This is a genomic window from Pseudomonas sp. NPDC087615, from assembly GCF_044743445.1.
GTDB classification, from domain to species: Bacteria; Pseudomonadota; Gammaproteobacteria; order Pseudomonadales; family Pseudomonadaceae; genus Aquipseudomonas; species Aquipseudomonas baetica_A.
The window spans coordinates 1-50463 of the sequence record NZ_JBIUWM010000042.1; the positions used below are offsets into that span (position 1 = coordinate 1).

Here is a 50463-nt window from a genome sequence, read left to right on the forward strand (position 1 = left end):
ATGGGCGATCAGGCCCACACCCCAGTTATCCTTGAATTCATCTGGTTGGTACAGACCTGCTTTCATAGACACTTTCTCACCAGGCTGCCTCTTTTCGAGGCAAATTTCTTTTCAATTCAACCACTTGCGTTCCGCGCCGAACGTACGCCGGCTTAGCGGGGGCAAAAGGGTGGTCATTGTACACAGCGACACAGAGGCTCACAAATTTGACGACGAAATGTCGCAAATTCATGTCGCATTTGTGAAAGGTTTAAAGCGATCTGCTGTGCTAGTCAAAACTTTTTTAATTTTGACCGCAACGACTCAAAGACTACTGTGACGCAGACACCACAAGGCACGCGACCTGAAAGGACGCGCGCACTCGTAGAAATTTTGAGGTGCTTGGAGAGGCGGCCTGGGTAAGGCCGCCGAATCTTCAGCGAGTTGTTGCCAGTTCCTGTTGGACGCTGGCGACAGTGCGAGGCCAAGGTTTACCAGCCTGAACCTTCGCTGGCAAGGCCTTGATGGCAGAAACAGCCGCGTCACGATTGGCGAAGTTGCCGTAGGTGATCACGTAAAGAGGCTTGCCGTTGAGCATTTTCTTGAAATAACGGTACTCGCCGCCCTGCTCTTTGACGAAGTTCTGTGCGCTCGTTTCGGAGCTGGTGCCGAGGATCTGCACCACGTAGTTGCCCGTCGGTTGACCGGCGTACCAGCTACCACCGGCGGCTTTGGCGACAGTAACCGGCTTCTCGGCCGGTTTAGCGGCGGCGATTGGCTTGGCAGGCGCTGGAGCCGGTTTGGCTGCTGGCGCTGCCGGAGCAGGCTTGGCAGTAGCCACTTGCGTCGGTGCCGGTGCCGGCGTCGGTGCAGGACCGGCCGGAACACCCGCCGGTGGCGCCGAAGTGGTCACGGTTGGCGGCGTATCGCTGGAGCCTTCCAATGGCACGCCGTCGTCGCCTTCGGTGATACCGCCAGCCGCTTCGGCCAATGGGCCGCGCATGACGGGTTGCGAGTTGCCGACCAGCGGCAACGGCATCGGCTGTGTATTACCGGCGAATTCGACGGCTGGAGCACCGCCATTCGCTGCGCCCTGACCCAATGGCAGTTGTGCCTGTTCATTGGCTGGCGCGCCTGTGGTTGGTGCCTTGCTGCGACCCGGCATCAACCAGGCGGCGGCAACCGCGACCACAACGACGGCAGAAATCGCCAATACGTGTTTCTTCGGCATGTTAAACCCCATACTTGGACGCTTGACCGCAGAGCGGCTGGCAATCATGACTTCGATCAGAGCATCGCGAGCGACCTGGTTGATGTTACCCGGCCAACCCTCGGCGCTTTCGTGAATATCAGAGATCTGATCCGCGGTGAAAAGTTCGACACCCCGGCCTGCCCCTTCGAGCCGTTGGTCGAGATACTCGCGGGTCTCTTCTTCGGTGTACGGCTGCAGTTCGATGACGTGGAAGCGTTCTTCCTCGAGCTGCAAGGCCTCGAGTTGAGCGATCAGCGACGATTCACCGAACAGGAATACATGCGGGCGACCTTCCGGCGCGCCGGCACCCAGTGCCATCAGCGCATCGAGGGCCGATTCGTCGAGTTGCTCGGCATCGTCCACCAGCAGATAGACTTCCTGGCCGGTCAGCGCGAGTTGCACCACCTGATCCAGAATCGCACCAACATCGGCCTGAGCGACGTTCAGCGCCTGAGCCACCTGGCGCAGCACACCAGCCGCATCACCAGCACCGCGGGCAGAAACCACCACGCTCTGCACAGATTGTTTGTTGGTGCTGGCGACCAGCGCCTGACGCAGCAGGGTCTTGCCGCTGCCTTCCGGGCCGGTGACCACCAGCAGCAACTGGCTGTAACGCGCCAGATGATGCAATTGTCCCAGCACCGGTTTGCGCTGGGCGGGGAAGAACTTGAAGCCCGGCACCCGCGGGGCGAAGGGGTCGTGACTTAACTGAAAATGGCCGAGGAACGCCTCGTCGGCATGCAAACTAGTCATCGGAATCTTATTAACCTTTAAGCTGTGCCAAGGCGCGGTAATCCGCTCTCAGCGTGGCCTGTAGAACCTCTTTCGGATAATCGTCGGTCACTACCGCTTCGCCCATTCGGCGCAGCAACACCAGGCGCAGACGACCGTCGATCACTTTTTTGTCGATTGCCATGTGTTGAAGAAAATCGGCTTCGGTCATTTCAGTAGGCGGGATCACGGGCAGACCTGAACGCTGGAACAGACGAATACCGCGATCACGCTCCTGCTCGCTGATCCAGCCCAGACGCGCGGACATTTCCAGCGCCATCACGGTGCCAGCCGCGACCGCCTCACCATGCAGCCAGACACCATAGCCCATGTGAGTCTCGATAGCGTGACCGAAGGTGTGGCCGAGGTTGAGCGTGGCGCGCACCCCGGTTTCCTTCTCGTCGGCGCCGACCACCGCAGCCTTGGCTGCGCAGGAACGCTCGATAGCGTAGGTCAGGGCTTTTTGATCCAGCGAGCGCAGGGCGTCTACATTGTCTTCGAGCCAAGTCAGAAACGGCTCGTCGCAAATCAGGCCGTACTTGATGACTTCCGCCAGCCCCGCCGACAATTCGCGCTCGGGCAGCGTCTTCAGGGAAGCGGTATCGATCAGCACCACGTTCGGCTGATAGAACGCGCCAACCATGTTCTTGCCCAGCGGATGATTGATACCGGTCTTGCCGCCCACCGACGAATCGACCTGGGACAGCAAAGTGGTGGGAATCTGGATGAAATCGACACCGCGCTGATAGCAGGCAGCGGCGAAACCGGCCATGTCGCCGATCACACCGCCGCCAAGAGCGATAACGGTCGTGCGGCGGTCATGACGGGCGGTTAGCAGGCCGTCGAAGATCAGTTGCAGGGTTTCCAAGTTCTTGAAGGCTTCGCCGTCGGGCAACACCACGGAAATTACCGAGAACTGCGCCAGGCTGCGGGTCAGACGCTCGAGATAGAGCGGCGCAACGGTCTCATTGGAGATGATTGCCACCTGCCGCCCGTGAATATGCGGAGCCAGCAGTTGCGGCTGATCCAACAAACCTTCGCCAATATGAATCGGGTAGCTGCGCTCGCCTAGATCGACCTTGAGTGTCTGCATGTGTCCCCACAGTGAAGATGGAAGCAGGCGTCCTGCCCTGAATTATTGGTTGTCTGCGGCCTATAGCGGGTATGACGCCGCTCGCACGCCATCCGCCACAACCTCGACGGGCTGTGACAGGACGCCGAGGATAGCGCATTTCGGGCGATGCTTTAACGGGGTGGAAGCTGCGCCAGGCGATCGAGAATGTCGAGCACCACCATGCGTGGCGGCCGTTCGTCGGTTTCCACCACCAGATCGGCGATTTCCCGATAAAGAGGATCACGGATCGCGAGCAGGTCTCGCAGGGTTTTCGCCGGATCAGCGGTGCGCAGCAACGGCCGATTGCGATCGCGGGAGGTGCGGCCAACCTGCTGTTCGACAGAGGCGTGCAAATACACCACACGCCCGCCGTCATGGAGGGCCTTGCGATTGGCATCGCGCATGACTGCGCCACCGCCGGTCGCCAACACCACGCCATCGAACCCGCACAGTTCGGCGATCATCGCCTGCTCACGGTCGCGAAAGCCCGGCTCGCCTTCCTTGTCGAAGATCCACGGGATATTGGCGCCCGTGCGCAGTTCAATTTCCTTGTCGGAATCTTTGAACGGCAGGCGCAGCTCTTTGGCCAGCAACCGGCCGATGGTGCTTTTTCCAGCGCCCATCGGTCCTACAAGAATCAAATTTCGCACAGAATCAACGACTCACAGCAATCGCCTGGTTATTCATGATACGCGGAGTGAGAAATACCAGCAGCTCGGATTTTTTATCCGAAACCAATTATCGCCGTAAATTGCGGCAAATTTACGGCACATCGCCAAGAAATGGCACCTTATCTACGACCTTGCTTTGAGTATTTGAGAAAACGCCCCCAATCACGATGGTTTCGCCGTCATTGACCAGCACTTTGGCGTTGACCTCGTTCTTTTTGATTGGCGGTACATCCTGCACTTTGTTCAGGTAGTCCGGTTCGTCCTTGGTGACCTTGACCTCCATGATGATGCGGTTGTCCGGCGTGATCTGTGGCGTCACCTCCAGCGACAGCGAAGCCTCCTTGAACGACACCGAGGTAGCGCCGCTGGAGCTGGCTTCCTGGTAGGGAATTTCGGTGCCTTTGAGGATCTTGGCGGTTTCCTTGTCGGAGGTGACGACTTTCGGTTGCGAGACGATTTCGCCGTTGCCGGTTTTTTCCATGGCCGTCAGCTCAAGATCGAGCAACACGTTGTCAGTAATAAAAGCGATACCAATCCCGGACGTGTTGTTGACGGTGCCCATGTCGACGAACGGCGAGTTGGTGCTGGTGCTGCCCGGCGTTCCGATGGTGGTGGAAGAACCGTTGCTCACACCAGACGTGTTCCAGTTGCCCTTGTTCTGGATGGAGCCGCCCCAGCGCACGCCCAGGCTTTTGTCGTAATCGACGTTGGCCTCAACGATTCGCGCCTCGATCATCACCTGCCGCACCGGAATATCCAGTTGCGCCACGATCCGCCGCAGTTCATCAAGACGATCCTGAGTCTGGTAGGCAATGATGTTATTGGTGCGTTCATCGACGGTGATCGAACCGCGCTCGTCGATTTTCGCTTCGGCGCTGGTCACCGACTGGAACAGCTTGGCGATGTCCGCGGCCTTGGCGTAGTTCACCTGTAGCAGTTCACGGCGCAACGGTGCCAATTCGGCGATCTGCCTCTGCGATTCCAGCTCTTGGCGCTCACGGGCGGCGATCTCATCGGCCGGAGCCACCAGCAGCACATTGCCGATCTTGCGTTTATCCAGCCCTTTGGTTTTCAACACCAGATCCAGTGCCTGGTCCCACGGCACATTTTGCAGGCGCAAGGTGATGCCGCCCTGCACCGTATCGCTGGCCACGAGATTGAGGTTGGTGAAATCAGCGATCAGTTGCAGCACCGAACGCACATCGATGTCCTGAAAATTCAGCGAGAGTTTTTCGCCGGTGTAGGCCTGACGGTCGGCGTTGCGTTTTTGCAGGTCGTCCATCGTCATCGGACGAATGCTGACGGTCAGCTTGTTGTCGGTCTGGAATGTGGAGTAATCGAAAGTGCCGCTGGGCTCGATGGTGATGATTGCGCGATCGCCGGTCGCGACAGCATTGACGAACTGCACAGGCGTGGCGAAATCCTTGACGTCGAGGCGCACCCGCAACTTGTCGGGTAACTGGGTGCGGGCGAAGCTGAGGATGACTTTGCCATCATGCTCCTGGATATCCGGGGCGATGGTCGGGTCAGACAGGTCGATGACCACGTTGCCCTCGCCTGCGGTACCGCGCTGGAAATCAACCCCGCGAATGGCTCGGGCCTTCGCGACGAACGCCGTGGCGGGAGGCGCCGCCGTGGTCACACGCGGCGCTGCAACAGCTGCGGGACGCGGCATGGCCGCTGGAGCACCCTGACCTACCAGCACGAACAGATTGTTACCCTCGACCCGCGTACTGTAAGGCGCAAGCTGCGTCAGGCTGACGATCAGCCGCGTGCGATCCTTGGCTTCAACCACCGTGGCCGTACGCGCATTGCCGCGGCCCAGATCGAGATTCTTTTTGGCCAACTGGCTGGCTACACCGGGCAAATCCAGGGCGATCCGTGCCGGGGATTCGGTGGTGTAGCCCTTGGGTTGCGGTGGAGGGCCGTCGAACGACAGCTTCAATTCGATGCGATCACCCGGCAATGCCGCCACGTCCAGCGTCTTCAGATTGGCCGCGAGTACCATCGGCGACATCAGCGCTATCCATAGCGAAAAACCGACGGTGGAGAAAATCCTGTTCATTATTCGACTTCCACTATGAGTGCTCTTTCAAAGGAATGGTGCGTGGACGCTCCAGCCAGGCGCCTTCGCCGTCGGGCACGATTTCGATCACATCGACCTGAGTGGCACTGATGGCAACGATGCGCCCGTCGTTGCGCCCCAGGTAATCGCCGACCTTCAAGCGATGCACCCCGCCCGCCCCACGCAATAGCGCAAAGGCGCGGTTGGCATTGGAGATCGTGCCGACCATTTCAAACTGCTCGATGTTGAAGCCTTCGAGGTATTGCCTGACCCGGTTCGGGTCCGGTTTGACGTTGCGCGAACCGTGCTTCTGGCCGGCCAGATCGACACGCACCTGACGTGAGAACGGACTGCGCAGATTGGCAGCGCTATACGTGAATTTCGGGTAAGTGCGGAATGTCGGCGTGGGTTCAATCTTGCCCGCCGGGCGCAGACGTACTTCATTCATATAGGCGTCGAGGTCACTGAAACCTTCGCTGCCGCCACACCCGCTCAATGCCAGCAGCGCCGCCGACAGCGCGAGATAACGAGTCAGGGTCATTTCTGCAGCCCCTTGTCGTTATAGCGGTAAGTCTTGGCGAGAATGCTCATGCGCAACTTCGACCCACCTCCCTTATTGGCCGGCGCCAGTTCGAAATCATGCAGAGTGACAATGCGCGGCAACCCGGCCACTCCGCTGACGAAAGTGGCAAGATCGTGATAGGAGCCCGTGACGGTAATCTGGATCGGCAGTTCGATGTAGAACGGCTGAGTGACTTCCGGCAGCAGCTTGATCTCCTCGAACTCCAGGCCGCTACCCAATCCCGTGCGGGTGATGTCTTCCAGTAAACCCGGCACCTCAGTGTCACTCGGCAATTGCCGCAGCAACACGCCGAAGGAGTTTTCCATTTCCTTCATCTGTTGGATGTACAACTCGAGATTGGCCGAAAGATGCGCCTTGCTGGCGAACTGCTCCTTGAGCGCGGCCTCCTCCAGGCGCTTGGCTTCGAGTTGGTTTTCCATGTCGCTGATGAAAAAGTTATAGCCAAACGCCAATACCAGAACCATCAACAGCGCGCCGGCGATGGCCTTCACCGCGGCCGGCCAGGAACCGATGTTGCTGGTGTCCAGGTCGTTGAAATCGACGTTGCGCAGACTCTCCAGCCATTCGGACGGCTTCATTGCTCGCCCTCCAGCGTCTTCGGCTGGGTCTGACGAACTGTCAGTTGAAAGACGTTGGCCTGTTCCACCTGGTCGGCTGAAGCTGCCTTCACTTCGTTCAGACTCGGCGCTTCGAACCAATCGGACGCCTCCAGATTGCGCATCAACTCGGAAACACGATTGTTCGACTCCGCCGCCCCACTGATCGACAGGGTTTTACCAGCCATTTTCACGTCAGTGAAATACACGCCATCGGGCAAAGTGCGCGCCAGTTGATCGAAAATCCGCCCGATGACCTGCCGATTGCCCTGCAAGTCCTGGATGATGTTCATGCGCTCGAGCAATTGCTGGCGATGGGCCTTAAGCTCGCTGATTTGCTTGATCCGCTCGTCGACTAAGGCAATCTGTTTGCCGATGTAGTCGTTACGGGCCACTTGCCGGGCGATGGCAGTATTGATGATCTGATCAGCGATAAACACTGCGCCCACAGAGCCGACCAACACGCCCGTCAGCACCAGCAGGAAGCGTTTGCGCTGCGCTTCGCGGCGCTCCTCACGCCAGGGTAAAAGGTTGATCCGCGCCATCAGTCGAAACTCCTGAGCGCGAGCCCGCAGGCAATCATCAGGGCCGGCGCGTCACTGGCAAGGGCCCCGGCGTTGACCTTGCTGCTCAAGGCCATGTCGGAAAACGGGTTGGCCACCTGAGTCGGCGTATCGAGGCGCTGCTCGATCAATCTATCCAGACCCGACACCGATGCGGTGCCGCCGGCCAGCAGAATGTGATCGACCGCGTTGTACTGCCCTGAGGCGAAGAAGAACTGCAACGAACGCGAAACCTGCTGCACCAGCGCTTCACGAAACGGCTGCAACACTTCGCTGACATAGTCGTCGGGAAGGCCACCCTGTTTCTTCGCCAGCCCCGCCTGCTCGACGGTCAGGCCATAGCGACGCTGGATTTCCTCGGTCAGTTGACGACCGCCGAACAATTGCTCACGGGTGTAGATGATCTTGCCGTTGTACAGAACGCTGAGGGTGGTCATGGTTGCGCCGATGTCGACCACCGCCACGGTCAGGCGCTCCTGAGAGACGGCCAGTTGCGTCGCGAGCAGGCCGAACGAGCGTTCCAGCGCATACGCCTCGACGTCCACCACGCGAGCCGTCAGCCCAGCGAGCGCGAGGGCTGCTTCACGGACTTCGACGTTCTCCTTTCGGCAGGCGGCGAGCAACACATTGACTCGCTCGGGGTTGCGCGGCGACACGCCCTGGACTTCAAAGTCGATAGCAACCTCGTCCAGCGGATAGGGAATGTATTGGTCAGCTTCGATCTTCAGCTGGTTTTCCAGCTCGTCGTCTGACAGTCCGGCGTCCATTTCGATGATTTTGGTGATGACCGCGGAACCGGCCACCGCCACCGCCACGCTCTTGTTACTGGTGCGCGCCTTGACCAGCACTCGGCTCAGCGCCTGGCCGACACCTTCGAGCTCGGCGATGTTTTTCTCGACCACAGCGTTAGCTGGCAACGGCTCCACCGCGTATGCCTCGACCCGGTAGCGGTCACCTTGACGGCTCAATTCCAGCAGCTTCACCGACGTGGAGCTGATGTCGATCCCCAGTAACGTATTGGCCTTTTTATTGAAGAGTCCCAGCACTACCAATTCCCTATGACTTTCCGTGAGTTACGGACTCTGTAATACGCATTGCGTTCCTTCACCCCTTCTTGACAGAAGCGCCAATGACGCCTCCGGCAGAAAAGTGCTTATAATGCCCAGCGATTTTTTCCGCTTTTTACTGCCAGCGCGGGCCGTTCTGTGTATAGCCGGAACCCCGTCGCCAAATTCATTCTTTGCCCTGGATGTCCAAAAGCCTTGATTCGTCTGCTGAAATTTTTCGGTTGGTCCATCGTCGCCGTTTTCTGCGGACTGCTATTAGGTCTCAGCGGCGCGTATCTTTACCTTAGTCCGGGTTTGCCATCTGTGGAGGCGCTGAGAAGCATTCAGTTGCAGATTCCACTCCGGGTCTACAGCAGCGACAACAAGTTGATCGCAGAATTTGGCGAAATGCGCCGGACTCCGATCCGTTTCGCCGACATTCCCCCCAACTTCATTAATGCGTTACTAAGTGCTGAAGACGACAATTTCGCCAATCACTACGGTGTCGATCCGAGCAGCCTGATGCGCGCCGCGACGCAATTGGTCAAAAGCGGCCACATTCAGTCCGGCGGCAGCACCATCACCATGCAGGTGGCGAAGAACTTCTTCCTGAGCAGCGAACGCAGCTTCTCGCGCAAAACCACCGAGATCTTGCTGGCCCTGCAAATCGAACGACAGCTGACCAAGGACGAGATTCTTGAGCTGTATGTGAACAAGATCTATCTGGGCAACCGCGCCTACGGCATTGAGGCGGCGGCGCAGGTGTATTACGGCAAGTCGATCCGCGACATCAGCCTGGCGCAAATGGCAATGATCGCCGGCCTGCCGAAAGCCCCGTCGCGCTTCAACCCGCTGGCGAACCCGGTGCGCAGCAAAGAACGCCGCGACTGGATCCTGGGGCGCATGTACAAACTCGGCAAGATCAGCGAGGCGGACTACACCGCCGCGATCAATGAACCACTGAACGCCAGCTATCACGTACCGACGCCAGAAGTGAACGCGCCGTACATCGCCGAAATGGCCCGCGCCGAAATGGTCGGCCGCTATGGGAGCGACGCCTACACCGAAGGCTTCCGCGTCACCACCACGGTGCCAAGCAACCTGCAGGAAATGGCCAATACTGCGCTGCACGAAGGTTTGATGACCTACGACCAGCGTCATGGTTACCGCGGGCCTGAATCGCGCCTGCCGGGCAAGACCCATGAGGCGTGGGCCAACGAACTGACCAAGCAGCGCACCATCAGCAGCCTGGAACCTGCGATCGTCACCCAGGTCGACAAGAATGGCCTGCAAGTGCTGACCCGTACCGGTGAAGAACATGTCGCCTGGGACACCATGAAATGGGCGCGGCCGTTCCTCAACACCAACAGCATGGGCGCCAACCCGCGTCAGCCGTCGGATGTCGCGCAGGTCGGTGATCTGGTTCGCGTACAGCGCCAGAAGAACAATTCGCTGAAATTCAGCCAGATTCCGCAAGCGCAAGGTGCGCTGGTGTCGCTGGATCCACAGAACGGTGCGATTCGCTCCCTGGTCGGTGGTTTCGCCTTCGAGCAGAGCAACTACAACCGCGCCATGCAGGCCAAGCGTCAGCCAGGGTCAAGCTTCAAGCCGTTCGTCTACAGTGCGGCGCTGGATAGCGGTTATACCGCCGCCAGCCTGGTGAACGACGCACCGATCGTTTTCGTCGACGAATACATGGACAAGGTCTGGCGACCAAAGAACGACAACAACACGTTCCTGGGTCCGATCCGTCTGCGCGAGGGGTTGTACAAGTCACGCAACCTCGTGTCGATCCGTTTGCTGCAGGCGATGGGCGTCGGCAAGACCATTGACTACATCACCCGCTTCGGCTTCAACAAGCAGGATCTGCCGCCGAACCTGTCTCTGGCGCTGGGCACCGCAACCCTGACGCCGATGGAGATCGCTACCGGTTGGAGCACGTTCGCCAACGGTGGCTACAAGATCACTCCGTATCTCATCGACAAGATTGAGAGCCGCAATGGCGACACGCTATTCGTCGCCAACCCGCCAACCGTGCCGCAGGGCGGCTCGGCCACGGACGGCATCGCGGCGCCGGCCACTCAACCGCTTACCGTCAACACGGCGCCGGTTCCGGGCGAGTCCGCAGACAACGCAGCAGCACCGCAAGTGCCGGCAGTGGCCGAGCGGATCGTCGATGGTCGTACTACTTACATCCTCAACAGCATGTTGCAGGACGTGATCAAGCTCGGCACCGGCCGTCGCGCACTGGCCATGGGTCGCAGCGACATCGCCGGTAAAACCGGTACGACCAACGAATCGAAAGATGCCTGGTTCTCTGGCTACAACGCCGATTACGTGACCACGGTCTGGACAGGCTTCGATCAGCCGGAAAGCCTCGGCCGCCGTGAATTCGGTGGCACGGTGGCGCTGCCAATCTGGATGAACTACATGTCGGCTGCGCTGAAGGACAAGCCGCCGCATGTGCAGCCTGAACCGGAAGGCATTCTAAGCCTGCGGGTTGATCCGGTCAGCGGCCGTGCGGCGACGCCGAGCACGCCTGGGGCGTACTTCGAGCTGTTCAAGGCTGAAGACACACCGCCGTCGGTGAATGAGCTGGGCAATGGCACTGCGCCGGGCAGCCCATTGCCGGCGGATGAGCAGGCGCCGATCGACCTGTTCTGATCCTGATCTGCCAAAAAGCCCCGCCTTCGATTGAAATGCGGGGCTTTTTATTGCCTGCCATCTGAGATATTGGCTGCGCTGACGCCTTCGCGAGCAGGCTCGTTCCCACAGGGGAATGCATTTCAAGGTGGGAACGAGCCTGCTCGCGAAGAGGCACTGAGCCACATCACAAAACCGCCAGACATAAAAAAGCCCCGACTCTTGCGAGTCGGGGCTTTTGGTTGAAGCGCTACAACGACTTAGCCGTTGAACACGTCATCGACGCTTTTCAGCGGGTAGTTCTTCGGATACGGCAGGGTTGCCACACCGGTCTCGATGGCAGCTTTGGCCACGGCATCGGAGATCAGGGTGATCAGGCGCTGGTCCATTGGCTTCGGAATGATGTACTCACGACCGAATGTCAGCGGGGCACCACCGTAGGCATCGCACACGTCTTGAGGGACTGGCAGTTTGGCCAGTTCACGCAGGGCGTTGGCAGCAGCCACTTTCATTTCTTCGTTGATGCGCTTGGCGCGAACGTCCAGGGCACCACGGAAGATGAACGGGAAGCCCAGTACGTTGTTGACCTGGTTCGGGTAGTCCGAACGGCCGGTGGCCATGATCACGTCGTTACGGGTGGCGTGAGCCAGTTCCGGGGAGATTTCCGGATCCGGGTTCGAGCACGCGAACACGATCGGGTTGGCCGCCATCGACAGCAGGCCTTCAGCGCTCAGCAGGTTCGGTCCGGACAGACCAACGAACACATCAGCGCCTTTCAGAGCGTCAGCCAGGGTGCGCTTCTCGGTGGCGTGGGCGAACACGGCTTTGTACTGGTTCAGGTCGTCACGGCCGGAGTGAATCACGCCAGTACGGTCAACCATGAAGATGTTTTCGATGCTTGCGCCCATGCTCACCAGCAACTTCATGCAGGAGATGGCAGCAGCACCAGCGCCCAGGCAGACGATCTTGGCGTCAGCCAGGGTTTTGCCAGCGATTTCCAGGGCGTTGATCATGCCTGCAGCGGTCACGATTGCAGTGCCGTGCTGGTCATCGTGGAACACCGGAATGTCGCACTGCTCGATCAGAGCGCGTTCGATCTCAAAGCACTCGGGTGCCTTGATGTCTTCCAGGTTGATGCCACCGAAGGTGATGGAGATGCGCTTGACGGTGTCGATGAAGGCTTGCGGGCTTTCGGAGTCGACTTCGATGTCGAAAACGTCGATGCCAGCGAAGCGCTTGAACAGTACGCCTTTACCTTCCATTACAGGCTTGGAAGCCAATGGGCCGAGGTTGCCCAGGCCGAGAATCGCGGTGCCATCGGAAATGACTGCAACCAGGTTGCCCTTGCCGGTGTACTTGTAGGCCAGTTCAGGATCGCGAGCGATCTCACGCACTGGTTCAGCTACGCCGGGGCTGTAGGCCAGCGACAGGTCGCGGGCGGTAGCAGTGGCCTTGGTGAGCTCGACACTCAGCTTCCCCGGACGAGGATTGGCATGATATTCGAGAGCGGCAGTTTTCAGATCAGACATTTTGGCATTCCGCTTTTTTACTGTTGGACAGACTGGTCAGCGAGGATACGCGCCTCGCAAAGTCCCCACAAGACTGAGCAGTCACCCCTGTCAAGCGCCCCGCACTACGACTTTGGGCCAAGAGCCACGGCGGACAAGGGCTTGACTGTTCACAATCAACAGAAAAAATGTCTACAACTTTACTCAGCGAACGCGTTGCAACATCGACGGATCGGTCAGTGGCAGTAGCCAACGCGGCTGACCCGGTTGCAACCCACCGCGACGCGAACGATCAACCATCCAGCCACGAGCCTCGATCTGCTTGTCCTTCAGCGCTTGCAGGCGAGCATTGTCAAATTGTCCGACCAGATTGGGTGCAACGCGCAATACAACTGCGCCCTGCAACTCGATCCAGATTCCGCCTCGATTGCGTTGCACCTTGCTCACACGACCACTGACCACCGTGAAACCCGAGCGCTGGATCTGCTCCGCTTTCAGTACAGGTGATTGCCGCCAGAGGCCTCGCCCAGCCTGTCGCGCGCTGCGCTCGGCGGCTTGCTGACAGGCCACCAGATCGACATTCGGTGCCACGGCGACCTGAAAACCGAGGCCGTCGGCGAGCATTTGCGCTTCAAGATTGGCGCCGCTGACACTATAGAGGTGAGCGAGCGTACGACCGTAATGGTCTTTCGCTTGCTTGCCGGGGAGCAAACCGACACGTCCGCCACTGCCAGCCACCAACGCTTCGAGGCGCTTGCGTGCCGCCACGGCTAACGGTTCGTCGCTGCGACCCTGCCTACCCAGTTCAGGCGTGTTGAGACCAATCATGCGTACGCTGCGCCCGTCGCTCAGGCGCACGGTATCGCCATCGACCACGCGCTGCACTGCCACGGTAGTCAGCCCCGAGGGCGCAGGACAGAAGGCTTGCGCTGCGGACAGCCAAATCGCGGACACAAAAAAGGCGCCCGCGAGGGACGCCTTTTTCAGCAGTGAGGAACAGCCCACCGGGCTCTTCAACCTTACTCTGCAGCAGCAGGTTTCTTGCCGAAAGCACCGAAACGGTCGGCGAAGCGCTGAACGCGGCCGCCAGTGTCCAGAGTCTTTTGCTTACCGGTGTAGAACGGGTGGCATTCGTTGCAAACGTCGATCGACAGGGCCTTGCCGAAGGTCGAACGAGTTTCGAATTTGTTGCCGCAGCTGCAGGTAACAGCGATTTCTGGGTAGTTCGGGTGGATATCAGCTTTCATGGTGTCTTCCTCAGCTAGCGTGCCGCCATCCAACACTATTGTTGAATACCGCACGTAATTAGGCCGCGGATTCTACCAGACAATGTCAATCGTGCAAGCTGTCCCTTAGACCGACCGTCTGCTAGGCTCCCGGCCTCGAACACATTCTCCTGCGGGAGCGGGCTTGCTCGCGAAGACGGCGTCTCACCCAATATTACGGCGCCTGACACACCGCCTTCGCGAGCAAGCCCGCTCCCACAATTGATCTGCGCTCGCCCTTCTTTTGTGCTGATAGAGACCCCCCGCGTGCCCGACGCCATTCTGCGCCTCGCCCTGCCTTCGCCCTTGCGCCGCCTGTTCGACTATCGAGCCCCGGCCGGCGTGCTGCGCGCCCAGTTACAACCGGGCATGCGTCTGCGGGTGCCGTTCGGCCGGCGGGAGATGATCGGGATTCTGGTCGAGGTCACTGACACCAGCGAAGTACCGGTGGAAAAACTCAAACCGGCATTGGCCCTGCTCGATACCACGCCGCCACTGCCACCGGCGCTGTTCAAGCTGTGCCTGTGGACGTCGCAGTATTATCAGCACAGCCTTGGCGACACTCTGAGCTGGGCGTTGCCGGTGCTGTTGCGTCAGGGCGAACTGGCCGAAGCCCGACAGGAACGCTTCTGGTCGATCACCCCCGGCGCCAGCCTCGATGATCCGCGTGTCGCACGCGCCCCGCGCCAACGTGAGGCACTGGCCACCCTGGCCCAACACCCGCACGGCGTTGCCCATCAGTTGCTGAGCAAGCTGATGCTGAGCAAGGACAGCCTCGATTTGTTGCTGGCCAAGAATCTGGTGCAAGTCGAAATCCGCCGGCATGCACCCGGTGCACGCCACGAGCACTGGCTCGCGCAGCCGGAATTACCGCTCAACACTGAGCAACGCGCCGCGTATGAAGCGATTCGCGCAGGTTTTGACAGTTATCACGCGTTTCTGCTGGCCGGTGTCACCGGCAGCGGCAAGACCGAAGTCTATTTGCAACTGATCCGCGAAACCCTCGAAGCTGGCAAGCAGGCGCTGGTGCTGATCCCGGAGATCAACCTCGGCCCGCAAACCCTGGCGCGGTTCGAGCAGCGCTTCAATGCGCGCATCGCCCTGCTGCATTCGGCGGTCAATGATCGCGAGCGCCTCGACGCCTGGCTTGCCGCCCGCGATGGCGAGGCCGACATTATTATCGGCACCCGTTCGGCGCTGTTCACCCCGATGAAAAACCCGGGCCTGATCATCATCGACGAGGAGCATGACGGTTCTTATAAACAGCAGGAAGGCCTGCGCTATCACGCCCGCGACCTTGCGCTGGTGCGCGCGCGACAGGAAAACATTCCGATCGTCCTGGGTTCGGCCACGCCTTCGCTGGAAAGTCTGCACAACGCCTACACCGGTCGGTACGGCCTCCTACGACTGAATGAGCGCGCCGGCGGTGCCAAGCAGCCACGCTTCCTGCGCCTGGATGTAAAAAGTCGTCCGCTGGACAGCGGCATTTCCGGCCCGATGCAGCAAGCTATCGGCCAGACGCTCGCCAATGGCCAGCAGGTATTGGTGTTCCTCAACCGTCGAGGTTTTGCGCCGACGCTGCTCTGTCACGATTGCGGCTGGATGTCCGAATGTTCGCGGTGCGACGCGCGGATGACCGTGCACCAGCGTCACGGCGAACTGCGCTGCCACCATTGCGGTTACGTCGAACGCGTGCCGCGCCAGTGCCCCAAGTGCAACAAGGTTGATCTGCGCCCCGTAGGTGCCGGTACCGAGCGTGCTGAAGAACGGCTGGCGATTCTGTTCCCCGATTACCCGGTGCTGCGCGTTGACCGCGACAGCACTTCGCGCAAGGACGCGATGAACCAGTTATTTGCGACGATTCAGAAGGGCCAGCCGTGCATTCTGGTCGGCACGCAGATGCTGGCCAAGGGGCACCACTTTCCGCGAGTAACGCTGGTGTCGATTCTCGATGCCGACGGCGGGCTGTTCTCCGGCGACTTCCGCGCCAGCGAGCGAATGGCGCAGTTGATCGTTCAGGTTGCCGGGCGTGCCGGACGAGCGGAAGAGCCGGGCAAAGTGATCATCCAGACGCACTTGGCCGACCATCCTTTATTAGTGCAACTGACCGAGCAGGGTTACTTCGCTTTCGCCGAACAGGCGTTGAGCGAGCGCCGCGCCGCCGGCTTACCGCCGTTTGCGCATTTGGCGCTGTTGCGCGCCGAAGCGCATAAGCCGGGGCAGGCCGAAGGCTTTCTCGATGAGGCATGCAGCGAGGCCGAACGTTTGTTGGCTGAGCAGAATCTGAGCGGGATCGAATTGCTCGGGCCGGTGCCGGCACCGATGGAACGGAGGGCGGGGCGCTACCGTGCGCAACTACTTTTACAGGCGACAGCGAGGGGACCACTGCATCGGTTGCTCGCCAGTTGGTTGCTGGTGCTGGAGCAGATGCCGAGTGGGCGGGCGGTGCGCTGGTCGCTGGATGTCGATCCCGTGGATCTGTATTGACCTGAAGATCGCCTTCGCGAGCAGGCTCGCTCCCACATTGGATCTGCGGCGTTCATACATTATGTGTCTGGCACCGATCCCTTGCGGGAGCGGGCTTGCTCGCGAAAAGGCCCGAATTGTCACCACATATCCATAAGCTGCCTGCTAAGGTTGGCAAGCCCGTCTTCGCAACGGATAATGCCCAGTTTTTCCACCCGCGCATCGATGCGCCGCCGCGCTTGCGGTCGAAAGAGAAGACCATGAAAGACACCATCCGCCAGCTGATCCAACAAGCCCTCACCCAACTCGTCAACGAAGGTGTGTTGCCTGAAGGCCTGACGCCGGCGATTCAGGTGGAGAACGCCCGCGACAAGACCCACGGCGACTTCGCCAGCAACATCGCCATGATGCTGGCCAAGCCAGCGGGCATGAAGCCACGCGACCTGGCGGAAAAAATCATCGCCGCGCTGCCGGCCGACGAGAACGTCACCAAAGCGGAAATCGCCGGCCCCGGCTTCATCAACTTCTTCCAGAACACTCAGGCCCTGGCCAACCGCCTCGACGCCGCGCTGGCTGACGCCCATGTTGGCGTGCGCAAGGCCGGCACTGCGCAGCGCACCGTGGTCGACCTGTCGGCACCCAACCTCGCCAAGGAAATGCACGTCGGCCACTTGCGCTCGACCATCATCGGCGACGGTGTGGCCCGTGTTCTTGAGTTCCTTGGCGACGACGTGATCCGTCAGAACCACGTAGGCGACTGGGGCACCCAGTTCGGCATGCTGATGGCTTACTTGCAAGAAAACCCGATCACCAGCGATGAGCTGTCGGATCTGGAAAACTTCTACCGCGCCGCCAAGCAGCGTTTCGATGAATCCGAAGCGTTCGCCGACCGCGCCCGTGGCCTGGTGGTCAAGTTGCAGGCCGGCGATGCCGAGTGCCTGGCGCTGTGGACCAAGTTCAAGGACATCTCGCTGTCGCACTGCCAGAAGATCTACGAACTGCTCAACGTCAAACTGACCATGGCCGACGTGATGGGCGAAAGCGCCTACAACGACGACCTGATCAACGTGGTCAACGACCTGAAAGCCGCCGGCATGCTGGTCGAGAGTAACGGCGCTCAGTGCGTGTTCCTCGACGAATTCAAGAACGCCGACGGCGAGCCGCTGCCGGTGATCATCGTCAAGGCCGACGGCGGTTACCTGTACGCCACCACTGACCTGGCGGCCGTGCGCTACCGCAGTGGCAAATTGAAGGCTGATCGCGCGCTGTACTTCGTCGACCAGCGTCAGGCCCTGCACTTCCAGCAAGTGTTCGCCGTGGCGCGCAAAGCCGGTTTCGTGACCCATCCGATGGAGATGGAACACATGGGCTTCGGCACCATGAACGGCGCCGATGGCCGTCCGTTCAAGACCCGTGACGGCGGCACCGTGAAGCTGATCGACCTGCTGACCAAAGCCCAGGAACGCGCCTACAGCCTGGTCAAAGAGAAGAACCCGACGCTGGCCGAAGACGAGTTGCGCAACATCGCCAAAGTGGTCGGCATCGGCGCGGTGAAATACGCCGACCTGTCGAAGCACCGCACCAGCGACTACAGCTTCAACTTCGACTTGATGCTCAATTTCGAAGGCAACACCGCGCCATACCTGCTGTACGCTTACACCCGCGTGGCCGGCGTGTTCCGCAAACTGGGCAAGGACTTCAGCGAAGTCGACGGTCAGATCGTTCTGGAAGCGGCGCACGAGCAAGAGCTGGCGGCGAAGCTGGCGCAGTTCGGCGAAGTGCTGAACAACGTGTCCGACAAAGGCACGCCGCACATTCTCTGCACCTACCTGTACGACGTTGCCGGCCTGTTCTCCAGCTTCTACGAGAACTGCCCGATCCTCGCTGCCGAGACGCCAGCACAGATGCAGAGCCGTCTGCGTCTGGCCGCGCTGACCGGCCGCACCCTCAAGCAAGGCCTGGAGCTGTTGGGTCTGGAAACTCTGGAGCGTATGTAAGTTGGCTGCCAAGAAAAAACCTGCACCCAAGCGTGGCGCCAGCCGTTACCAAGCCCCTGCGAAGCAACCGATTCCGGGCTGGCTGTGGATGGCCATCGGCCTGACGGTCGGTGCGTTCATCGTGTTCCTGATGAAACTGGAACCGGGCAAGGGCAGCGACACGGTCAAGCGTGAGAAGGTCGAACAACAGCAGCAGAGAGCGTCGAAAATCGCCGAGGCCAACAAGACCCCGCCGAGCCCGACGCAGCCCGTGAAGCCGAAGTACGACTTCTACACCCTGCTGCCGGAATCGGAAGTGATCGTACCGCCCGACGCCGTGCCGGAGAAAACCCTGCCGACGCCACAAGTGCCGACCATCCCGACGACGCCGGTAACACCTGCCGAAGCGGCGAAGATCGACACAGCACGAGCTCAGGCAGCGCTGGCCGGGATTACCCCGCCGCCAGCCCCCCCCGTGAGCAAAGCGGCGCCGGTGACCAAGTTCTTCCTGCAGGCCGGTTCGTTCCGCAAGGAAACCGATGCGGACAAGGTGCGCGCGCAAATCATCCTGCTGGGTCAGTCGGTGGCCGTTGAGTCCGGCACCGTGAAGGATGAAACCTGGTATCGCGTATTGGTCGGTCCGTTCAGCAACCGCGAACAACTGACCACGGCCCAGAAGCAACTGGCCGGCGCTGGCTTTAGCAACCTGTTGTTACAACAACGCCAGAACCGCTGATCCCATCAGCGGTACCGCGTCATCACTCTTCGCGAGCAAGCCCGCTTCCACAGGATCTGCGCTAACCCTGTGGGAGCGGGCTTGCTCGCGAAGGTGTCATGGCTGACACCCCATAATCCTGATACGCCCTCGCCGTTCGTCCCCCTGCGCCCTCCCCGGTTGAAATCCGCTTCACCACCCCCATATGAATGGGCATAAGGCATTTTCGCCCCGCAGTGTGGAGACTCTTCCCTTGACCACCATCGTTTCAGTCCGCCGCCACGGCAAAGTCGTCATGGGCGGCGACGGCCAGGTTTCTCTCGGCAACACCGTGATGAAAGGCAACGCCAAGAAAGTTCGTCGCCTGTACCACGGCCAGGTCATCGCCGGTTTTGCCGGTGCCACCGCTGACGCCTTTACCCTCTTTGAACGTTTCGAAGGCCAGCTTGAGAAACATCAGGGCCACCTGATCCGCGCCGCCGTCGAACTTGCCAAAGAATGGCGCACCGACCGCTCCCTCAGCCGCCTCGAAGCCATGCTCGCGGTCGCCAACAAGGATGCCTCGTTGATCATCACCGGTAACGGTGACGTGGTCGAACCTGAAAATGGCCTCATCGCCATGGGTTCCGGTGGCGGTTACGCCCAGGCTGCGGCCAGCGCGCTGCTGAAAAAGACCGACCTGTCGGCCCGTGAAATCGTCGAAACCGCTTTGGGTATCGCCGCCGACATCTGTGTATTCACCAACCACACTCAGACCATTGAGGAGCAGGATCTCGCTGAAGAAGCCTGATACGGCCCCTGTGCCACGGCTTTTTTTGCTTGAGGACCGCCAATTATTATGTCCATGACTCCCCGCGAAATCGTCCACGAACTCAACCGCCACATCATCGGCCAGGACGATGCCAAGCGCGCCGTCGCGATTGCCCTGCGCAACCGCTGGCGTCGGATGCAGTTGCCTGAAGAGCTGCGTGTTGAAGTGACACCGAAGAACATCCTGATGATCGGCCCGACCGGCGTCGGTAAAACCGAGATCGCCCGTCGCTTGGCGAAACTGGCCAACGCGCCGTTCATCAAGGTCGAAGCGACCAAGTTCACCGAAGTTGGCTATGTCGGCCGCGACGTCGAATCGATCATCCGCGACCTGGCTGACGCGGCGATCAAGATGCTGCGCGAGCAGGAAATGACCCGCGTGCGCCACCGCGCTGAAGACGCCGCCGAGGACCGCATCCTCGATGCGTTGTTGCCACCGGCGCGCATGGGCTTCAGCAACGAAGAAGCGCCAAGCTCCGATTCCAACACCCGTCAGCTGTTCCGCAAGCGTCTGCGCGAAGGCCAACTGGATGACAAGGAAATCGAAATCGAAGTCGCCGAAGTGGCCGGCATCGAGATCGCCACGCCGCCAGGCATGGAAGAAATGACCAACCAGTTGCAGTCCCTGTTCGCCAACATGGGCAAGGGCAAGAAGAAGTCCCGCAAGCTCAAGGTCAAAGAAGCGCTGAAACTGGTACGCGACGAAGAAGCCGGGCGTCTGGTCAACGAAGAAGAGTTGAAGGCCAAGGCTCTGGAAGCCGTTGAGCAGCACGGCATCGTGTTCATCGACGAGATCGATAAGGTGGCCAAGCGCGGCAATGTCGGCGGCGCCGATGTCTCCCGTGAAGGTGTGCAGCGCGACCTGCTGCCGCTGATCGAAGGCTGCACCGTCAACACCAAGCTGGGCATGGTCAAGACCGATCACATCCTGTTCATCGCCTCCGGTGCATTCCACCTGAGCAAACCGAGCGATCTGGTGCCCGAGCTGCAAGGTCGTCTGCCGATCCGCGTCGAACTCAAGGCCCTGAGCCCGGAAGATTTCGAGCGCATCCTCAGCGAACCGCACGCCTCGCTCACCGAGCAATACTGCGCGCTGCTGAAAACCGAAGGCCTGAACATCGAGTTCCAGCCCGAAGGCATCAAGCGCATCGCCGAGATCGCCTGGCAGGTCAACGAGAAGACCGAAAACATCGGTGCCCGTCGTCTGCACACTCTGCTTGAGCGTCTGCTCGAAGAGGTGTCGTTCAGTGCCGGCGATATGGCCAGCACCCATGATGAAAAGCCGATCCTGATCGACGCGGCGTACGTCAACAGCCACCTCGGCGAATTGGCGCAGAACGAAGACCTGTCCCGTTATATCCTGTAAGCCATACTTACAGCGGTAGCGGACCCTGTGGGAGCGGGCTTGCTCGCGAAGAGGTCGTGCCAGTCGACATCAATGTTGGCTGACACACCGCTTTCGCGAGCAAGCCCGCTCCCACATTTGAATCAGGGTCGCCCACACAACGGACGCCAGACCATGACCTCAATTCCCACCGACATCAAACTGCACAAAGCCTCGAAAACCCTGACGCTCACCTACGCGTCCGGCGAGGAATTCACCCTGCCCGCCGAATTCCTGCGTGTGCATTCCCCCTCCGCCGAGGTCCAGGGCCACGGCAAACCCATCCTGCAATTCGGCAAGCTCAACGTTGGCTTGAGCAAGCTGGAACCGGCCGGTCACTACGCACTGAAACTGACCTTCGACGACGGCCACGACAGCGGCTTGTTCACTTGGGAATATCTCTATGAGCTGGGGCGACGTCATGACGCACTCTGGGCCGATTATCTGGCTGAGCTCAAAGCGGCCGGAAAAACCCGCGATCCGGATCAGTCGATCGTCAAGCTGATGCTCTAGTCCCAGCGTCTTGCTCTTTAGAGGGCATTTTCTAAATTCATCTGTTTGAATGCTCTGCTGCGGCGTCGAGGATCGGCCCGCTTGCGAAAAAAATTAAACTCGGGTAACCAATGGAGCTGGCAAGTTCCCTGCAGTGCTCTACGACTGTAAAGCAGCTATGCAGAATTAACGGTCACCCGAGCAGTAGTACCTGGCATTGGCTGTGGAACTGCACAGCAGAAAACCGGGTACTCGTCTCAGGACAATGGAGCGTCGTAGATGAGTAACAAGAATAACGATGACCTGAAGTATCAAGCCTCGGAAAACACTCTGGGGCTTAACCCCGTCGTTGGGCTGCGCGGAAAGGATCTGCTGGCCTCTGCTCGTATGGTGCTGAAACAGGCCATCAGACAACCGATCCATAGCGTCAAGCACGTCACCCATTTCGGTCTCGAACTGAAGAACGTGTTGTTCGGCAAATCCGAACTGCAACCGGCAGGCGATGACCGTCGTTTCGCCGATCCTGCGTGGAGCCAGAACCCGCTCTACAAACGTTATCTGCAAACTTACCTGGCGTGGCGCAAGGAACTCCACGCCTGGATCGACGACAGCAGCCTGTCACCCAAAGACATCGCTCGCGGCCATTTCGTGATCAATCTGATGACCGAAGCCATGGCCCCGACCAACACGGCAGCCAACCCGGCGGCGGTCAAACGCTTCTTCGAGACCGGCGGCAAAAGCCTGCTCGATGGCCTCTCGCATCTGGCCAAGGATCTGGTGCACAACGGCGGTATGCCGAGCCAGGTCAACATGGGCGCATTCGAGGTCGGCAAGAGCCTGGGCGTGACCGAAGGCGCGGTGGTGTTTCGCAACGACGTGCTGGAGCTGATCCAGTACAAGCCGATCACCGAGCAAGTCCACGAGCGTCCGTTGCTCGTCGTGCCGCCGCAAATCAACAAGTTCTACGTATTCGATCTGAGCCCGGACAAGAGCCTGGCGCGTTTCTGCCTGCGCAATAACGTGCAGACGTTCATCGTCAGCTGGCGCAACCCGACCAAGGCCCAGCGCGAGTGGGGTCTGTCGACCTACATCGATGCGCTGAAAGAAGCGGTCGATGTGGTGACCGCGATCACCGGCAGCAAAGACATCAACATGCTCGGCGCCTGCTCCGGTGGCATCACCTGCACCGCCCTGCTCGGCCACTACGCAGCCCTTGGCCAGAACAAGGTCAACGCCCTGACACTGCTGGTCAGCGTGCTCGATACCACCCTGGACAGCGACGTTGCCCTGTTCGTCGACGAGCAGACCCTGGAGACCGCCAAGCGTCACTCGTATCAGGCTGGCGTGCTCGAAGGCAAAGACATGGCCAAGGTTTTCGCGTGGATGCGTCCCAACGACCTGATCTGGAACTACTGGGTCAACAACTACCTGCTTGGCAATGAGCCGCCGGTGTTCGATATTCTGTTCTGGAACAACGACACCACAAGGTTGCCGGCCGCGTTCCACGGCGACCTGATCGAGATGTTCAAAAACAATCCACTGATCCGCCCCAATGCACTGGAAGTGTGCGGCACGCCGATCGACCTCAAGCAAGTCACCGCCGATATCTTTTCGCTGGCCGGCACCAACGACCACATTACCCCGTGGAAGTCCTGCTACAAGTCGGCGCAGTTGTTTGGTGGCAAGGTTGAATTCGTATTGTCGAGCAGCGGCCACATCCAGAGCATTCTGAACCCGCCGGGTAATCCGAAATCGCGCTACATGACCAGCGAAGGGATGGCCGCCAACGCCGATGACTGGCAAGAGAACTCGACCAAGCACACTGATTCCTGGTGGCTGTACTGGCAGGCGTGGCAGGCCGAGCGCTCGGGCAATCTGAAAAAGGCTCCACTGAAACTGGGCAACAAGGCGCATCCGGCAGGCGAAGCATCGCCGGGCACTTATGTACATGAGCGGTAACTGACACACCTCATCCCCAATGTGGGAGCGAGCCTGCTCGCGAAAGCGATCGTTCAGCCAGTATCGATATTGACTGACATGACGCCTTCGCGGGCAAGCCCGCTCCCACAAGGGTTCAGGGTGATATTGAGATCGACCCACAGGGCCTGAAGCATGCCGCAACCGTTCATATTCCGTACCGTCGATCTGGATGGCCAGACCATTCGCACGGCGGTGCGCCCCGGCAAGCCTCACTTGACGCCCTTGCTGATTTTCAACGGCATCGGCGCCAACCTGGAGCTGGTGTTTCCGTTTGTCGCGGCGCTGGACCCGGATCTGGAAGTGATCGCCTTCGACGTGCCCGGTGTCGGTGGCTCCTCGACGCCGAACCGACCGTATCGCTTTCCCGGCCTGGCCAAGCTGACGTCACGGATGCTCGATTACCTCGACTATGGTCAGGTCAACGTGATCGGTGTGTCGTGGGGCGGCGCGCTCGCGCAGCAGTTCGCCTACGACTACCCCGAGCGCTGCAAGAAACTGGTGCTGGCGGCAACCGCTGCCGGTGCGGTGATGGTGCCGGGCAAACCGAAAGTGCTGTGGATGATGGCCAGCCCCCGGCGCTACATTCAGCCGTCCCATGTCATCCGTATCGCACCGTTGATCTACGGCGGTTCGTTCCGCCGTGACCCGACCCTGGCCGCCAGCCACGCAGCAAAAGTGCGCTCGGCGGGCAAGCTCGGTTACTACTGGCAACTGTTCGCCGGTCTGGGCTGGACCAGCATTCACTGGCTGCACAAGATCCACCAGCCGACGCTGGTGCTGGCCGGCGATGACGATCCACTGATCCCGTTGGTCAACATGCGCATGCTCGCCTGGCGCATTCCCAACGCGCAGTTGCACATCATCGATGACGGTCACCTGTTCCTGATTACCCGCGCCGAAGCTGTGGCGCCGATCATCATGAAATTCCTCGAGGAGGAACGTCAGCGCGCGGTGATGCACCCGCACCCGACACCGCTGGGCGGCTAACCGCAGCGGCAGGCTTTATGCAGTGCTTTATACACAGTGCGTGGCAGGACGCCGCGCAGGCAGCAACCCGCAACAGCGACTATGGTGTTCTGGTTCGGTGAGTTTGTTTTTGGCCTGAAGACGAAGGAGTGTTGATACATGCGCGAAAAACCAGCAAAGGGCGTTGTACCCAGCTCCGCCGTGTTCATCAATGCACAAAGTGCGATCGCCGGGCTGCGAGGCCGAGACCTGATCTCGACACTGCGCAGTGTGGCCGCCCATGGCTTGCGCAACCCGATCCACAGCGCGAAGCACGCGTTGAAACTCGGCGGCCAATTGGGCCGCGTGCTGCTGGGCGAAACCCTGCACCCGACCAATCCACAGGACAGCCGCTTCGCCGACCCGGCATGGAGCCTGAATCCGTTTTACCGGCGCAGTCTGCAGGCGTATCTGGCTTGGCAGAAACAGGTCAAAAGCTGGATCGACGAGAGCAACATGAGCCCGGACGATCGCGCGCGCGCGCAGTTTGCCTTCACCCTGCTCAACGACGCCGTAGCACCGTCCAATACATTGCTCAACCCGCTGGCGATCAAGGAGTTGTTCAACTCCGGAGGCCACAGTCTGGTGCGCGGCCTCAGTCATCTGTTTGATGATTTGCTGCACAACGACGGCCTGCCTCGACAGGTCACCAAGCAAGCATTCGAAGTCGGCAAAACCGTCGCCACCACCACCGGTTCAGTGGTGTTTCGCAACGAGATGCTGGAGCTGATCCAGTATCGACCGATGAGCGAAAAACAGTACGCCAAGCCACTGCTGGTAGTACCGCCGCAAATCAACAAGTACTACATTTTTGACCTCAGTCCGCAGAACAGCTTCGTCCAATACGCCCTGAAAAACGGCTTGCAGACCTTCATGATCAGTTGGCGCAACCCCGATGTGCGCCACCGCGAATGGGGCCTTTCGACTTACGTTGAAGCGGTGGAAGAAGCGATGAACGTGTGCCGGGCGATCACCGGCGCCCGCGAGATCAATCTGATGGGCGCCTGCGCCGGCGGGCTGACCATCGCCGCTCTGCAAGGGCATTTGCAAGCCAAACGGCAACTGCGGCGGGTCTCCAGCGCGACCTATCTGGTCAGCCTGCTCGACAGCCAGATCGAAACCCCGGCCACGCTATTTGCCGACGAGCAAACCCTTGAAGCCGCCAAACGCCGTTCCTATCAGAAGGGCGTGCTGGAGGGTCGCGACATGTCCAAGGTTTTCGCCTGGATGCGCCCCAACGATTTGATCTGGAGCTACTTCGTCAACAACTACCTGTTGGGCAAAGAGCCGCCAGCCTTCGACATTCTTTACTGGAACAACGACAACACACGGCTGCCCGCCGCGTTTCACGGCGACCTGCTGGACTTCTTCAAGCACAACCCGCTGACCCACCCCGGTGGTCTTGAGGTCTGCGGTACGCCGATCGATCTGCAGAAAGTCACTGTCGACAGTTTCAGCGTCGCCGGCATGAACGACCACATCACCCCATGGGATGCGGTGTATCGCTCAACCTTGCTGTTGGGGGGTGATCGACGTTTTGTGCTGTCCAACAGCGGCCATGTACAGAGCATTCTCAACCCACCGACCAACCCGAAAGCCGCCTACATCGATAACGGCAAGATGAGCAGCGATCCGCGCGCCTGGTACTACGACGGCAAACACGTCGACGGCAGTTGGTGGCCGCAGTGGCTGGAATGGATTCAGCAACGCTCCGGCGCCCAGCACGAAACCCAGATGACCCTCGGCAACCCGAACTATCCACCGATGGAGGCAGCACCCGGCACTTACGTGCATGTGCGCTGACGCTTAACCGACTTTTTCTAAGAAGACTGGATGAAAACCCGCGACCGGATTCTCGAATGTGCTCTGCAACTGTTCAACGAAAAGGGCGAGCCGAACGTTTCCACCATGGAAGTTGCCAATGAAATGGGGATCAGCCCCGGCAACCTTTACTACCACTTCCACGGCAAGGAGCCACTGATTCTCGGACTGTTCGAACGTTTCCAGAATGAACTGGCGCCGCTGCTGGATCCGCCGCCGGAGGTGGAGTTGGCGCCGGAGGATTACTGGCTGTTCTTGCATCTGATCGTTGAGCGACTGGCGCAGTATCGGTTCCTGTTTCAGGACCTGTCGAACCTGGCCGGACGCCTGCCGAAACTGGCGAAGGGGATTCGTCATTTGCTCAATGCCTTGAAACGCACACTGGCATCGTTGCTGGCGCGGTTGAAGGCGGCAGGGCAGTTGGTCAGCGATACGCAGGCGCTGGGGCAATTGGTGGAGCAGATCACCATGACGCTGCTGTTTTCACTGGACTATCAGCGAATTCTTGATCGCGAAGGTGAGGTCAGATTGGTTGTTTACCAGATCATGATGCTGGTGGCGCCGCACTTGCTGCCGCCGGTGAAGGTGGCGACGGAGCGGATGTCGCTGCAATACCTGGAAGATCACGATTGATCGCAAACACCAAGAACCCTGTGGGAGCGGGCTTGCTCGCGAAGAGGCCAGTACATCCGCTACATCTTGTGTGACAGGAATGCCGCCTTCGCGAGCAAGCCCACACAGGGGTTCGCAGTGGTCTTGAGATTATCTACACAAACAAAAACGCCCGACCTTCGCAGGCCGGGCGTTTTCTTGCTTCCTGAAAAATCAGGACTGACTGGTTGGCGTCGACGGGGTCGATGCAACAGTCGGGGTTGCCGCCGGAGTCGGTGCAGCGGCGGAGTTCGACGTGCTCACCGGGGTTGCCGAAGTGGCAGGCTTGGCCGCTGGAGCGGCCGGTTTCGGCGCAGCGGCTTTCGGTGCGGCCGGTTTTTTCACTGCCGGTTTTTTCGCCGCAGCCGGTTTGGCCGCTGGCTTGGCAGCAGGTTTGGCGGCTGCGGTTTTCGCTGCTGGCTTGGCGGCAGTTTTAGCTGCTGGTTTGGCCGCAGCTTTTGCAGCAGGCTTGGCAGCGGCTTTGGCAGCAACCGGTTTGGTCGCAGGTTTTGCAGCCGCTTTAGCCAGTGGCTTGGCCGCGGTTTTCGCTGCTGGTTTGGCCGCCGCCGTTTTGGCTGCTGGCTTGGCTGCAGCGGTTTTCGCCGCTACCGGGCGAGCTTTCTCCCCGGTAAGTTTTTCGATCTGCTTGGTCAAGGTTTCCACCTTGCTGTGCAGCGCTTTCACTTCATTGCGGCTCGGAACACCCAGGCGCGAAATCGCGCTGTTCAGGCGCTTGTCGAAAGCACCTTCCAGCTCGTCCCACTTGCCCAGTGCGCGATCTTTAACGCCACTGATGCGCGACTTGGCCGAAGAAGCAGAATCCTTGGCGGCATCGACTTTTTTGCCAACCACAGACTTGGTGAGCTTCTCGGCTTTCTCGCCGTCTTTGACCAATGTATCGAAGAGTTTGCTGCCGTCAGTGTCGATCTTCGAGTACACGCCTAAACCAGCCAGCCAGATTTTGCGGGAGTAGTCTTCGACTTTCCCAATCCACGAGCTGCCTTCTTTATCGGTGTTCTTTTTACCAGCCATCCCGTTCTCCTTAAGATTTACGCGCGACGCGTTCGAGCAATGCCGTCAGCTCATCGAGCTTAGCAGAGAGTGTCTCAACGTCATGTTTAGACGGAATGCCGATACGATTCAAGGCGCTTGCAACACGGGAGTCGAACGCCTTCTCGACCTTGTCGAGTTGAACTTCGACGCGACCTTTGAAAGAGCTGACCTCACCCTTGACTTCATCGATCTCGGTGTTGGCTGCTTCGAGTTTTTCGGTGACGGCTTTTTTGCCTTTCTTTTCAACCGTTTGACCAGCCTTGATCAACTCTTGAAAGTAGTCGCTGCCCTCTTGGCCGACCTTGGCATAGGCACCCAGGCCTGCCAGCCAGATCTTGCGGGCATAGGATTTCACGTCGCTCAGAGCAGAAGTCGAAGCGTCGATTTTTTTCTTCAAAATTACTTTGGCCATGGTGCACCTCACGCGCAGAAGGTTTGAGGAACTGCCCGCGAAAGTGTCGGGCTCAGGCACAAAGTAGGCAGAAAAATTAGAAACGGCACCCTAACAACTGACATAAACAGCAGGAGCACCACGAAACAAATGTGGGAGCGCGCTTGCTCGCGAAAGCCTCTTATCAGTCAACAGACTCATCAACTGACAGACCGCTTTCGCGAGCAAGCCCGCTCCCACCGGGGGATTTCATTTCAGGCAGAAATCAAACCAGCGCTTTGTCCAGCGCCTTCTCGATCTCGGCTTTGATCATGCCACTCATGGCCGACATCATCAGACCCAGCTCCACGTCGACCCTGATCGAATCGTCGGCGACATGCACCGCACCTTTAACGCCCGAACGCTTGAGGTTCAAGGTGTCGCCCGACCATTGCGGCTCCAGGCCATATTGATCGGACAGTTTCTGCGCCAGCTTGTCGGCCTTCTCGCGGGCCGCTTCCTTGCCCAGGTTGTGGGCACGCTCAACACTAATACGGGCCATTGAATGACTCCTGCTTTATGAATGCTTGTCGGTAAATCTTGACCGCATCTGCGGCAAATCGTCCCGAAGGTTGCCCATCTTACCTTTAGCCATTCCAAGACAAAGCATGGCTTGGGGATTAGAATGTCGCGCATTCTCTTTTGGTGACAGCGATATGACTGATCAGCGCAAAGGCAGCGATGCCGAACCCACCACTCACTTCGGCTTCAAAAACGTTCCGGAAAGCCAGAAAGCGGAAAAAGTCGCTGAGGTGTTCCACTCCGTAGCCGCCAAGTACGACTTGATGAACGACCTTCTGTCGGGCGGCATGCACCGTCTGTGGAAACGTTTCGCGATCGAATTGTCGGGCGTGCGCAGCGGTAATCGCGTGCTGGACATCGCCGGCGGCACTGGCGACCTGACCAAAAAATTCTCCCACCTGGTCGGCCCGACCGGCCAGGTTGTGCTGGCTGACATCAACGAATCCATGCTCAAGGTCGGCCGTGACCGCCTGCTGGATCTGGGTGTGGCCGGCAACGTCGAATTCGTTCAGGCGGACGCTGAAAAACTGCCGTTCCCCGACAACCATTTCGACTGCGTGACCATCGCTTTCGGCCTGCGCAACGTGACGCATAAAGAAGACGCCCTGCGCTCGATGCTGCGCGTGCTCAAGCCCGGCGGCCGTCTGCTGGTGCTGGAATTCTCCAAGCCGACCAACGCGCTGATGTCCAAAGCCTACGACGCCTACTCGTTCGCTTTCATGCCACTGATGGGCAAGCTGATCACCAACGATTCGGAGAGCTATCGCTACCTGGCCGAGTCGATCCGCATGCACCCGAATCAGGAAACCCTGAAATCGATGATGGTCGACGCCGGTTTCGACCGCGTGACCTATCACAACATGACCTCGGGCATCGTCGCCCTGCACCGCGGCATCAAGCCCTGATGTTGCTCACCGGGCTGCTGGCCAGCGTCGAACTCGGCCTGAACCGGGTGCTGCGTCTCGACAGCACGGCGCTGCCGCGGCTGGCGCATTTGACTGGCAAAGTGATTGCCGTCGATTGCCGCAGCCCGGCGCTGCAACTGTTCATCCTGCCGAGTGATGAAGGTCTGATGCTGGCCTCCCACTGGGAAACCGGCGTCGATTGCACCTTGCGCGCTCCGGCTTCAAGCCTGGTGAAACTGGCCCTGAGCAAAGACAAGACCGCGGTGCTGCATGCCCCGCAAGTCGAGCTCGATGGCGACAGCGGTGTGCTGCTGGAACTGGCCGGTGTGTTGCAGGATCTCGAGCTGGACTGGGAGTACGAACTCTCGCGCTGGCTCGGCCCGGTCGCCACACAACTGGTCGGTGGACATCTGCGCAGCCGCGCACGCTGGTATCAACAAGGATTTGCCAGTCTCAACCAGAACCTCGCCGAATACCTCGCCGAAGAATCACGCACCCTCGTCGGGCAGCGCGAAGCCGAAGCGCGGTTCAGCGAACTGGACCGGATCAAACTTGATCTGGAACGTCTCGAGGCGCGTTTCGAGCGCCTTTCCCGATCCCTCGACCCAAGCGATAACGCATGAAGCTGCTTGCCGTCCGCCGTCTGTTGCGCATCCAGCGCGTCGTGATCCGCTACCGCCTCGATGACCTGCTGTTCGATCTGCCGCTGCCCTGGTTCCTCCTGGCGCTGCGCTTTGTGCTGCCGTGGCGCTGGTTTGCGCGCAAGCCGCTGGATCTGAGCCGGGGTGCGCGTTTACGCCTGGCATTGCAGGATCTGGGGCCGATTTTCATCAAGTTCGGGCAGATTCTCTCGACCCGTCGCGACCTGCTGCCGGAAGACATCGCCGATGAACTGATGCTGCTGCAGGATCGCGTGCCGCCATTCGATTCGCAGGTTTCAATCAAGCTGATCGAAGAGCAACTGGGCAGAAAGATCGACGAAGTCTTCAGCCGCTTCGACGTCAAACCACTGGCCTCGGCCTCGGTCGCACAGGTACATGCCGCGCAACTGAAAACCGGCGAAGAAGTGGTGGTCAAAGTCATCCGCCCGGGCCTGAAGCGGGTGATCGCGCAGGATCTGGCATGGCTGTTCATCCTCGCCCGCGCCGCCGAAAAAGTATCGGCGGATGCCCGTCTGCTGCACCCGGTGGACGTGGTTCAGGATTACGAAAAAACCATCTACGACGAACTCGATCTGCTGCGCGAGGCGGCCAACGCCAGCCAGTTGAAGCGCAACTTCGAAGGCTCGCCGCTGCTCTACGTGCCGCAAGTCTATTGGGACTGGTGCCGGCCGAAAGTGCTGGTGATGGAGCGTATCTACGGGATTCAGGTGACGGATCTGGCGACCCTCGCCGACCAGCGCACCGACATGAAAATGCTCGCCGAACGCGGCGTGGAGATCTTCTTCACCCAAGTATTCCGCGACAGTTTCTTCCACGCCGACATGCACCCGGGCAACATCTTCGTCAGCACGGTCAACCCGTGGAGCCCGCAGTACATCGCGATCGACTGCGGCATCGTCGGCAGCCTGACCCCCGAGGATCAGGATTACCTGGCACGCAACCTGTTCGCCTTCTTCAAGCGTGACTACCGCCGCGTGGCGCAACTGCACATTGATTCGGGCTGGGTGCCGGCAGAAACCAAACTCAACGAATTCGAAGCGGCGATCCGTACCGTGTGCGAGCCGATCTTCGAAAAACCATTAAAAGATATTTCATTTGGCCAGGTGCTGATGCGCCTGTTCCAGACGGCGCGGCGCTTCAACATGGAAGTGCAGCCGCAGTTGGTGCTGCTGCAAAAGACGTTATTGAACATCGAAGGCCTCGGCCGTCAGCTGTACCCGGATCTGGATCTGTGGAACACCGCGCAGCCGTTCCTAGAACGCTGGATGCGCGAGCGCGTCAGCCCGAAAACCTTGATCGGCAACGTGCAGAGCCAGTTCGAACAGTTGCCGCACCTGGCCAATATGGCCCGCGACCTGCTCGAACGCATGTCCCAGCCACATGCCAACGACCCACCGCCACCGTGGCACAAACGCAAGGACGACTGGTTCCTGCGCCTGCTTGGCAGTGCCCATCTGGCGGGCGGTACGGTCCTCGCCGCCGGTGGCCCACTGAACGAGCTGGGGCATTGGCCTGCGGGGATCATGGTGGCTGTCGGCTTGTATCTGGTCGTTCGCCGATAGCCAGTTCCATGATCGGCTGGCACACTGTTTCAACGCCTGAACCCGACTATTAGAAGTGCGGGTTCGCTGTCGGAGTCGAAGATGAAAAACTGGCTGGACGAGATCAAGTGGGACGCTGATGGCCTGGTGCCGGCGATTGCCCAGGATCACAAGACCGGACGCGTGCTGATGATGGCCTGGATGAACCGCGAAGCGCTGGAACTGACAGCCGCGGAAAACCGTGCCATCTACTGGTCACGTTCCCGTGGCAAGCTGTGGCGCAAGGGCGAAGAGTCCGGCCACGTACAGACCCTGCATGAAATGCGTCTGGACTGTGACGCCGACGTGATCATCCTGATGGTTGAACAGATCGGCGATATTGCTTGCCATACCGGCCGTCAAAGCTGCTTTTACCGTGTCTTCGAAAACGGCGACTGGAAAACAGTCGACCCGGTACTCAAAGACCCGCAAGCCATCTATTGCGCAGGACACAAACATGAGTGACACCCTGACCCGTCTGGCCGAAGTGCTCGAAGAGCGCAAAGGCGCCGCTGCCGACAGCTCGTATGTGGCTAGTCTGTATCACAAGGGTCTGAACAAGATTCTGGAGAAAGTCGGCGAAGAGTCGGTCGAAACCATTATTGCCGCCAAGGACGCCGCCATCAGCGGTGATTGCAGCGACGTGATTTACGAGACCGCCGACCTGTGGTTCCACAGCATGGTCATGCTCGCCCAACTGGGGCAGCATCCGCAGGCTGTGCTCGATGAACTGGATCGTCGCTTCGGTCTGTCCGGACACGTCGAGAAAGCCTCGCGTCCGTCCGCCTGAACAACTTTGAGAGAGGAACTGCAACATGGGCATTTTTGACTGGAAACACTGGATCGTCATTCTGGTAGTCGTGGTGCTGGTGTTCGGCACCAAGAAACTGAAAAACCTCGGCACCGACGTGGGTGAGTCGATCAAGGGCTTTCGCAAAGCCATGAACGACGACGAGAAGCCAGCCGCCGATCCAACCGTGACGCCTGCGCAACCGGTGCCACCAGTGCAGCCGCAAGCCACCGCTCAGACCAATGCGCCGCACACCATCGACGTGCAGGCACAGAAAGTTGAAGAGCCGATCCGCAAAGACGTGTGAGCACTGACTAATGTTTGGTATCAGCTTCACTGAACTGCTGCTCGTCGGCCTCGTTGCCCTGCTGGTGCTGGGCCCCGAGCGACTGCCGGGCGCTGCACGCACCGCCGGCCTGTGGGTCGGGCGACTGAAGCGCAGCTTCAACGCGATCAAACAGGAAGTTGAACGTGAAATCGGCGCTGACGAAATCCGTCGGCAACTGCACAACGAGCACATTCTGTCGCTGGAGCAGGAGGCGCGGAAGATCTTCACGCCGGTTCAGCAGGAACCGACACCGGTTGAACATGTGGGTGAGCAGACGATTCACACCCCTGCCGCAGTCGCTCCGTTGACACCTGCACCCGTTGCCACACAGGCAGAAACGGTGCCCGCTGCAGCAGAAACCTCGGTTGAACACGTTGCTCCAGCCGCCGCGCCCGTAGCGCTGGCCCCTCACGACCCCACATTGCCGCCGCGAGCCCCATGAGCGATCTTCCCGAAAACGACCAGCACATGCCGCTGGTTTCGCACCTCACCGAGTTGCGCACCCGTCTGCTGCGTTGCGTGGCGGCGATTTTCATCATCTTCGCCGGGTTGTTCGCGTTCACCCAGCAGATCTACACCTTCGTCTCGACGCCGCTGCGCCAGTACCTGCCGGTGGGCGCGACGATGATTGCCACCGACGTGTCGTCGCCGTTCCTGACGCCGTTGAAGCTGACGATGATGGTTTCGCTGTTCCTCGCGATTCCGGTGATTCTGCATCAGATCTGGGGCTTCATCGCGCCAGGCCTGTACAAGCATGAGAAGCGCATTGCCGTACCGCTGCTGGTTTCCAGCATCCTGCTGTTCTACACCGGCATGGCCTTCGCCTATTACTTCGTGTTCCCGCTGATTTTCAAATTCTTCGCCGCCGCCACCCCGGCCGGCGTGGAAATGATGACCGACATCGCCAGCTATCTCGATTTCGTCATGACGCTGTTCTTCGCCTTCGGGGTGGCGTTCGAAATCCCGGTGGCCGTGGTGCTGCTGGTGTGGATCGGCGTGGTCGACGTCAAATACCTGAAGAAGATCCGCCCGTACGTGATCATCGGCTGCTTCGTGGTCGGCATGATCCTCACCCCGCCGGACATTTTCTCCCAGACCCTGCTGGCCGTGCCGATGTGGATGCTATTTGAAATCGGCATTTTGTTCGGCAGCCTGGTCAGCAAGCGCGAACGCCCGGAAGAAGCAGCCGACGATCACAACGACCCGCCGCCAGCGACCCAGGCATGAACCTGCTGCTGCTCGAAGAGGCCGATTTCATTGCGCCCGACCGTGTGGTGCTGCGTGATCGTCGCCTGACCCATATGCAGGAAGTTCACCGCTCGGAAGTCGGTGACAGCCTGCGGGTCGGGCGTATAGACGGGTTGATGGGTTCGGCCGAGTTGTTGCGCCTGGAAGCGGGTGAAGCTGAGTTGCGCGTCACCCTCGACCAACCGCCACCGGCCAAGCTGCCACTGACATTGGTGCTGGCCCTGCCCCGCCCGAAAATGCTCCGTCGGGTGTTCCAGACCGTGGCGACCATGGGCGTGTCGAAAGTGATTCTGGTCAACAGCTACCGCGTCGAAAAGAGCTTCTGGCAGACGCCGTTTCTTGAACCGCAAGCGATCCGCGAACAATTGATCCTCGGCCTCGAACAGGCCCGGGATACCGTCCTGCCGCACATCATCATCGAGAAACGCTTCAAACCATTTGTCGAAGACCGTCTGCCAGCCATCACCAACGGCACTCTCGGCCTGGTCGGCCATCCCGGCAACTACCCGCCGTGCCCACGCGCACTCAACGAACCGGTGACCCTGGCGATCGGTCCCGAAGGTGGCTGGATCCCTTACGAAATCGATCTGCTGGCCAAATCCGGCCTGCAACCGGTGCAACTGGGTGAGCGCATTTTGCGGGTTGAAACCGCCGTGACCGCCCTGCTCGCCCGCCTGTTCTAAATTCGCCACATCCCCTGTGGCGGACAAATGGCGTTACAGATTGCCATCACCCAGCCGATACAGTTCCCATAAGTCCAATGAGTGGTCTGAGGGAGTCGTCGCATGTACCGTTGGTTAGCCGAGAGTCTTGGAAACGTCAGCGTCAAACGCAAGCTGGGAATCGGTTTCGGCCTGGTGCTGTTGCTGACGCTGTTGATCACCTTCACCGGCTGGACCGGCATGAGCGGCATCATCAGCCGTGGCGACAAGCTTGGTTTCATCTCCGGCCTAAACGAGCTGACCAAGGATCTGCGCCTGGCGCGCCTGGACTATGAAGCCCGTCGTGGCGAACAAGGTCCCGGCACAGTCAACGAACTGCTTGGCAAACTCGACAGCGGCCTGCAAACCGCTCGCACCCTGATCGAGCAACCCTCCGATGCGGCAATGGTCGATCAGCAACTGGCCGCCGTCGCCGAATACAAACGCGCCTTTGCCGACATGACCCAGGCCACCGTTCAGCGCGAAGACGCCCGCAGCAAGCTTGGCGCCAATGCCGACAACGCCGTGGCGAAGATTTCGGAAGTTGAAAAATCCATGCTGCAGGGCGACAGCGTCGCCCAATTCAACAGCGTGATCGAACTGAGCAAACTGCTGCAGCAGGCGCGCTATCAGGTGCGCGGCTACACCTACAGCGGCAAGGCCGATGCTGAGCAGCCGGCGCTAGACGCCATCGACAATGCGCTGAAAAATCTCGAGAGCCTGCCATCGAAGCTGCCGGAACAGCACATCGCCAACCTGCAGCAGGCCACTGACTCAATCAAGGCCTATCGCGCAGCGGTCGCCCAGTTCCGCGACTCCCAGATCAACACCGCCAAGGCCAAGGCAATCATGTCGGCTCAGGGCGACATCCTCCTCGACGTGAGCAAAAAACTCACCGAATCCCAGACCATCGTGCGCGACACCGATGCCGCACACGCCAAGAACATGCTGATCATCGCCACCCTGCTGGCGGTAGCTTTCGGCCTGCTGGCTGCGTGGGCGATCACCCGACAGATCATCATTCCGTTGAATCAGACCCTGCAGGTCGCCGAACGCGTGGCGGCCGGCGATCTGACCCACAACCTCGTCTCGCTGCGTCGCGATGAACTGGGCCAATTGCAACGCTCGATGCAGAGCATGACCCAAGGCCTGCGCGAGTTGATCGGTGGCATCAGCGAAGGCGTCACCCAGATCGCCAGCGCTGCCGAAGAACTGTCGGCCGTGACCGAGCAGACCAGCGCCGGGGTCAACAATCAGAAGATCGAGACCGACCAGGTCGCCACCGCCATGAACGAAATGGCCGCCACCGTGCAGGAAGTCGCGCGCAACGCCGAAGAGGCTTCCGAAGCCGCCGTTGCCGCCGACCAGCAGGCCCGCGAAGGCGATAAGGTGGTGGGTGAGGCGATCACCCAGATCGAACGCCTGGCCGTTGAAGTGGGCCACTCCACCGAAGCCATGGGCGAACTTAAACGCGAAAGCGACAAGATCGGCAGCGTGCTCGACGTGATCAAATCCGTGGCCCAGCAAACCAACCTGCTGGCGCTCAACGCGGCAATCGAAGCGGCGCGTGCGGGCGAGGCCGGCCGTGGCTTCGCGGTGGTTGCTGACGAAGTGCGCAGCCTTGCCCAGCGCACGCAGAAGTCCACCGAAGAGATCGAAGAACTGATCGTAGGCCTGCAAAACGGCACCCAGCAAGTGGCGACGATCATGGACAACAGCCGCAGCCTGACTGACAGCAGCGTGGAGTTGACCCGCCGCGCCGGTGGCTCACTGGAAAGCATCACCCGCACCGTATCGGCGATTCAGGCGATGAACCAGCAGATCGCGGCAGCAGCCGAGCAGCAGAGCGCCGTGGCCGAAGAGATCAACCGTAGCGTGCTGAACGTGCGTGATGTGTCGGATCAGACCTCGGCGGCGAGTGAAGAGACAGCAGCGTCCAGCGTTGAACTGGCGCGGTTGGGCACGCATTTGCAGATGCTGGTGGGCCGATTCAAGGTTTGAGGTCACTGATCTGCCTCGGCTCGCTTCGGACCGAGGTAATGTTATCGCTAGCAAGCCGGCCCACAGGTGAATGAGTCGATCACAACGGTTGTGTTCGACTCATTCACTGTGGCTTACCTAGGCTATGGGACTTTTCAGTGCCATAAAAAACCCCGCTTTCGCGGGGTTTTCTCATCAGGCCGGCTGAGCCTGAAGACTCACCGGTCGCAGCGGCAGCAGCGGGGCGTGCGGATCGGCTTTCACCGATGCGCGCCAGGCATTGAGCCACTCGGCGTGACCGTCGGCCCAGACCTGCTCATGCAGACGCGCCAAAGCGACCGGATCGCTCAGCAGTTGCAGGCGATCATGGTTACTCAGCGCCGCCGGGCCAACCTTCAGTGCGTGACGCACACGCTCCTGACGCAGCCACTCGATCGGCTCGGCCTGGCCGTGACGGGCCGTCGCCAGCGAGCACGCCAGAGCGTTCTGCTGCGGGTCGACCACGGCGCGGACAAAGCCGTCGTTCAGTGCGTGCCAGCGGTTTTCGTGGGTGTACTGATCGGTGGCCAGCAGCGCCTGTGGCGGATTGTATTCCTCAGGGATGAGGAACAGGCTCTCGTCACGGGACTTCAAGCCCAGACCCACACGACTGGAAATCACCGACACCGGGATCGACAGCATCAGCGAACCGACGATAGGCACCAGCCACCACAGGAAGCTTGGGTTCAGCCAGATCACCAACAGCGCCCAGCAGAAACCCAGCAGCGTTTGCGGCCCGTGGCGCTTGACCGCCTCGCTCCATGGCGTGGAGTCGTCGTCACGCTGTGGCGAGTTCCAGGTGGCGGCCCAGCCCAGGAACGCGGCCAGAACAAAACGGGTGTGGAAAATCATCCGCACCGGCGCCAGCAGCATGGAGAACAGCATTTCCAGCAGCATCGACAGCGTCACCTTGAACTTGCCGCCGAACTCTTTCGCGCCCTTGGCCCAGATCAGGATGATGCTCAACAACTTCGGCAGGAACAGCAGCACGATGGTGGTCGAGAACAACGCGATTGCCTTTTCCGGGTGCCATTGCGGCCACAGCGGATAGAGCTGACGCGGTTCAAGGAAGTACTGAGGTTCCATCAGCGTGTTCACCGCCAGCAGCGCGGTCGACAGCACCAGGAAGAAGAACCACAACGGTGCCGACAGGTACGACATCACGCCCGTCAGGAACACCGCACGGTGCACCGGGTGCATGCCCTTGACCAGGAACAGTCGGAAGTTCATCAGGTTGCCGTGGCACCAGCGACGGTCACGCTTGAGTTCGTCGAGCAGGTTGGGCGGTAACTCTTCGTAGCTGCCCGGCAGGTCGTAGGCAATCCACACGCCCCAGCCGGCACGACGCATCAGCGCCGCTTCAACGAAGTCGTGAGACAGGATTGCCCCAGAGAACGCACCTTTGCCCGGCAACGGCGCCAAGGCGCAGTGGTCGATGAACGGCTTCATGCGGATGATCGCGTTGTGACCCCAGTAATGGGATTCACCCAACTGCCAGAAGTGCAGACCGGCAGTGAACAACGGGCCATACACGCGGGTCGCGAACTGCTGCATGCGCGCATACAGGGTGTCCATGCCCGACGCACGAGGCGCGGTCTGGATAATCCCGGCGTCCGGCGTGGCTTCCATCAAGCGCACCAGACTGGTCAGGCACTCGCCGCTCATGACCGAGTCGGCGTCGAGCACGACCATGTACTTGTAGTCACCGCCCCAGCGACGGCAGAAGTCGTCGAGGTTGCCGCTCTTGCGTTTCACACGACGGCGACGGCGGCGATAGAAGATCTTGCCGAAGCCTTTGGCTTCACGGCAGACGTCCAGCCAGGCTTGTTGCTCGGCCACGCAGATGTCGGTGTCGTTACTGTCACTGAGCACGAAGAAGTCGAAACGATCCAGATCACCGGTGGCGGCAACCGATTCGAAGGTGGCGCGCAGACCGGCAAATACCCGGGGCACGTCTTCGTTGCAGATCGGCATCACCAGCGCGGTACGGGCGTCTTTGGCAATCGGCTCGTTGCCGGCGCTTTTGCCGGAGATGCGGTATTTATCGTGACCGGTGAGCAACTCGAGGAAGCCCATCAACGCGGTCCAGAAACCGGCCGACACCCAGCAGAACAGAATCCCGAACAGAATCAGGATGCTGGTTTGCAGCGCATACGGCAGCACTTGCGTGGCGGTTTGCAGCAGCGGCTGGTGCAGGACTTCGTCGAGGTCGACGAACGACCAACCCTGGTACGGCATGATGCCTTTCATGTACCAGCCGGCGACGATGGTCTGGCCGAGCATCAGCAGCAACAGAATGTAGCGACGGATCGAACCGACGGTGCGCCAGCGCGCGGCCGGCAGCACGTTTTCGTCTTTGGGCGGTTGCGGCGGGTTGGTGCGGCCGGTCAGGCGGCGCCAGCCACGCACCAGAACATTGGTACGCCAAGGCTCCGGCACGACTTTGGTGCGACGAATCGGCGGCGTGGCCTTGAGACTGACCCGGCCGCTGGCGTCGAGCACCAGCATTTGCGCATCTTCCAGCGCTTCAGCCGTGCTCAGGGTCAGGCGCTTGCCGACCGAAGCCTGGGCGGCTTCGGTCGGCGCGTCGAACGTCGAGGACGATAGGCGTTCATGCAGCTCGCTGAACGACTGGCAGCCCGCGAGTTCCGCGCGCTGCTCGTCGGTCATCGGCAGATGCGCCAGATACTCGGACAGAGTCTCTGGCTGTACTTGAGAGTTACTCATCGGCAGGCAACTGATAGCTCCAGGTCTCGGTCAGGACTTCTTCAGTCGGTGCCGATTCCGGTGTGGCTGGGGCCGCGTCCGCAGCGGCTGGCTGCTTGGCGTCTTTGTTGGCCTTGTCCTTGGCCTCTGCGTCTGGCTTGGCATCTGCCTGTTTGGCCTCGGCTGCCTTGGCTTCCTTGTCGGCTTTCGCTTGTTGCTTGGCGGCAATCTTGTCGGCCTTGGCAACGGACGAGTTAGACGTCGGCACCGCAGACTTGGCCAGATCAGCGGTTACCACTGGCTGCACCAGTGCGGCACGCATCTCGGTCGACTTGCTCGCATCCTTGATTTTCATCCGCAGGGTCAAGCGCCAGCCCTTGGTTTCAGGGTTGTAGCGCACGCTGTTTTCAACCAGTTCGGCGTTGTCACCGACGCTGACCTGGCTGCGAACGTCAGCGTCCGGGGCCAGCGCCGCCAGCGATGGACCTTCAAAGTCGACCAGGTAGGCAACGCTGCCATCGGGCTGACGGATCAGGTTCGATTGCTTGACGTCACCGGTCGAACGCAGCGTCTGCGCAACCCAGGCGCTGTCCGGCGCGTGAATCGCGGCTTCATCCATGGTCCAGTGCATGCGGTAGGCGAAGTCCAGCGGCTGGCCCGGCTCCGGCATTTTTTCCGGGCTCCAGAACGCAACGATGTTGTCGTTGGTTTCGTCGGCGGTCGGAATCTCTACCAGATCAACGGTGCCCTTGCCCCAGTCGCCCTTCGGCTCGATCCAGGCGCTTGGGCGCTTGTCGTAGCGGTCGTCGAGGTCTTCGTAGTGGCTGAAGTCACGGCCACGTTGCAGCAGACCGAAACCGCGCAGGTTGTCGACGCTGAAATTGCTCACGGCCAAGTGTTTAGGGTTGTTCAGCGGACGCCAGATCCACTCGCCGTTACCGGCATGGATCGACAGACCGCTGGAGTCGTGCAGTTCACGGCGGTAGTTGAGGACTTTGGACGGCTGGTTCGCGCCGAACAGGAACATGCTGGTCAACGGGGCGATGCCCAGTTTGCCGACCTTGTCACGCAGGAACATCTGCGCCTTGACGTCGACAATGGTGTCGCTGCCCGGACGCAGGATCAGACGATAGGCACCGGTGGCACGCGGCGAATCCAGCAGGGCGTAGATCACCAGATGCTTGTCAGCCGGCTTCGGCTGTTCAATCCAGAACTCGCGAAAACGCGGAAACTCTTCGCCCGACGGCAACGCGGTATCGATGGCCAGGCCACGAGCCGAAAGACCGTAGGTGTGACCCTTGCCGACGACGCGGAAGTAGCTCGCGCCCAGCATGGTCATGATTTCGTCTTGCTTGTCGGCCTTGTTGATCGGGTACAGCACACGGAAACCGGCATAACCCAGTTTATCGGTGGCCTTAGGATCGAATTTCAGATCGCCGAAATCGAAACGCGAAGGGTCGTATTTGATCTCTTCGACGGTGTTAGCCGTGATTTCGTTGATTTTCACCGGTGTATCGAAGTGCATACCCTGGTGATAGAAGGACAGTTTGAACGGGGTCTTCTGATCAGCCCACTCAGCCTTTTCGGTGAGGAAGCGGATTTTCTGATAGTCCGCGAATTTCATGTCGCGGAATTCGTTCGGCAGGTTGCTGCGGGGGGCTTCGAACTTCTGTCCGGCCAGCTCTTTAGCCTTGGCCGATACATCGTCAAGATTGAACGCCCAAAGCTGACCGGCGCTGAGCAGGCACAGGAGCGCGGAGCCCGCTACCAAAGCACTTCGAACGCGTTTGGCAGACAATTTTGCTGCATTACAGGGACTAACAATCACGAGCAACCCTCGCCGAAAACAGATCAAAAAACCAACGGCCAGCTATCTATATGCCAGGTTGGCGAGCATTGTTCCGACTCCGCTGGGGCAAAATGATTCCCCAATCGGATCCAGACAAGTCTCTACCTAAGTCAAAAATGGACCAACGAACGCTGATCCCCATAGCGCGCGATTATCTAGTAGCCCGCATGACAACGCATCAGGGGTAACAAAGTATTTATCGCGAAAACACCCTAAAAACAGTCGAAATTTCCTAAAGAAGGTGTTTCAGGTGCTTTTAGGTCTGTAACAAAAAGGTAACCGGGCCATCGTTGACCAAATGCACCTGCATATCAGCGCCGAATCTACCTGATGCCACAGTGCCATGCACCTGTTTCGCTTTGCTTAATAGATAGTCGAACAATTCCTCGCCCAGAGCCGGTGGCGCCGCCGTTGAAAAGCTCGGCCGCAACCCGCTTTTGGTGTCGGCGGCCAGGGTGAACTGAGAGACCAGCAGCAACCCGCCACCCACGTCCGCCAAGGACAAATTCATCTTGCCCTCGGCGTCACTGAATACCCGATAGTTAAGCAGCTTATGCAGAAGTTTGTCGGCGCTGACACGCGTGTCGTCGGGTTCGATCGCCACCAGGACCAGCAACCCCTGATCGACCGCACCCACTACCTCGCCCGCCACCTCTACTCGAGCGCCACGCACTCGCTGTAACAGGCCCTTCATGCTTCTTCGGGCGACAGGTCGAGCAGGCGCTGCGCCATTTGACCGGCGGCACGCACCAGCGCGTCGGTGATGCCCGGTTCGGACGCGGCATGACCGGCGTCGCGAATCACCTGCAACTCGCTGTTCGGCCACGCCTGATGCAGTTCCCAGGCGTTATCCAGTGGGCAGATCACATCGTAACGACCGTGAATGATCACGCCCGGCAAGTGAGCAATCTTGCCCATGTCGCGAATCAGTTGGTTCGGTTCAAGAAAGGCATTGTTGGTGAAGTAGTGGCACTCGATCCGCGCAATCGACAGCGCGCGTTGCGGTTCGCAGAACCGATCGACCACCAGCGGGTTCGGCCGCAGGGTCGCGGTGCGCCCTTCCCAGGTCGACCAGGCTTTGGCCGCGTGCATCTGGGCGATCTGGTCGTTACCCGTGAGGCGTTTGTGGAAGGCGCTGAGCAGATCATCGCGCTCGTCCAGCGGAATCGGCGCGATGTAGTCCTGCCAGTAATCGGGGAACAGGCGGCTGGCGCCAGCCTGATAGAACCACTCGATTTCCTGCGGGCGGCAGAGAAAGATCCCGCGCAGGATCAAGCCATGCACGCGCTCCGGGTGAGTTTGTGCATAGGCCAGCGCCAGGGTCGAACCCCACGAACCACCGAACAGCACCCATTTTTCGATGCCCAGGTGCTGGCGGATGCGCTCAAGGTCGGCGACCAGATCCCAAGTGGTGTTGTTTTCCAGGCTGGCGTGCGGGGTGGAGCGTCCGCAACCGCGCTGGTCGAAAGTGACGATGCGGTACAGGTTCGGATCGAAATAGCGTCGGCTCTGAGCGTCGCAACCGGCGCCAGGGCCGCCGTGGATGAACACGACCGGCAAGCCTTGCGGTGAACCGCTCTCGTCGACATACAACGTATGCGTGTCATCGACAGCCAGATCGTGCCGGGCGTAAGGTTTGATCTGCGGGAACAAAGTCTGCATTGCGCGCTCCGTAAGGGGTCGAGGTCATCCCTGGGGGGACTTCTATTATTCTGCCGTTGGGCATCATAAACCCGATTTACGTCAATAAGCATGCCTGTGCACTACCGCGATTTTTCTGCTGCATATAAAACATGTGGGAGCGGGCTTGCTCGCGAAGAGGCCGTATCAGTCGACATCAATATTGACTGTTCCGACGCCTTCGCGAGCAAGCCCGCTCTCACAGGGGATGGTGTTGTTACTTGAGAGCGTGTTTCTGGCCCCAGGCAATAAAGTGCTGTAGCAGCGCCTTGAGGACCACCCGCGTCGGCTCGGCCAAGTCGGCGCGATAGCGGAACGGCTCGAACTCTTCCATGTAGGTGCACTGGCACAGTTCCAGTTGCACGGCGTGGATGTTCTCGGCCGGGTTGCCGTAATGGCGGGTGATGTGGCCGCCCTTGAAGCGTCCGTTCAGGACGTGGCTGTACTCGCCGTGGCGAGCGCAGATCGCTTCCAGTTCCGTGGCCAGTTGCCGATCACAACTGGCGCCATTGAAGGTGCCGAGGTTGAAGTCCGGCAGTTTGCCGTCGAACAGGTGCGGGATGATCGAGCGGATCGAATGCGCGTCGAACAGCAACGCGTAACCGAACTCGGCCTTCAGCCGCGCCAGTTCTTCCTGCAAGGTGCGGTGGTACGGCGTCCAGATCTGCTCCAGGTAAGTCGCGCGCTCTTCTTTCGAACGCTCCTGGCCTTCCTTGAACAACGGGATGCCATCGAACAAAGTCGCGGGATACAGCCCGGTGGTGGCGCCGGCGTACAGCGGTTTGTCGTCGGACGGCCGGTTCAGGTCGATGACGAAACGCGAGTACTCGGCCGCCAGGGTGCTGGCGCCGAGTTCTTCGGCGAAGTCATAGAGCTGCGGAATGTGCCAGTCAGTGTCCGGCCGGCTTTGCGCATCCGGGATCAGGCCAGCCTCGACAGCAGGCGTCAGGCGCAGACCGGCGTGAGGCATGCTGATCAACAGCGGCACACGACCTTGTTTGAAATTCAGAACCTTATCCACAACCGTTCTCCTACAGACTTGATTCGACGCCGTGACGCACGACGCGTTTGTCCAGATCACCACCGAGCCAATAGGCCAGATCCGCCGGACGATCAATGTGCCAGGCGACGAAATCCGCGACCTTGCCGACTTCCAGCGAACCGTGGGTGTCAGCCATGCCCAGCGCTTGCGCGGCATGAATCGTCGCGCCGGCCAGCGCTTCTTCCGGTGTCATGCGAAAACAGGTGCAGGCCATGTTGAGCATCAGGCGCAACGACAGCGCTGGCGAAGTGCCGGGGTTGAGGTCGCTGGCGATGGCGATCTTCACCTTGTGCTTGCGCAGGGCTTCCATCGGCGGCAATTGGGTTTCACGCAGGAAGTAGAACGCGCCCGGCAGCAGCACCGCGACCGTGTCGGATTCGGCCATGGCGATGGCGTCGGCTTCGTCCATGAACTCCAGGTGATCGGCCGACAACGCGTGGTAGCGCGCCGCCAGGCTGGAGCCGTGCAGCGAGGACAATTGCTCGGCGTGCAGCTTCACCGGCAGACCCAGTTTGTGGGCAGCGATGAACACGCGTTCAACCTGTTCCGGCGAGAACGCCAGGTATTCGCAAAACGCATCCACGGCATCAACCAAACCTTCGGCGGCCAATGCTGGCAGCATCTGGGTGCAGACCAGATCGATGTAATCGTCAGCGCGTTCCTTGTATTCCGGCGGTAGCGCATGTGCGGCCAGACAGGTGCTGCGCACGCTGATCGGCAGTTCGGCAGCCAGACGCCGAATCACGCGCAGGATCTTGCGCTCATTGGCCAGATCGAGGCCGTAGCCAGATTTCATCTCGACCGTGGTCACGCCGTCACGCATCAGGCTTTTCAAGCGTTTGGCGGCACTGGCGAACAATTCGTCTTCGCTCGCTTCGCGGGTGGCACGCACGGTGCTGGCGATGCCGCCGCCGGCCGCGGCGATCTCGGCGTAGCTAACGCCTTGCAGGCGCTTTTCGAACTCGCCGCTGCGGTTGCCGCCGAACACCGTGTGGGTGTGGCAGTCGATCAGGCCGGGGGTGACCCACGCGCCTTGCAAGTCATTGACCGCCGGGTATTCGCCGGATGGCAATTGATTGCGCGGGCCGATCCACTCGATGTGCGCACCGGACGTCACGATGGCCGCATCCTCGATGATCGAGTAGACGCCTTGCGCCATGGTTGCGACGTGGCAGTGTTGCCAGAGGGTTTTCATCCCAAGTCCTCGTCTTGTTCAAAATCGATTCGCGAGCAAGCCCGCTCCCACATTTGGAATGCGTTCCCCTGTGGGAGCGGGCTTGCTCGCGAAAAGGCCATCACAGGCTCGGCAAAAGCTTGGCTGGAACCAGCTCGCTCAAGCAACGCGATGCCAACAACTCAGTCGCGGCATTGATGTCCGGCGCAAAGAACCGATCTTTCTCATAGAACGGCACTTCCTTACGCAAAATCGCCCGGGCCTGTTCTAACTTCGCCGAGGTTTTCAGACCGTTACGCAAGTCCAGCCCCTGGGCCGCCGCCAGCCATTCCACCGCGAGAATCCCGCGGGTATTCTCGGCCATTTCCCACAGACGCTTGCCGGCCGCCGGGGCCATCGAGACGTGGTCTTCCTGGTTGGCCGAAGTTGGCAGGCTGTCCACCGAGTGCGGATGGGACAGCGCCTTGTTTTCGCTGGCCAGTGCCGCCGCCGTCACCTGGGCGATCATGAAACCAGAGTTCACGCCGCCATTGGCCACCAGGAACGGCGGCAGTTGCGACATGTGCTTGTCCATCATCAGCGAGATGCGGCGTTCGCTCAGCGAGCCGATTTCAGCGATGGCCAGGGCCATGTTGTCAGCGGCCATGGCCACCGGTTCGGCGTGGAAGTTACCGCCGGAAATCACATCGCCTTCAGCGGCGAACACCAACGGGTTATCCGACACGGCGTTGGCTTCGATCGCCAGCACTTCAGCCGCTTGACGGAACTGGGTCAGGCACGCGCCCATGACTTGCGGCTGGCAGCGCAGCGAGTAAGGGTCTTGAACCTTTTCACAGTTCTGGTGCGAGTCGGACACTTCGCTGCGCTCACCGAGCAGATCACGGTAAGCGGCAGCCGCGTCGATCTGGCCTTTCTGGCCACGGGCGGCGTGGATACGCGCGTCGAACGGCGAGCGCGAGCCGAGCACCGCTTCAACCGTCAAACCGCCCAGCGCCAGGGCGCCAGCGAACAGGTCTTCACCTTCAAACAGACCGCGCAACGCATACGCAGTAGACACCTGAGTACCGTTAAGCAGCGCCAGACCTTCCTTCGCCGCCAACGTCAGCGGTGTCAGACCGGCGACTTTCAGCGCTTCGGTCGCCTCCATCCACTCGCCCTTGTACCGTGCCTTGCCCTCGCCCAGCAGCACCAGCGACATGTGCGCCAATGGCGCCAGATCGCCTGAAGCCCCGACCGAACCTTTCAGCGGAATGTGCGGATAAACCTCGGCGTTGATCAGCGCGATCAGCGCATCGATCACCACACGGCGGATGCCGGAGAAACCACGGCTGAGGCTGTTGACCTTGAGCACCATAACCAGCCGCACCAGCGCATCGCTGATCGGCTCACCGACACCGGCGGCGTGGGACAACACCAGCGAACGCTGAAGGTTTTCCAGGTCTTCGCTGGCGATGCGGGTCGAGGCCAGCAGGCCGAAACCGGTGTTGATGCCGTAGGCCGTGCGATTCTCGGCGAGGATCTGCTCGACGCAGGCGACGCTGGCTTCGATCTGTGCCGAGGCGCTGTTGTCGAGGCTCAGCTTGACCGGGTTTTGAAAAACGTCACGCAATTGGGCCAGGCTCAGTTGGCCGGGGATCAGGTTTAGCGCAGTCATTTAAATGCTCCTTTTGAGAGTTTGTTATTAACTACCAGTCGCTCCGGAGCATTCCGTTATCCGTCGTTTCTCGTCTTTTGGACGATCCACGCCTTGGCACGCTGGTATGGGTAATGGTCAGTGCAGATTCGGTAATACGTTGTGCAGCAAATTCGTGTCTTTCAAAACGCTCGCAGCCGCGGCGATATCCGGCGCCAGCCAGCGGTCCTGATCGTAGGCCGGGACTTTCTCACGCAGCAGTCGCCACGCGATATCAGTGCCCGCGCCAAAGCGCTGCTCCTTGAGGAATTCAAACGCTTGCGCCGCCAGCAGATATTCGATGGCGAGGATCTGCGTGCAGTTTTCCAGGGCGCGATGCAGCTTCAGCGCAGCGTTGGTGCCCATGCTCAGGTGGTCTTCCTGCAAGCCTGAGGTGATGTAGTTGTCGAGCACCGCCGGTTGCGCCAATTGACGGTTTTCGGCGCACAGCGACGCGGCGACGTATTGCACGATCATCATCCCGGAGTTCACCCCCGGGTTGGCCACCAGAAACGCCGGCAAACCACTGACGTGCGGGTTGACCAGACGATCGAGACGACGCTCGGCAATCGAGCCGATTTCGGCCACGGCAATCGCCAGCAAATCCGCGGCCATCGCCACCGACTGACCGTGCGGATTGGCCTGGGACATGACCCGGAAATCGTCCGGCGTACCCAGTAGCAGGGGGTTGTCGGTGCAGCCGTTGAGTTCGGCTTCGACCTGTTTGATTGCGTGTTGCAACTGATCGCGAGCGGCGCCATGCACCTGCGGGATCGAACGGATGCTCAAGGCGTCCTGAGTGCGAATGCCTTTGTTTGAGGCGATCACTTCACTGCCATCCAGTAACGCGCGCAGATTGACGCCAACCTGCTGCATGCCCGGGTGCGGCTTGAGCGCGATGATCTCGGCATCGAACGCCGCAATCTGTCCGCGCTGGGCTTCGAAACTCATCGCGCCGATCACGTCGGCCCATTGCACCAGACGCGTGGCATCGGCAATCGCCAGGCAACTGAGGCCGGTCATGCACGGCGTGCCGTTGACCAGGCACAAACCGTCCTTCGCCCCCAGTTGCACCGGTTGCAGCCCCTCTTCAGCCAACGCCTGTTGCGCAGCAACGATCTGCCCTCGATAGCTGACATTGCCCACGCCCAGCAGCGCAATGCCGATGTGCGCCATGTGGGTCAGGTAACCCACCGAGCCTTGCGACGGCACTTGCGGGGTGATGCCGCGATTGAGCAGCGTCAGCAGTGCTTCGACCACCCGGCGATGCAGGCCGGACTTGCCTTGGCTGAAGTTGCGGACCGCCGCGCAGATGATCGCGCGGGTCTGTTCGTCAGGCAGTACCGGGCCAACGCCGCAGGCGTGGCTGAGCAAGGTGTTGCGCGACAACTGGCTGAGTTGTTCGTCTTTGAGCGAGACGTTGGACAACCCGCCCAGACCGGTATTGACGCCATAAGCGCGCTCACCGCTAACGACGATGCGCTGGACGATGGCCTGGGCGTTTTCGATGCGCGCCCAGGTCTCGCTCGACAGCTCAAGTTGTGCGCCGTGCCGGGCGACGGCGACCACGTCCTGCCAACTCAAAGGGGCGCCGGTGATAACGATTTTTTCAGCCTGGGACATCTAAAACCTCAACCGTAATATTGATGCAGCTTTACCGACGCCTTCACGAGCAACCCCGCTCCCACAGGGGACGCATTCCAAATGTGGGAGCAGGCTTGCTCGCGAAGGGGCCGGACCAGCCAACACAAAACTGCCTAAACCACCGCCGCCCGCCGCTGCACGAAGCGGTCGACATACTCGTCCGCCGGCGAGTGCAGGATCTCGCGTGGCGTGCCGACCTGAATCAGCTTGCCGTCCTTGAGAATTGCAATGCGATTCCCGATACGCACGGCTTCGTCGAGGTCGTGGGTGATGAAGACAATGGTCTTGTGCAGGGTCTTTTGCAGCTCCAGCAACTGGTCCTGCATCTCGGCGCGGATCAGCGGATCGAGGGCGCTGAATGCTTCGTCCATGAGGATGATGTCGGTGTCCGCCGCCAACGCGCGGGCCAGGCCGACACGCTGACGCATGCCGCCGGAAAGCTGATGCGGGTATTTGTTTTCGTAGCCCTTGAGGCCCACGGTGTTGATCCAGTGCAGCGCGCGTTCAGAGCACATCTGCTTGCTCTCGCCGCGCACTTTCAGGCCGTAGGCGACGTTGTCGAGGACGGTCTTGTGCGGCAGCAGGCCGAAGCTCTGGAACACCATGCTGATCTTGTGCCGACGAAATTCGCGCAGGGCATCCATGTCGTATTGCAGGATGTCCACGCCGTCGACCAGGATCGCGCCACTGGTCGGGTCGATCAGGCGATTGAAGTGGCGCACCAGCGTCGATTTGCCGGAACCTGAGAGGCCCATGATCACGAAGATCTCGCCCGTGCCGATGCTCAGCGACAGGTCGTTGACCCCGACCACGCAACCGGTCTCGCTCAGCACCTGATCCTTGGTCTTGCCCTGGCCGACCATGGCCAGTGCATCCTTGGCGCGGTTGCCGAAAATCTTGAAGACGTTTTTGACTTCGATCTTGCTCACGGTTGCGTCGCTCATTTGCTCACCTCATGCCGTGGCCGCCCATACGCTTGGGTAATGCGGTCGATGACCACTGCGAGAATCACGATCGCCAGACCGGCCTCAAGACCGCGCCCGACGTTGAGGGTCTGAATGCCCACCAGTACATCTTCACCCAGACCACGGGCACCGATCAT

General features: G+C 60.1%; 43 protein-coding genes and 3 pseudogenes. 22 read left to right on the plus strand and 24 right to left on the minus strand.

The window, feature by feature from the left end:
* Window positions 1-415: 415 nt before the first annotated feature.
* The 8 genes and pseudogenes from ACIOU6_RS19715 to ACIOU6_RS19750 form a co-directional block, all read right to left on the minus strand.
* Window positions 416-1984: an AAA family ATPase gene (locus ACIOU6_RS19715; RefSeq protein ID WP_401138676.1), complete on the minus strand. Its 1569-nt coding sequence runs from the start codon at window positions 1982-1984 to the stop codon at window positions 416-418.
* Window positions 1985-1994: 10 nt separating this feature from the next.
* Window positions 1995-3095 carry a 3-dehydroquinate synthase gene (gene aroB / locus ACIOU6_RS19720; RefSeq protein ID WP_401138677.1) on the minus strand — a complete coding sequence of 367 codons (1101 nt, stop codon included), beginning with the start codon at window positions 3093-3095 and terminating at the stop codon, window positions 1995-1997.
* 152 nt (window positions 3096-3247) lie between these two features.
* Window positions 3248-3766, minus strand: a complete 519-nt coding sequence (aroK, locus tag ACIOU6_RS19725; RefSeq protein WP_221731302.1) for a shikimate kinase AroK — start codon at window positions 3764-3766, stop codon at window positions 3248-3250.
* A 4-nt stretch (window positions 3767-3770) separates the two neighbouring features.
* Window positions 3771-5852: pseudogene (gene pilQ / locus ACIOU6_RS19730) on the minus strand (type IV pilus secretin PilQ).
* 13 nt (window positions 5853-5865) lie between these two features.
* Window positions 5866-6393, minus strand: a complete 528-nt coding sequence (locus ACIOU6_RS19735; RefSeq protein ID WP_221731304.1) for a pilus assembly protein PilP — start codon at window positions 6391-6393, stop codon at window positions 5866-5868.
* The gene (gene pilO / locus ACIOU6_RS19740) at window positions 6390-7013 is read right to left on the minus strand and encodes a type 4a pilus biogenesis protein PilO (protein WP_401138678.1); all 624 of its coding nucleotides are present in this window, start codon (window positions 7011-7013) and stop codon (window positions 6390-6392) included. Before pilO ends, ACIOU6_RS19735 begins: the two co-directional genes overlap by 4 nt.
* Entirely contained in the window at window positions 7010-7576 is a 567-nt protein-coding gene (locus tag ACIOU6_RS19745; RefSeq protein ID WP_401138679.1) for a PilN domain-containing protein, read from the minus strand. Before ACIOU6_RS19745 ends, pilO begins: the two co-directional genes overlap by 4 nt.
* Window positions 7576-8640 (minus strand): pilus assembly protein PilM, encoded by a 1065-nt coding sequence (locus ACIOU6_RS19750; protein WP_221731307.1) that lies wholly within the window; start codon window positions 8638-8640, stop codon window positions 7576-7578. Before ACIOU6_RS19750 ends, ACIOU6_RS19745 begins: the two co-directional genes overlap by 1 nt.
* Before the next feature lie 219 nt (window positions 8641-8859).
* Here ACIOU6_RS19750 and ACIOU6_RS19755 point away from each other — a divergent pair, with 219 nt between their 5' ends.
* Entirely contained in the window at window positions 8860-11304 is a 2445-nt protein-coding gene (locus ACIOU6_RS19755) for a penicillin-binding protein 1A (protein ID WP_401138692.1), read from the plus strand.
* Window positions 11305-11543: 239 nt separating this feature from the next.
* Here ACIOU6_RS19755 and ACIOU6_RS19760 read toward each other — a convergent pair whose 3' ends face one another.
* The 3 genes from ACIOU6_RS19760 to rpmE form a co-directional block, all read right to left on the minus strand.
* Window positions 11544-12812: a malic enzyme-like NAD(P)-binding protein gene (locus ACIOU6_RS19760; RefSeq protein WP_221731309.1), complete on the minus strand. Its 1269-nt coding sequence runs from the start codon at window positions 12810-12812 to the stop codon at window positions 11544-11546.
* A gap of 183 nt (window positions 12813-12995) precedes the next feature.
* On the minus strand, window positions 12996-13796 hold the full coding sequence (locus ACIOU6_RS19765) for a thermonuclease family protein (protein WP_401138680.1): 801 nt from the start codon (window positions 13794-13796) through the stop codon (window positions 12996-12998).
* A 14-nt stretch (window positions 13797-13810) separates the two neighbouring features.
* Window positions 13811-14038 carry a 50S ribosomal protein L31 gene (rpmE, locus tag ACIOU6_RS19770; protein ID WP_123530569.1) on the minus strand — a complete coding sequence of 76 codons (228 nt, stop codon included), beginning with the start codon at window positions 14036-14038 and terminating at the stop codon, window positions 13811-13813.
* Between the two features lie 285 nt (window positions 14039-14323).
* On the opposite strand from rpmE, the gene ACIOU6_RS19775 reads away from it, so the two are divergent.
* From ACIOU6_RS19775 to ACIOU6_RS19820, 10 genes are all read left to right on the plus strand, one after another.
* A complete protein-coding gene (locus ACIOU6_RS19775; protein ID WP_401138681.1) occupies window positions 14324-16543 on the plus strand; it encodes a primosomal protein N' in 2220 nt (739 codons plus the stop codon).
* 239 nt (window positions 16544-16782) lie between these two features.
* Window positions 16783-18519 (plus strand): arginine--tRNA ligase, encoded by a 1737-nt coding sequence (argS, locus tag ACIOU6_RS19780; RefSeq protein WP_401138682.1) that lies wholly within the window; start codon window positions 16783-16785, stop codon window positions 18517-18519.
* A gap of 1 nt (window position 18520) precedes the next feature.
* Window positions 18521-19234, plus strand: a complete 714-nt coding sequence (locus ACIOU6_RS19785) for an SPOR domain-containing protein (RefSeq protein ID WP_221731313.1) — start codon at window positions 18521-18523, stop codon at window positions 19232-19234.
* Between the two features lie 232 nt (window positions 19235-19466).
* The gene (hslV, locus tag ACIOU6_RS19790; RefSeq protein ID WP_003220875.1) at window positions 19467-20003 is read left to right on the plus strand and encodes an ATP-dependent protease subunit HslV; all 537 of its coding nucleotides are present in this window, start codon (window positions 19467-19469) and stop codon (window positions 20001-20003) included.
* Between the two features lie 48 nt (window positions 20004-20051).
* A complete protein-coding gene (gene hslU / locus ACIOU6_RS19795; RefSeq protein WP_221731314.1) occupies window positions 20052-21389 on the plus strand; it encodes an ATP-dependent protease ATPase subunit HslU in 1338 nt (445 codons plus the stop codon).
* 153 nt (window positions 21390-21542) lie between these two features.
* Entirely contained in the window at window positions 21543-21920 is a 378-nt protein-coding gene (locus ACIOU6_RS19800; RefSeq protein ID WP_221731315.1) for a gamma-butyrobetaine hydroxylase-like domain-containing protein, read from the plus strand.
* A 258-nt stretch (window positions 21921-22178) separates the two neighbouring features.
* A complete protein-coding gene (gene phaC, locus ACIOU6_RS19805; protein ID WP_221731316.1) occupies window positions 22179-23858 on the plus strand; it encodes a class II poly(R)-hydroxyalkanoic acid synthase in 1680 nt (559 codons plus the stop codon).
* A gap of 153 nt (window positions 23859-24011) precedes the next feature.
* Window positions 24012-24866: a poly(3-hydroxyalkanoate) depolymerase gene (gene phaZ / locus ACIOU6_RS19810; RefSeq protein WP_221731317.1), complete on the plus strand. Its 855-nt coding sequence runs from the start codon at window positions 24012-24014 to the stop codon at window positions 24864-24866.
* A gap of 138 nt (window positions 24867-25004) precedes the next feature.
* Complete coding sequence (gene phaC / locus ACIOU6_RS19815; protein ID WP_221731318.1) at window positions 25005-26687, plus strand: class II poly(R)-hydroxyalkanoic acid synthase; 1683 nt, start codon at window positions 25005-25007, stop codon at window positions 26685-26687.
* 30 nt (window positions 26688-26717) lie between these two features.
* Window positions 26718-27338, plus strand: a complete 621-nt coding sequence (locus tag ACIOU6_RS19820) for a TetR/AcrR family transcriptional regulator (protein ID WP_401138683.1) — start codon at window positions 26718-26720, stop codon at window positions 27336-27338.
* A 192-nt stretch (window positions 27339-27530) separates the two neighbouring features.
* Here the strand turns inward: ACIOU6_RS19820 and ACIOU6_RS19825 are convergent, their stop codons facing one another.
* The 3 genes from ACIOU6_RS19825 to ACIOU6_RS19835 form a co-directional block, all read right to left on the minus strand.
* A complete protein-coding gene (locus ACIOU6_RS19825) occupies window positions 27531-28388 on the minus strand; it encodes a phasin family protein (RefSeq protein ID WP_401138684.1) in 858 nt (285 codons plus the stop codon).
* Between the two features lie 10 nt (window positions 28389-28398).
* On the minus strand, window positions 28399-28821 hold the full coding sequence (locus tag ACIOU6_RS19830) for a phasin family protein (RefSeq protein WP_221731321.1): 423 nt from the start codon (window positions 28819-28821) through the stop codon (window positions 28399-28401).
* A gap of 244 nt (window positions 28822-29065) precedes the next feature.
* A complete protein-coding gene (locus tag ACIOU6_RS19835; protein WP_221731322.1) occupies window positions 29066-29341 on the minus strand; it encodes a polyhydroxyalkanoic acid system family protein in 276 nt (91 codons plus the stop codon).
* Window positions 29342-29495: 154 nt separating this feature from the next.
* On the opposite strand from ACIOU6_RS19835, the gene ubiE reads away from it, so the two are divergent.
* The 11 genes and pseudogenes from ubiE (at window position 29496) to ACIOU6_RS19890 (ending at window position 37576) form a co-directional block, all read left to right on the plus strand.
* Window positions 29496-30266 carry a bifunctional demethylmenaquinone methyltransferase/2-methoxy-6-polyprenyl-1,4-benzoquinol methylase UbiE gene (gene ubiE / locus ACIOU6_RS19840; RefSeq protein WP_221731323.1) on the plus strand — a complete coding sequence of 257 codons (771 nt, stop codon included), beginning with the start codon at window positions 29496-29498 and terminating at the stop codon, window positions 30264-30266.
* Window positions 30266-30889, plus strand: coding sequence for an SCP2 domain-containing protein (locus ACIOU6_RS19845; protein WP_095187467.1), 624 nt, complete (start codon window positions 30266-30268; stop codon window positions 30887-30889). The genes ubiE and ACIOU6_RS19845 overlap by 1 nt, the downstream gene beginning before the upstream one ends.
* Complete coding sequence (ubiB, locus tag ACIOU6_RS19850) at window positions 30886-32490, plus strand: ubiquinone biosynthesis regulatory protein kinase UbiB (RefSeq protein WP_221731324.1); 1605 nt, start codon at window positions 30886-30888, stop codon at window positions 32488-32490. The genes ACIOU6_RS19845 and ubiB overlap by 4 nt, the downstream gene beginning before the upstream one ends.
* An 81-nt stretch (window positions 32491-32571) precedes the next feature.
* On the plus strand, window positions 32572-32973 hold the full coding sequence (gene hisI, locus ACIOU6_RS19855) for a phosphoribosyl-AMP cyclohydrolase (protein ID WP_401138685.1): 402 nt from the start codon (window positions 32572-32574) through the stop codon (window positions 32971-32973).
* Window positions 32966-33298: a phosphoribosyl-ATP diphosphatase gene (locus ACIOU6_RS19860; protein WP_007909355.1), complete on the plus strand. Its 333-nt coding sequence runs from the start codon at window positions 32966-32968 to the stop codon at window positions 33296-33298. Before hisI ends, ACIOU6_RS19860 begins: the two co-directional genes overlap by 8 nt.
* Window positions 33299-33323: 25 nt before the next feature.
* Entirely contained in the window at window positions 33324-33605 is a 282-nt protein-coding gene (locus tag ACIOU6_RS19865; protein ID WP_221731325.1) for a twin-arginine translocase TatA/TatE family subunit, read from the plus strand.
* A gap of 10 nt (window positions 33606-33615) precedes the next feature.
* The gene (tatB, locus tag ACIOU6_RS19870) at window positions 33616-34068 is read left to right on the plus strand and encodes a Sec-independent protein translocase protein TatB (protein WP_401138686.1); all 453 of its coding nucleotides are present in this window, start codon (window positions 33616-33618) and stop codon (window positions 34066-34068) included.
* Window positions 34065-34853 (plus strand): twin-arginine translocase subunit TatC, encoded by a 789-nt coding sequence (gene tatC / locus ACIOU6_RS19875; RefSeq protein WP_260455779.1) that lies wholly within the window; start codon window positions 34065-34067, stop codon window positions 34851-34853. The genes tatB and tatC overlap by 4 nt, the downstream gene beginning before the upstream one ends.
* Window positions 34850-35557: a 16S rRNA (uracil(1498)-N(3))-methyltransferase gene (locus ACIOU6_RS19880; protein ID WP_221731327.1), complete on the plus strand. Its 708-nt coding sequence runs from the start codon at window positions 34850-34852 to the stop codon at window positions 35555-35557. The genes tatC and ACIOU6_RS19880 overlap by 4 nt, the downstream gene beginning before the upstream one ends.
* A gap of 219 nt (window positions 35558-35776) precedes the next feature.
* Window positions 35777-36721: pseudogene (locus ACIOU6_RS19885) on the plus strand (methyl-accepting chemotaxis protein); the annotation flags it as partial.
* Window positions 36722-36862: 141 nt separating this feature from the next.
* Complete coding sequence (locus ACIOU6_RS19890; protein ID WP_401138693.1) at window positions 36863-37576, plus strand: methyl-accepting chemotaxis protein; 714 nt, start codon at window positions 36863-36865, stop codon at window positions 37574-37576.
* Window positions 37577-37750: 174 nt separating this feature from the next.
* Here ACIOU6_RS19890 and mdoH read toward each other — a convergent pair whose 3' ends face one another.
* The 10 genes and pseudogenes from mdoH to ACIOU6_RS19940 all read right to left on the minus strand — a co-directional run.
* A complete protein-coding gene (mdoH, locus tag ACIOU6_RS19895; protein WP_401138687.1) occupies window positions 37751-40321 on the minus strand; it encodes a glucans biosynthesis glucosyltransferase MdoH in 2571 nt (856 codons plus the stop codon).
* Window positions 40314-42128 (minus strand): glucan biosynthesis protein G, encoded by a 1815-nt coding sequence (locus ACIOU6_RS19900; RefSeq protein WP_221731330.1) that lies wholly within the window; start codon window positions 42126-42128, stop codon window positions 40314-40316. Before ACIOU6_RS19900 ends, mdoH begins: the two co-directional genes overlap by 8 nt.
* Before the next feature lie 277 nt (window positions 42129-42405).
* On the minus strand, window positions 42406-42843 hold the full coding sequence (gene dtd / locus ACIOU6_RS19905; RefSeq protein WP_221731331.1) for a D-aminoacyl-tRNA deacylase: 438 nt from the start codon (window positions 42841-42843) through the stop codon (window positions 42406-42408).
* Entirely contained in the window at window positions 42840-43811 is a 972-nt protein-coding gene (gene pip / locus ACIOU6_RS19910) for a prolyl aminopeptidase (protein WP_401138688.1), read from the minus strand. Before pip ends, dtd begins: the two co-directional genes overlap by 4 nt.
* A 235-nt stretch (window positions 43812-44046) precedes the next feature.
* Complete coding sequence (gene hutG / locus ACIOU6_RS19915; RefSeq protein ID WP_401138689.1) at window positions 44047-44850, minus strand: N-formylglutamate deformylase; 804 nt, start codon at window positions 44848-44850, stop codon at window positions 44047-44049.
* Window positions 44851-44860: 10 nt separating this feature from the next.
* Window positions 44861-46066 carry an imidazolonepropionase gene (hutI, locus tag ACIOU6_RS19920; RefSeq protein ID WP_401138690.1) on the minus strand — a complete coding sequence of 402 codons (1206 nt, stop codon included), beginning with the start codon at window positions 46064-46066 and terminating at the stop codon, window positions 44861-44863.
* Window positions 46067-46166: 100 nt separating this feature from the next.
* Entirely contained in the window at window positions 46167-47699 is a 1533-nt protein-coding gene (gene hutH, locus ACIOU6_RS19925; protein WP_221733117.1) for a histidine ammonia-lyase, read from the minus strand.
* A 117-nt stretch (window positions 47700-47816) separates the two neighbouring features.
* Window positions 47817-49340: a histidine ammonia-lyase gene (gene hutH / locus ACIOU6_RS19930; protein WP_401138691.1), complete on the minus strand. Its 1524-nt coding sequence runs from the start codon at window positions 49338-49340 to the stop codon at window positions 47817-47819.
* Between the two features lie 134 nt (window positions 49341-49474).
* Window positions 49475-50305: a glycine betaine/L-proline ABC transporter ATP-binding protein gene (locus ACIOU6_RS19935; protein WP_221733119.1), complete on the minus strand. Its 831-nt coding sequence runs from the start codon at window positions 50303-50305 to the stop codon at window positions 49475-49477.
* Window positions 50302-50463 (minus strand): annotated as a pseudogene (locus ACIOU6_RS19940) (proline/glycine betaine ABC transporter permease); the annotation flags it as partial. The gene ACIOU6_RS19935 and the pseudogene ACIOU6_RS19940, both read right to left, overlap by 4 nt.

Excerpts from the sequence above, each read along its gene's own strand:
- ACIOU6_RS19835 (WP_221731322.1), bottom strand. The coding sequence starts at position 29,341 with ATGGCCCGTATTAGTGTTGAGCGTGCCCACAACCTGGGCAAGGAAGCG.
- ubiE (WP_221731323.1), top strand. The coding sequence starts at position 29,496 with ATGACTGATCAGCGCAAAGGCAGCGATGCCGAACCCACCACTCACTTC.
- tatC (WP_260455779.1), top strand. The coding sequence starts at position 34,065 with ATGAGCGATCTTCCCGAAAACGACCAGCACATGCCGCTGGTTTCGCAC.
- ACIOU6_RS19865 (WP_221731325.1), top strand. The coding sequence starts at position 33,324 with ATGGGCATTTTTGACTGGAAACACTGGATCGTCATTCTGGTAGTCGTG.
- ACIOU6_RS19845 (WP_095187467.1), top strand. The coding sequence starts at position 30,266 with ATGTTGCTCACCGGGCTGCTGGCCAGCGTCGAACTCGGCCTGAACCGG.
- pip (WP_401138688.1), bottom strand. The coding sequence starts at position 43,811 with ATGCAGACTTTGTTCCCGCAGATCAAACCTTACGCCCGGCACGATCTG.
- ACIOU6_RS19825 (WP_401138684.1), bottom strand. The coding sequence starts at position 28,388 with ATGGCTGGTAAAAAGAACACCGATAAAGAAGGCAGCTCGTGGATTGGG.
- phaZ (WP_221731317.1), top strand. The coding sequence starts at position 24,012 with ATGCCGCAACCGTTCATATTCCGTACCGTCGATCTGGATGGCCAGACC.
- phaC (WP_221731318.1), top strand. The coding sequence starts at position 25,005 with ATGCGCGAAAAACCAGCAAAGGGCGTTGTACCCAGCTCCGCCGTGTTC.
- ACIOU6_RS19735 (WP_221731304.1), bottom strand. The coding sequence starts at position 6,393 with ATGACCCTGACTCGTTATCTCGCGCTGTCGGCGGCGCTGCTGGCATTG.
- phaC (WP_221731316.1), top strand. The coding sequence starts at position 22,179 with ATGAGTAACAAGAATAACGATGACCTGAAGTATCAAGCCTCGGAAAAC.
- ACIOU6_RS19830 (WP_221731321.1), bottom strand. The coding sequence starts at position 28,821 with ATGGCCAAAGTAATTTTGAAGAAAAAAATCGACGCTTCGACTTCTGCT.
- ubiB (WP_221731324.1), top strand. The coding sequence starts at position 30,886 with ATGAAGCTGCTTGCCGTCCGCCGTCTGTTGCGCATCCAGCGCGTCGTG.
- hutH (WP_221733117.1), bottom strand. The coding sequence starts at position 47,699 with ATGACTGCGCTAAACCTGATCCCCGGCCAACTGAGCCTGGCCCAATTG.
- hisI (WP_401138685.1), top strand. The coding sequence starts at position 32,572 with ATGAAAAACTGGCTGGACGAGATCAAGTGGGACGCTGATGGCCTGGTG.
- ACIOU6_RS19820 (WP_401138683.1), top strand. The coding sequence starts at position 26,718 with ATGAAAACCCGCGACCGGATTCTCGAATGTGCTCTGCAACTGTTCAAC.
- tatB (WP_401138686.1), top strand. The coding sequence starts at position 33,616 with ATGTTTGGTATCAGCTTCACTGAACTGCTGCTCGTCGGCCTCGTTGCC.
- rpmE (WP_123530569.1), bottom strand. The coding sequence starts at position 14,038 with ATGAAAGCTGATATCCACCCGAACTACCCAGAAATCGCTGTTACCTGC.
- ACIOU6_RS19715 (WP_401138676.1), bottom strand. The coding sequence starts at position 1,984 with ATGACTAGTTTGCATGCCGACGAGGCGTTCCTCGGCCATTTTCAGTTA.
- argS (WP_401138682.1), top strand. The coding sequence starts at position 16,783 with ATGAAAGACACCATCCGCCAGCTGATCCAACAAGCCCTCACCCAACTC.
- ACIOU6_RS19890 (WP_401138693.1), top strand. The coding sequence starts at position 36,863 with ATGAACGAAATGGCCGCCACCGTGCAGGAAGTCGCGCGCAACGCCGAA.
- ACIOU6_RS19880 (WP_221731327.1), top strand. The coding sequence starts at position 34,850 with ATGAACCTGCTGCTGCTCGAAGAGGCCGATTTCATTGCGCCCGACCGT.
- hutH (WP_401138691.1), bottom strand. The coding sequence starts at position 49,340 with ATGTCCCAGGCTGAAAAAATCGTTATCACCGGCGCCCCTTTGAGTTGG.
- ACIOU6_RS19800 (WP_221731315.1), top strand. The coding sequence starts at position 21,543 with ATGACCTCAATTCCCACCGACATCAAACTGCACAAAGCCTCGAAAACC.
- aroB (WP_401138677.1), bottom strand. The coding sequence starts at position 3,095 with ATGCAGACACTCAAGGTCGATCTAGGCGAGCGCAGCTACCCGATTCAT.
- hutI (WP_401138690.1), bottom strand. The coding sequence starts at position 46,066 with ATGAAAACCCTCTGGCAACACTGCCACGTCGCAACCATGGCGCAAGGC.
- hslU (WP_221731314.1), top strand. The coding sequence starts at position 20,052 with ATGTCCATGACTCCCCGCGAAATCGTCCACGAACTCAACCGCCACATC.
- ACIOU6_RS19935 (WP_221733119.1), bottom strand. The coding sequence starts at position 50,305 with ATGAGCGACGCAACCGTGAGCAAGATCGAAGTCAAAAACGTCTTCAAG.
- ACIOU6_RS19860 (WP_007909355.1), top strand. The coding sequence starts at position 32,966 with ATGAGTGACACCCTGACCCGTCTGGCCGAAGTGCTCGAAGAGCGCAAA.
- pilO (WP_401138678.1), bottom strand. The coding sequence starts at position 7,013 with ATGAAGCCGTCCGAATGGCTGGAGAGTCTGCGCAACGTCGATTTCAAC.
- ACIOU6_RS19745 (WP_401138679.1), bottom strand. The coding sequence starts at position 7,576 with ATGGCGCGGATCAACCTTTTACCCTGGCGTGAGGAGCGCCGCGAAGCG.
- ACIOU6_RS19760 (WP_221731309.1), bottom strand. The coding sequence starts at position 12,812 with ATGTCTGATCTGAAAACTGCCGCTCTCGAATATCATGCCAATCCTCGT.
- dtd (WP_221731331.1), bottom strand. The coding sequence starts at position 42,843 with ATGAAGGGCCTGTTACAGCGAGTGCGTGGCGCTCGAGTAGAGGTGGCG.
- mdoH (WP_401138687.1), bottom strand. The coding sequence starts at position 40,321 with ATGAGTAACTCTCAAGTACAGCCAGAGACTCTGTCCGAGTATCTGGCG.